Here is a 50,546-nt window from a genome sequence, read left to right as displayed (position 1 = left end):
GAAGCCCGGCTCCAGCGGCTCGATCACGAACCGGGAACGGAACTCGTCGACGACCTCTTCGGTCAGGGACGGACGCTGAGCAATCAGCACGGGGTGTTGCCTCCAGAGGTTTGGCGCCCGCTATGTGACGCCGTAGACACCATGAAGGGTACGGGCGATACGAGCGTTTGGGCTTCTGAAGAGGCCGAACCGCCGGACTTCCGGCTCGCCGAGGGCCTCGGACCAGCCTTCCGCCCGCGGTCCTCGCACGTCCGTACGGCTCCCGCGTACGGCTTCCACGTAAGGCCCGCGACCACGCACAACACGGCATCCGGCCAGGCCGATACGCCCCGGCACGGAACTCGGCCATCGCTGTCGAAGGGCCTGTCGGAGCAGGCCTATAGAGTCCCGCCCGAAACCCACACGTGACGCATGACTCATGACTCATGACTCATGACGCGTGACTCATGACGCGTGACTTGATACCCGTGACTGGAGAGGGAGTTCCGTTGGCAAGAACCACGCCACCCCGGCCCGTGGACATCGCGTCCGTGTTCCCGGAACTGGCGCCGCTGGCACGGCAGACGGTGCGCCTTCACCCACGCCCCGGTGAGCCGACGGCCCACGAGAGCTCCGTCGGCGGCCCGCTGCTGTGGCCGGCCGACGAGGAGTGGCCGGTCTGCGCGAAGGAGCACCACCACTACGGCGTCCTCCCGGTCTCCCTGGACGACGTCCGCCGCAGCAGGGCGCTGCTCGAAGCAGCCTGGCTGCGTCCTCGCGCTCCTCACGAGAACCTCCTCGATCCCGGCCAAGAGGCATACCTCGACGAACTCCAGACAGGACATCCACCACACCCCGCGCCGAACGCGCTGCTCCCCGTCGCCCAGCTCTACCTGCGCGACATACCCGGGCTTGCCGGCCCCGGGGGAACGGACCTGCTGCAGGTGCTGTGGTGCCCCCTGGACCACGACGAGGGGCTGCCGGCGGCCCACCTCGTCTGGCGGGACTCCAGGAGCGTCGACAGCGTCGACAAGCTGCTCGCCGATCCGCCGGAACCGGCCGACGTGGACCATTACGGCAGCTACGTTCCCGAGCCGTGCGTGCTCCACCCCGAGGTCGTGACCGAGTACCCCGCGCCCCACGAGCTGCCTGAGGAACTCGCGGAACGTCTGTACGAGTGGGGACGCCGACAGTGGGCCGAGCAGGACCCGGACGATGAGTCCGGCCCCGGCGGCGCCTACTACCAGTACGAGCACTCCGTCGCGCCGGGATGGAAAGTCGGCGGCTGGGGCCCGTGGAGCTTCTGCGACCCCTGGCCCATGCACTGTGAAGTCTGCGAGGCCGCCTACCGGCCGCTGCTCACCGTGAGCTCCGGAGAATGGGACGGCGGGAGCGGCAGCTGGATCCCCCTCGAAGACCAGGAGGGGCCCTCGGCACCCGTCGGGCTGCGCAAGCCGGAGGACCCGCCGATGGTGGGGATCGGCCGCGGATACAACATGCAGATCTACATCTGCCCCACGTCCTTCGACCACCCGCACCTTGAGAACATGCAGTGAGCCCGCGGTGACCCTCCAGCCGTGCACGTAGATCGTCGCGCTGGTCTGAGAGGCGCCCGTGGTGAAGGAGACGGTCAGTGGGCTGTACCTGGAGGGTGACGTGACCCAGGTGGACGCGCCGCCGTCCACACCCAGGTAGACGTGGGAGCCGCGGACCCAGCCGCTGAGTGAGTAGGTGGTGTCCGGCCGTACCACGACGGTCTGGTCGCACTGCGCGGTGTCTCCCGAACTCACCTTCCGCTGAAGAGCTTTGGAACCGGCGTGCACGGGCCAGGAGACGATCGCCCCCGCGTCGCCGGCGCAGCTCCAGGGCGAGGACCGCCCGACTCGAAGCCGGGGTTGCTCAAACGCCGACCGCCCCGACCGCGCTGGATGCGGCCGACGCGCGCGCCGAGGGAACGGCCGGGTCGGCCTGGGAGCCCTGGGTGTCCTGGGTGTCCTGGGTGTCCTGGGCAGGTCTGGTGATCAGGAGAGAGCAGCCGAAGCCGACTACCGCCGCCGCGGCGACCCCGATGACCACGGCCGCCCCTTCGTGCCCCCGATAGTCCTGGTCCTGGCGTATGTCGTCGAGCAACTGGGCCAGCGCGTCGGTGTTCCGTATGCGCACCACGCGAATGGGCTCCAGCGTGGTGAGATCGTTCGGTGCCCCGGACGCGGACGGTGTGGGCACGGTGCTCCCCTTGCATCCCGTGACATGGACCGGAACTGCCCCTCCGGAGTCCATACGCAACACCGCACCGGAGGTTCAGCGACCCACGCGCCCCGGGAAGGCGACCCAGACGTACCGGAGGCGGTGCACGGTGGTGTGCAACGTGCTTCAGCGCACCGTCGATTGGGAATACCTGCCCGTCGAGCTGCGTCCGGCGTGGGCGGGTGAAACGGGCCGTGCAGGAAGTGGACCACCGCGTGGTGGTCAACCCTCGGCAGGAGCGGGAGCCGACGACCGCGCTCACGTACGTGGGTGGCTACGACCGGGCGAGCGGTTGACGGCTGCGGGCAAGCGCGCATAGTTCCGATCCCGTCTCCGATGGTGCGTCTGCTCCGGGAGCACCTCAAGGAGGAGCCCCACTTCACGGAAGGCCGCCAGAACATGACCGACGGACGGAGGCCCCGGACCGCGAGAGGTTCGGCTTGGCTGGTGGCCCGGAAGGCTCAGGTCTCGAACTCTGGTGCATACAGTGGAAGTTAGGGAAGAAAAGGAGCCCGATCCGGGCACGTGATCATAGGATCCACGCATGCCGAGACGGGTTGGAAGTTCGACAGGGGCACAAGGCGGGGCGCGGCCCGTGCGCCTGGGGCCCTTGGAAAGCAGGTGGGAGCGGCCTGCGGCCGGAGTGGCCGGGAGCATGTTCGCCGGGGCCGGAGTGGTCGCGGTCTTCGTCTCGGAGAACCAGGCGGGCAGCGTCACCCTGGTCGTGATCGGAGCCCTGTTTCTCCTGATGGCCGTCAGCGGCCGCACCATCGAGAGCGTGCGAATCGGCGACTGGGAGTTCACGATGTCGGAACTGCGCAGGCAGGCGGCCGAACAAGCCCATTCCGGGCTGACCGACCAGGCCCAGGCCCTGTTGAACGTCCTCAAGAGACTCGACCCCGCGGCAGACCGTGACCCGGCGGTTCACGCCGTGGAGATCACCGTCTTCGAGAACCGGGTCCTCGATGCCGTCGAGACCGCACGCGCCGAGGGCGAGCAGGTGGAACGCCACCCCGACAGCGGGCTGGGCGAACCGCTCGCCGTCCTCGTGGCGCAGCCCGACGGTGTCAGAATCGGCACCTTCGCCGCATACGCCCCGGACGACTCCGGCCACATTTCGGCGACGTCTTCGGACAGCTTCGTACGACGGGCGCGAGAGGTGGACTGCGCCGCCTACCTCTTCGTCAACGGCACACTCCACCAAGATGACCTCGCTCGCCTGGCCGAGGGCATTCAGCGGGACAGCGGCCGGCCCGTGGGCGTCGAGACCTGGACGTCGACGACCCAGCCCGCCCCTCTACGCCCCGCCATCGACGGTCTGCTCGCCCGGGTTCGCGGCCCGCAGGACGAGAGGGTGACGATCCCAGGCCAGTGATCGAGTGCCGGTCGCGCACCACGGCCACCTGGAATGTGAACGAGCGTTGAGATCGTGCTCACCCGCTACGGGAGGTTTCTCGACGGACGGCAGCACATAGCCGACCGGCGTATCGACGACCTGCTCCGCGAGCACGAGTGCGCGTGTATCAGGAGCGTCAGGTGGCGGCACTGGCGTCGCTGTCAGGGGTGCTGACTGCCGAGCGGGTCGAGCGGGTGTACGGCTTTGCCCGCCATCAACGAGCTTGGAGCCAGGCCTGACCCAGTGGGTCTCAGCGAGGTGCCGGCTTTCTGTCGGGATCTGTGGGTGGCGGCCACGGAGTGACCACCGTCCGCGAGGGATGACGTGGGATGACCTGTCAGTGCCGTCTCCTGCACTCCGCTCTTGAACAGGCAGTTGAATGGACAGGGGACGCGGATGAGCGGCGACGAATGAGCCCGCACGGGTCCGTACCAGCGTGATCTGGCGGCCGCGTTCCAGCAGGCCCAGGAAGCCGAGCCGGCGCGGCAGGAGTACATCTTCACCGGCGGCACGGGAACCGTGCTGGACTTCCCTCTCATGATCGAGGCCAAGGACACCGACGACGGTCCGTTCATACGGCCGCCGGCCGATAGCGAGGTGCGTGCGTGGGCACCTCACGGCCGGCCCGCCTACGAGGAGTGGGCCGCCGCTCTGGACTCCGGACGGTTGGAGTTCCCCGGCCGCAGCCAAGGGAACTGCACCGTCCGCTACCGCGACGGTGAGCCCTCACAGATCGGCTACGGGGGAGTCACCTCCGACGAGCGGGAATCCCGTACCGCTTTGCGACGCGGCCTCCCGCGCTCGTCCTGGGCCACGTCGCCTTACAGGACCACGCGAGACAGCCGCGACTCTCGCCGCCTCAGTCATTTTCCCAGGTCAACCCAGCTGTTGGGACAGCCGGGCAGCTAGGACACCCGGTTGCGGGTGGTTGTCGGCTGAGACGGGGTGACCGCGCTCACGTACATGGGTGGCCACGACCGGTCGAGCGGGGCAACGTCATCGCGGCGTCCTCGTACTTCCGTCCGTGGAAGCAAGCCCGGAGCCTGACCTTCCCATCCGAACAGGTCGCGTCCGTCCCGACGGCGCGCCGTACGACCTGCAGCACGGAGGTGAACGACCGGATCCTGAAGGGGCTGGGGGGGAGGAGGGCGAGACCGAGGCCTGAAGGAGCCGCACATCACGCACGCGGAAGCCCCGGAGAGATCCGGGGCTTCCGTGTTGCTATCGCACGTCGGAAGCCGCCAGTTTCACGAAGTCTTCCAAGGCGTCCCGTGCCTGTGCGCCCACCGCGCTCAGTTCTGTCTTGTCAGCTGCCGAGTGGACCTGGTCCGTCACCGTGTAGGCGTGTCGTGCCGCACTCACGACTTCGTGGCTGCTTGCTATGAGCTGGACTCGGAACAGCGCATGGAGGGCAATCCCTCGAAGGCGGTACGCCTCGACGCGCGCTTCGAAGCGGGCGGGACTGTCCGGGTCCTCGTTCTTGCGGTGCCAGCGGTCTTGTTGGCCTCGCCTGAACTCGGTCACGGCGCCGGCGAAATCGCTGTACACGGACATGCGCTCGGACCGGAGCTGTTGCTGAGTGGCGAAGAGCTGGTCATTGGCGGCCGATCGGCGCTGGAACAGATGCGTCATGGCGACGCCGAGCAGGGTCCCGAGGACTGCGATCAGGGTTGAGAGAAGACCGGACATGGCGAGCAGAACATCACAAGATCGTGTGTGCGCCCAGATGCGGTGTCATCGCCGGACGCCCGAGAGCGGCGCTGACCTGCCAGAAGGCCCGCCAAGATCATTACGTCGTCATTACGTGATCACTGTCATGAGGCCGCATCGAGCCGCACCCGCCTGCACAAACAACAAGACCCCGCACCCAGCAAGCGCGCTGGTGGCGGGGTCTTTAGGCACCTCATCAAGGTGCCCCCGGCAGGATTCGAACCTGCGCACACGGCTCCGGAGGCCGTTGCTCTATCCCCTGAGCTACGGGGGCGTCTGGCGTTGAGCTGTTGCTCGCGGCGACGGGTAGAACACTACCAGCTCGGTCGGGGTGATCAGGAACGGGTTTCCGGGGGTGCTCCTCCGCAGGGGGCGGAAGTCGGGAAAACCCGGACGCGGTGGCCGGTCCGGACCTACTCTCGACTTGTGCCAGGGGCGTCGGGCCGGGTGCTTGTTGTCGATGACAACAAGGTCATCCGCCAGCTGATCAGGGTCAATCTCGAACTGGAGGGTATCGAGGTCGTGACCGCGGCCGACGGTGCCGAGTGTCTGGATGTCGTTCATCGGGTGCGCCCCGACGTGATCACTCTCGACGTCGTGATGCCCCGGCTCGACGGGCTGCGGACGGCCGCCCAGCTCCGTGCCGACCCCCGGACCCATGACCTTCCCCTCGCCATCGTCAGTGCCTGTACGCAGTACGAGGTCGAGACCGGTCTGGACGTCGGCGTGGACGCGTTTCTCGCCAAGCCCTTCGAGCCCGCCGAACTCGTGCAGCTGGTACGGGAGTTGATCGGCCGACGGCGGGGCGGTGCGGCGGAGGGTGAGGGCGGGAGTGTCGGTGACGATGTCCGTTTCTCGGGGGAGCGGGCCGGGGGGAACCCCGTCTGTCCGTGAGCGAGCCGTGAGCCGTGAGAGGTGAGCCGTGAGTGATCGCGTGAGCAATCCCGTGAGTGATCGCGCGGGGTGGCGGCGTGAGTCGGCTGGGGAGACGGGGCTGGTGGGTGATCGTGCGGGATTGTGGGGGATCGTGCGGGCTGATGGGGCCAGGCGATGGGCGCTGATGGGGTCAGTCGGTGGGGGCGGCTGATCGGTTCGGCTGGTGGGGTCGGCTGGTGGGGGCGGCTGATCGGGTCAGGGGGTTCCGGTCGGGGCGTTCGTCCATATCTCGGAATCGGGGCCAATCCGGCTCGCCTACCCACCCCCCTCCTCCCCTACGCTTGTCCCGTGACCCCCGTCGAGCTCTCCCGTACCGTGCTGCGCGCGGTGCGTCGTGCCGTGGACGAGGGGGAGCTCAGTGTGAGCGTGCCGGAGCGGGTCGTGGTGACGCCGCCGGGGCCCGGCGGCCGCGGGGACTACGCCACCAACATCGCGTTGCAGCTCGCCCGGCCCGCCGGCCAGCCGCCGCTGCGGGTCGCCGAGATCCTCGTGCCGCGCCTCGCGGAGTGCGCGGGCGTCGAGGACGTCGTGGTGACCGGGCCCGGGTTTCTCAACATCTCCCTCAGCGCCGGGACCTCGCCGACCGCCACCCTGGTCGCGGAGATCCGCCGGCTCGGAGGCGGCTACGGCCACGGCGACGCCCTCGCCGGGCAGGTCGTCGCGCTGCGGGTGCCGTACGACGTCCGGGCCGAGGTCGTCGCCGACGCGGTGGTGCGGATCGTCGCGACGCAGGGCGGCCGCGGTGAGGTCGAGCACGGGGAACCCGTCAGTCTGCGGCCCGTCCCGGCGCCGGAGGACCCGGCCCCGCTCGGGCCCGACGCCGCCCAGTGGGCGCTGCTGCATCCGGCCGCGCACGACCGGCCCAGGATCACCGCCGACCATCTCGTGCAGCGGGAGAGCAATCCGCTGTTCCGGGTGCGGTACGCGCATGCCCGGGTGCGGGCCGTCGGGCGGGGGGCAGGGCGGCTCGGGTTCGGTGCCGTGCCCGGCGAGGTTCCCGACGCTCCGGGCGGTCTGGTCGCCGCCCTCGCCGACTATCCGCGCATCCTCGCCGGCGCGGCCGTCCACCGTGGCCCCGACCGGCTCGCCCGGCACCTCGTCATCGTCGCCGACGCCGTTCTGCCGTTCCTGCCGACCGTGCTGCCGCGCGGCGACGAGAAACCCTCGGTCGCCCACCGTGCCCGGCTCGCCCTCGCCGAAGCCGCCGGGACGGTGCTGGTCGGCGGCCTGTCCCTGCTCGGCATCGACGCACCCGACCACCTCTGACAGAGAGCGCCAGAAGAGCAATGAGCCGTTCCGCACACCCCGCCGGGCCCCGGCACGCAGACGTCCTGCCGGAGGGCCACTACGCCGCCCCGCCCACCGACCTCAACGCCCTCGACCCGAAGGTGTGGGCCCAGACCGTCACCCGTGACACCGACGGGGTCGTCACCGTCGGCGGTGTCGACGTGAAGACCCTCGCCGCGGAGTTCGGCACCCCCGCCTACGTCCTCGACGAGACCGACTTCCGGGCCCGGGCGCGCGCCTGGCGCACCGCCTTCGGGCCGGACGCCGACGTGTTCTACGCCGGCAAGGCGTTCCTGTCGCGGGCCGTCGTGCGCTGGCTGCACGAGGAGGGGCTCAATCTCGATGTGTGCTCCGGGGGCGAGCTGGTGACCGCCCTGTCCGCCGGGATGCCCGCCGACCGCATCGCCTTCCACGGCAACAACAAGTCGGAGGGGGAGATCCGCAGGGCCGTCGAGGCCGGTGTGGGGCGGATCGTGCTCGACTCGTTCCAGGAGATCGTGCGGGTCGCGCACATCGCGCAGGAGCTCGGCACCCGGCAGCGCGTGCAGATCCGGATCACCGTGGGGGTGGAAGCGCACACCCACGAGTTCATCGCCACCGCCCACGAGGACCAGAAGTTCGGGATTCCGCTGGCGGGCGGGCAGGCCGCGGAGGCCGTGCGACGGGCCCTTCAGCTCGACGGTCTTGAGGTCATCGGCATCCACTCGCACATCGGGTCGCAGATCTTCGACATGTCCGGGTTCGAGGTCGCCGCGCACCGGGTGGTCGGGCTGCTGAAGGACATCCGGGACGAGCACGGGGTCGAGCTGCCCGAGATCGATCTGGGGGGCGGGCTCGGGATCGCGTACACGAGCGACGACGATCCGCGTGAGCCGCACGAGATCGCCAAGGCGCTGACCGAGATCGTGACGCGGGAGTGCGAGGCCGCCCGGCTGCGGACCCCCCGGATCTCCGTGGAGCCCGGGCGGGCCGTCGTCGGGCCGACCGCCTTCACGCTGTACGAGGTCGGCACCATCAAGCCCCTGGACGGGCTGCGCACCTATGTGTCGGTCGACGGGGGCATGTCGGACAACATCCGCACCGCACTGTACGACGCCGAGTACAGCGTCGCCCTGGTGTCGCGGACGAGCGATGCCGAGCCGATGCTCGCCCGCGTCGTCGGCAAGCACTGCGAGAGCGGGGACATCGTGGTGAAGGACGCGTTCCTGCCGGGCGATCTGGCCCCCGGTGACCTCATCGCCGTACCGGCCACCGGCGCCTACTGCCGTTCCATGGCCAGCAACTACAACCACGTGCTCAGGCCGCCCGTCGTCGCCGTGCGCGACGGCGCGGCCCGGGTGATCGTGCGCCGGGAGACGGAGGAGGACCTCCTCCGTCTCGACGTGGGGTGACCCGGATGGAAGATCTCCTGTCTGCCATCCTCACAGAATGAAATAGATGTCTCACGATCCGGACGAAGGGTAGAAACTCCCGTCCGGTGAGTGAGACTGGTCGAACCGTAGACGGTATGAGGAAACGAGGTCGGATGATGCGTACGCGTCCGCTGAAGGTGGCGCTGCTGGGCTGTGGGGTTGTCGGCTCAGAGGTGGCGCGCATCATGACGACGCACGCCGACGACCTCGCACAGCGGATCGGCGCCCCGATCGAGCTGGCCGGGGTGGCCGTCCGACGGCCCTCCAAGGTGCGGGAAGGCATCGACCCGGCGCTGGTCACCACGGACGCCACCGCCCTCGTCAAACGCGGGGACATCGATGTGGTGGTGGAGGTCATCGGGGGTATCGAGCCCGCCCGCACCCTCATCACCACCGCCTTCGAGCACGGCGCGTCGGTCGTGTCCGCCAACAAGGCGCTGCTCGCCCAGGACGGCGCGGCCCTGCACGCGGCCGCCGAGCAGCACGGCCGGGACCTCTACTACGAGGCCGCCGTCGCCGGTGCCATCCCGCTGATCCGCCCGCTGCGCGAGTCCCTGGCCGGCGACAAGGTCAACCGGGTGCTCGGGATCGTCAACGGGACCACCAACTTCATCCTCGACAAGATGGACTCGACCGGGGCCGGGTACCAGGAGGCCCTCGACGAGGCCACCGCGCTCGGATACGCGGAAGCCGACCCGACCGCCGATGTCGAGGGCTTCGACGCCGCCGCCAAGGCCGCCATCCTCGCCGGGATCGCCTTCCACTCGCGGGTCCGCCTCGACGACGTCTACCGCGAGGGCATGACCGAGGTCACCGCCTCCGACTTCGCCTCCGCCAAGAACATGGGCTGCACCATCAAGCTGCTCGCCATCTGTGAGCGCGCCGGGGACGGCGGCTCGGTGACGGCTCGCGTGCACCCCGCCATGATTCCGCTGACCCATCCGCTCGCCTCCGTGCGCGGCGCGTACAACGCCGTCTTCGTGGAGTCGGACGCCTCCGGTCAGCTGATGTTCTACGGGCCCGGCGCCGGCGGTGCGCCCACGGCCTCCGCGGTCCTCGGCGACCTGGTCGCCGTCTGCCGCAACCGGCTCAGCGGGGCAACGGGGCCCGGCGAGTCGGCGTACGCCGCCCTGCCCGTCTCGCCGATGGGCGATGTCGTCACGCGCTACCACATCAGCCTCGACGTCGCTGACAAACCGGGTGTTCTCGCCCAGGTAGCCACCGTGTTCGCCGAGCACGGGGTTTCCATCGATACGGTTCGGCAGACCGGCAAGGACGGCGAGGCCTCCCTCGTCGTCGTCACCCATCGGGCCTCCGACGCCTCCCTGTCCGGGACCGTCGAGGCGCTGCGCAAGCTCGACACCGTGCGGGGTGTCGCCAGCATCATGCGGGTTGAAGGAGAGTAACCAGCAATGACCCACCAGTGGCGCGGAATCATCGAGGAGTACCGGGACCGACTCCCGGTGTCCGACACCACGCCGGTCGTGACGCTCCGCGAGGGCGGCACGCCCCTCGTGCCCGCGCAGGTGCTCTCCGAGCGCACGGGCTGCGAGGTCCACCTCAAGGTGGAGGGCGCGAACCCGACCGGGTCCTTCAAGGACCGCGGTATGACCATGGCCATCAGCAAGGCCAAGGAGGAGGGCGCGCAGGCGGTCATCTGCGCCTCCACGGGCAACACCTCCGCCTCCGCCGCCGCGTACGCCGTGCGCGCCGGCATGGTGTCGGCCGTGCTCGTGCCGCGCGGCAAGATCGCGCTGGGCAAGATGGGCCAGGCCCTCGTGCACGGCGCGAAGATCCTCCAGGTCGACGGCAACTTCGACGACTGCCTCACCCTCGCCCGCAAGCTGAGCGAGAACTACCCGGTGGCGCTGGTCAATTCGGTCAACCCGGTGCGTATCGAGGGCCAGAAGACGGCCTCGTTCGAGATCGTGGACATGCTCGGCGACGCGCCCGACATCCACGTCCTGCCGGTCGGCAACGCGGGCAACATCACCGCGTACTGGAAGGGCTACAAGGAGTACGCCGCCGACGGCATCGCCGCCGGGACGCCCCGGATGTGGGGCTTCCAGGCCTCCGGCAGCGCCCCGATCGTGCGCGGCGAGGTCGTCAAGGACCCGTCGACCATCGCCACCGCGATCCGGATCGGCAACCCCGCCTCCTGGCAGTTCGCGCTCGCGGCCCGGGACGAGTCCGGCGGCCTCATCGACGAGGTGACGGACCGTGAGATCCTGCGCGCCTACCGGCTGTTGGCCGCGCAGGAGGGCGTTTTCGTGGAGCCCGCCTCCGCCGCGTCCGTCGCCGGTCTGCTCAAGGCGGCAGAGCAGGGCAAGGTCGACCCGGGCCAGCGCATCGTCTGCACGGTCACCGGCAACGGCCTGAAGGACCCCGACTGGGCCGTCGCCGGCGCCCCGCAGCCGGTCACCGTGCCGGTCGACGCGGCCGCCGCGGCCGAGCGGCTGGGCCTCGCCTAGAGAACCACCGTGGGGGGGGTCCCGGACCGGGAACCCCCTAAGGAGGGGGCACAGGGGGCTTACGACACGCATCGTGCGCCTCCTGTGCGCCCTATGTCGCCACAGAACCTTCCTTCGATAAGCTGTACCGAACCCGCCCGCTGCATATGCCTCCGCGTATGGCGCGGTGCCGCGCCGTCTCCACGGCCCGAGGGTCCCCCACGTACCTATCGAATGTCATTCGACCATCACGCAGCTCAAGGAGAGTCATCGAGCGATGGCCGGTCCAGCGTTCCGCGCCGCCGCCGTCCGGGTGCGCGTCCCCGCCACCAGCGCCAACCTCGGTCCGGGCTTCGACGCCCTGGGCCTCGCGCTGGGGCTCTACGACGACGTCGTCGTCCGGGTGGCCGACTCAGGGCTGCACATCGACATCGCGGGGGAGGGCAGCGAGACACTGCCGCGTGACGAGAGCCACCTGCTCGTACGCTCCCTGCGCACCGCCTTCGACCTGCTGGGCGGACAGCCCCGCGGGCTGGAGATCGTGTGCGCCAACCGCATCCCGCACGGCCGTGGCCTCGGCTCCTCCTCCGCCGCCATCTGCGCCGGCATCGTGGCCGCACGGGCGGTGACCATAGGCGGCGAGGGCAGACTCGACGACGCCGCCCTCCTTGAGCTCGCCACCGAGATCGAGGGCCACCCCGACAACGTGGCGGCCTGTCTGCTCGGCGGCTTCACCCTCTCCTGGATGGAGGCCGGTGCCGCCCGCGCGATCAGGATGGAGCCCGGCGATTCCATCGTTCCGGTGGTTTTCGTGCCCGGGAAACCGGTCCTGACCGAGACCGCGCGGGGACTGCTCCCGCGCACCGTCCCGCACGTCGACGCCGCCGCCAACGCGGGCCGTGCCGCGCTGCTCGTCGAGGCCCTCACCCGGCGCCCCGAGCTGCTGCTGCCCGCCACCGAGGACCGTCTGCACCAGGAGTACCGCGCCCCCGCGATGCCGGAGAGCGCCGCTCTGGTGGAGCGGCTGCGCGCCGACGGCGTGCCGGCCGTGATCTCCGGCGCCGGACCCACCGTGATGGCGCTCGCCGACGCCGGCAGCGCCGAGAAGGTGCAGGCCCTGGCGGGTCCGGGCTGGGCCGCCAACCGGCTGGACCTCGACCTTCAGGGCGCGAGCGTGCTGCCGCTCGCGCCCCCCAATGACACTTCCAGCGACATGTGACGCGCACGATTGCCGGATTTGGAGAGGGGGAATGTTTGTTGGATCCGGTAGTGTTAACCTCAAGTCTGCACCCGACCTCTCCATGGCGAGGTGCATCGTGTCCCCGTCCGGGACAGACATTCTTCCGGGAGTCTCCCAAGCCACTCAGCGTTCTGTATGACGTACCTGGGCAGTACGCCGTACCCGGGCACTGGGCTGGCCGCTGGGCCGCTCCGGAATTGGTGCTACCACGCCTCGTGACACCGGGTGCCACCGGCTGAGGAAGCGCCGTCATCAGAAATTCTCTCCGCCGCTTTGGCGGACCACCGCCCCGGCACGGTCCACACAGCAAGGACCGAAGCCGGACAGCACAACCGGTCGCCGAGCCAGACAGGCCGACGTCCGCTCCAGGGAAGGACCCTTCGTGAGCGACACCACCGATCTGATGGGCGCACGTGTCGAGGAGACCGCTGCCGCGCCCGCCACGGACGCCTCCGCGCCTGCCTCCGGTGCCGGCTCCCGGCGGCGCCGCGGTACCGGCCTCGACGGCATGGTGCTGGCCGAGCTTCAGCAGGTCGCATCCGGCCTCGGCATCAGGGGCACGGCGCGTATGCGCAAGAGCCAGCTGATCGAGGTCATCAAGGAGGCGCAGGCCGGTGGGGGCGCCGCCCCCAAGGCGGCGTCCGCCCCCGCCGGGGATGCCACCGAGACGAAGCCGAAGCGCCGCGCCACCTCCAAGGCCCGTACGGGCGAGGAGGCCGCCGGCAAGAAGGCGGAGCAGGCCGTCGAGGCCCCCGCCGAGAAGGCCGTGGCCCAGCAGCAGATCGAGATCCCCGGCCAGCCGGCCGGCGGCACCTCCCGTACGGCCGAGGCCGAGCGCGGCGCCGACGAGGCGCCGGCCGAGCGCCGCCGTCGCCGGGCCACCGCCGAGGCAGGCAGCCCCACCGGCGCCGAGACCATCGCCGCCGAGGTGAAGAGCGAGCCGAAGGCCGAGACGCCCGCGCAGCAGCAGGGCGAGGCCAGGGCCGACGCCGGTGACGACGGCCGTGGCCGCCGCGACCGCCGTGACCGTGGCCGTGACCGCGACCGGCGCAACAAGGGCGACGAGCAGCAGGGCGGCCAGGGTGCTCAGGGCGGCCAGGGCGGTCGGCAGGACCGCCAGGACCGCCAGCCGCAGCAGCAGCCGCAGCAGCAGGGCGGCGGCCGCCAGGACCGGGGCGCCGGCCCGCAGGACGACGACGAGTTCGGCGACGGACGCCGTGGCCGTCGCGGCCGCTACCGGGACCGCCGTGGCCGCCGTGGGCGTGACGAGATCGGCGGCGCCGAGCCGCAGCTCGCCGACGACGACGTCCTGATCCCGGTCGCGGGCATCCTCGACATCCTCGACAACTACGCGTTCATCCGGACCTCCGGCTACCTGCCCGGTCCGAACGACGTCTACGTCTCCCTCGCCCAGGTCCGCAAGAACGGCCTGCGCAAGGGCGACCACATCACCGGCGCGGTCCGCCAGCCCAAGGAGGGCGAGCGGCGCGAGAAGTTCAACGCGCTGGTCCGCCTCGACTCCGTCAACGGCATGGCGCCCGAACACGGCCGTGGCCGCCCGGAGTTCAACAAGCTGACCCCGCTCTACCCGCAGGACCGGCTCCGCCTGGAGACCGACCCGGGCGTGCTGACCACCCGCATCATCGACCTCGTGTCGCCGATCGGCAAGGGCCAGCGCGGTCTGATCGTGGCCCCGCCGAAGACCGGCAAGACCATGATCATGCAGGCGATCGCCAACGCGATCACGCACAACAACCCCGAGTGCCACCTGATGGTCGTCCTGGTCGACGAGCGTCCGGAAGAGGTCACCGACATGCAGCGGTCGGTGAAGGGCGAGGTCATCTCCTCGACCTTCGACCGTCCGGCCGAGGACCACACCACGGTCGCCGAGCTCGCCATCGAGCGTGCCAAGCGTCTGGTGGAGCTGGGCCACGACGTCGTCGTGCTGCTCGACTCGATCACGCGTCTGGGCCGTGCCTACAACCTGGCGGCGCCGGCCTCCGGCCGCATCCTGTCCGGTGGTGTCGACTCGACCGCCCTGTACCCGCCGAAGCGCTTCTTCGGTGCGGCCCGCAACATCGAGGACGGCGGCTCGCTGACCATCCTCGCCACCGCCCTGGTGGACACCGGGTCCCGCATGGACGAGGTGATCTTCGAGGAGTTCAAGGGCACCGGCAACATGGAGCTCAAGCTCGACCGGAAGCTCGCCGACAAGCGCATCTTCCCGGCGGTGGACGTCGACGCGTCCGGTACCCGCAAGGAAGAGATCCTGCTCGGCAGCGAGGAGCTCGCCGTCGTCTGGAAGCTGCGCCGGGTGCTGCACGCGCTCGACCAGCAGCAGGCGATCGAGCTGCTGCTCGACAAGATGAAGCAGACGAAGTCGAACATCGAGTTCCTGATGCAGATCCAGAAGACGACGCCGACGCCCGGCAACGGCGACTGACAGCTGGCGTAACCGGAAGCCGTCCCCCCACCTGGGGGGACGGCTTCTGACGTTTTTCCGGCCGGTGTAGGATCACGCCCTTCGGTCATCTGACCGAATTATGAACTCCTGATCCCGAGGGGGGACTTAGGTGGATACACCCACGTCCGGGAGCGGTCGACACAGACGTCGGATACGTCTCGCACTGCCCGTCGCCGCGGCCTCAGTCGCCGCCGCCGTCGCGGCCGCACTGATCTCGACCTCCGCCAGCGCGGCCACCCAGCCGACGCCCACGGTCAAGCCGTCCGTCAGCACACCGTCGCAGGCCACGCTGAACAAGCGCGTCGCCCGTGCGATCGCCGCCGACAGCGCAGCCACGTCCACGAAGAAGTCGACCGCCACCGCGAGCGGTTCGGCCGTCTCGCCGAAGATCATCGGTGGCGGTACGACCACCATCTCCGCGGCGCCGTGGATGGCCCAGCTCTGGTACTACGACGACAAGGGCACCACCAGCACCAGCGACGACGTCGGCTTCTTCTGCGGCGGCTCGGTCATCTCGCCCACGAAGATCCTCACCGCCGCGCACTGCGTCAAGGGCTTCAAGTGGAGCAGTACCGACTCCGCCGTCGTCACCGGCACCGCCTCGCTGCCGACCACCAACAGCGACGGCACCGCCGACCTGCACGGCGGCACCGTCACCGGTGTGCTGCGCCAGTGGAACCACCCGTCGTACACCGTGTCGACGAACGGTGCTCCCAACAACGACATCGCGGTCCTCACCCTGGCGGCCCCCGTCAAGGCGACCCCGATCCGCATGACGACGAACACCGACACCGCGTCGTACACGGGTACGCCCGCCACGACCGCCAAGGTCTACGGCTGGGGCCGCACCAGCTCCACCACGCAGGACATCTCCGAGACGCTGAAGACGGCCACGCTGCCGATCGACTCGGACGCCACCTGCACCGCCGCCTACGGCAGCACCGACTTCGTCAAGGGCCACATGGTCTGCGCGGGCAAGCCCGCCACCGGCAGCGACACCGGCACGACGACCACCTGCAACGGTGACTCGGGCGGCCCGCTGGTCGTCGGCGGCCGCATCGTCGGCGTCGTCTCCTGGGGCGTCGAGGACTGCGTCGCCCAGGGCGCCTACAGCGTCTTCACGAAGGTCAGCACCTACGTCGGTGCCGCCTACGCGCAGACCGCCGACACCAACCTGAGCTACACCGACGGCAAGGCCGACCTGTTCGCCCGCAAGTCGTCGAGCAAGACCGGCTACGAGCTGGACTCCAAGGGCACCTCGCTCGCCTCCCGCATCTCCTTGGGCGACTGGAGCGGCACCAACGTCGTCCTCCAGGCCGACCTCGACCGGGACGGCTTCCAGGACTTCGTCTACCGGCTGTCTTCCGGTGACGTCTACTGGGACCACTTCGTGCTGAACAGTGCCCAGACCGGCGGCTCCTGGGCGACGAAGAAGATCTTCACCAACTGGAAGACCCGCAAGGCCGTCGTGATCCCCGGTGACCTCACCGGCGACTACCTGCCCGACGTCCTCTCCGAGGACTCCAGCGGTGTGCTGTGGCTGTACCCGGGCAAGGGCAACGGCACCTTCGCGGCCCGGGTCCGGATCGGCGGCGGCTGGAGCCAGTACAACCAGCTGCGCGGCGTCGGCGACTTCAACGGCGACGGCAAGGCCGACCTGCTGGCCCGCAAGAGCAGCGGTGGTGACCTGTACCTGTACAAGGGCACCGGCAAGTCCGGCACCGGCCTCTTCTCGGCCCGGGTGAAGGTCCGCTCCGGCTGGACCGGCTTCAACACCCTCGCCGCGGTCGGAGACCTGACCGGCGACGGCAAGGCCGACCTCCTGGCCCGGACGACCGGCGGCACGCTCTACCTCTACCCGGGCACCGGCAAGGCGACCAGTGAGATCTTCGGCACAAGGAAGTCGCTCGGTACCGGTTTCCAGCAGTACGACATCTTCGGCTGAAATACCTGGTGAGCGGGGTTCGCCCCGACTTGCCCGGTGACCCGGTGTGCCCATCGCGCTACGCGGTGGGCACACCGCGTTGTGCAACCCTTTCCCGAGTTTCGCCGTCTGACCAGGCGGAGCGACGATGGTCCGGTACGTGCCGATGATCCTGGTACGCCGGGCCTGACCCTGAAAGCAGGGGGTAACCGAGCAGTCGTACGAGAACAGAGGAGCCCATGTCCCCCGAGAGCACGCCGGAGCCGGTCATACCCGAGGCCGGTGCGAACGCCCCGGGCGGCCGCAGCAAGGGCCGCCGCCGCAAGCCCCCCGGCCGGGGCCGCAGGGCGCTGCTCGTCACGGCCTGGACGGCGGCCGGCATCCTCGTCCTCGGCGGCACCGGCGTCGGCTACCTGTACTTCAAGCTCAACGGCAACCTCAGGACCGTCGACATCAACCAGGCGCTCGGCACCGACCGGCCCACCAAGGTCGACAACGGCTCCGAGAACATCCTGGTCCTCGGCTCGGACTCGCGCTCCGGCTCCAACAGGAAGCTCGGCGGCGGCACCGACGACGGCAGCGCCCGCTCCGACACGGCGATGATCGTCCACGTCTACGAGGGCCACAAGAAGGCCGCCGTGGTCTCCGTGCCCCGGGACACCCTGATCGACCGCCCCGCCTGCACCGACGCGCACGGCACCACGCACTCCGCCGCGACCGGGGTGATGTTCAACTCCGCGTACTCCACGGGTGGCGCGGCCTGCGCGGTCAAGACCGTCGAGTCGATGACCGGCATCCGGATGGACCACTATCTGGAGGTCGACTTCTCCGGCTTCCAGAAGCTCGTCGACGAGCTGGGCGGGGTCGAGGTCACCACGACGAAGGCGATCGACGACCGGGAGAGCCACCTCGACCTCAAGGCCGGCACCCACACGCTCGACGGCAGGCAGGCGCTCGGCCTCGTCCGCACCCGGCACGGCGTCGGCGACGGCTCCGACCTGGGCCGCATCCAGCTCCAGCAGGCGTTCGTCAAGGCGCTGATCAACCAGGTCAAGCAGGTGGGCGTCTTCACCAGCCCCAAGAAGCTGTACGACCTGGCCGACACCGCGACGAGGACGGTCACCACCGACTCCGACATCGGCTCGGTGAACTCCCTGATCGACTTCGCGAACGGCCTGAAGTCCATCAGCGCCAAGAACATGCACATGGTCACGATGCCGGTGGAGTACGACCCGGCGAACCCGAACCGGGTGATAGTGGCGAAGGCGAAGGCGAAGCGGGTGTGGGCGGCGCTGAAGAACGACAGGCCGATCCCGGCGAGCGCGACGAAGGGGACGGCGACGGGGCAGGCCAAGGGGGTCGTGACGTCGTAGTCCGGCTGCGGGTGCGCGCGGGCTTGTCGCGCAGTTCCCCGCGCCCCTTTCAGGGGTGTCAGCCGTAGCGCCCCTTCAGGGGCGCGGGGAACTGCGCGATCAGCCCCCAGGCACCCGCACTCGCGCACGGCGAATCCGTCCCCGCCCCATGGGCGCGACCCTCGCCCCCACCCCTGGGAATACCTCCCCGATCCCCCCGGTTTTGGGAGATGCGGCCAGCCCTGGCAGACTGGTACGTCGGCCCCGGTTCACGCCCCGCAAGCCCGCGGAGGCGACCCGGTGCCCTCCCGATATCTAGGAGACACCTTGAAGCGCGAGATCCACCCCGAGTACGTCGAGACGCAGGTCAGCTGCACCTGTGGCGCGTCGTTCACCACCCGTAGCACGATCACCAGCGGCACCATCCGCGCCGAGGTCTGCTCCGAGTGCCACCCGTTCTACACGGGCAAGCAGAAGATCCTCGACACGGGTGGCCGTGTGGCCCGCTTCGAGGCCCGCTTCGGCAAGGCTGCCGCCGGCTCCAAGAAGTAGCGAGCTCCATTTCGCCGGTCCACGGCCACGCCTCCGCGAGGGGTGTGCCCGGGACCGGCGTTTTTGGTCGCCCGCCTTCCTTTCCGTACGCCGTAGCAGTATCAGGAGCCAAAAATGTTCGAGGCCGTCGAGGAACTCGTCGTCGAGCACGCAGACCTGGAGAAGAAGCTCGCCGACCCGTCGGTCCACGCCGACCAGGCCAACGCGCGCAAGCTGAACAAGCGCTACGCCGAGCTCACCCCGATCGTCGCCACGTTCCGCTCCTGGAAGCAGACCGGCGACGACATCGAGACCGCGCGCGAACTGGCCGTCGACGACCCCGACTTCGCCGCCGAGGTCAAGGAGCTGGACAAGCAGCGCGACGAGCTCACCGAGAAGCTGCGCCTGCTGCTCGTCCCCCGGGACCCGTCCGACGACAAGGACGTGATCCTGGAGATCAAGGCCGGAGCGGGCGGCGACGAGTCGGCGCTGTTCGCGGGTGACCTGCTGCGCATGTACCTCCGGTACGCCGAGCGCGTCGGCTGGAAGACCGAGATCATCGACGCCACCGAGTCCGAGCTCGGCGGCTACAAGGACGTCCAGGTCGCGGTGAAGACCAAGGGCGGCCAGGGTGCCACCGAGCCCGGTCAGGGCGTCTGGGCGCGGCTGAAGTACGAGGGCGGCGTGCACCGCGTGCAGCGCGTGCCGGCGACCGAGTCGCAGGGCCGGATCCACACCTCCGCCGCCGGTGTGCTCGTCACGCCCGAGGCCGAGGAGGTCGACGTCGAGATCAACCCCAACGACCTCCGCATCGACGTCTACCGGTCCTCCGGGCCCGGCGGGCAGTCCGTCAACACCACCGACTCCGCCGTGCGCATCACGCACATTCCCACCGGAGTCGTCGCCTCCTGCCAGAACGAGAAGAGCCAGCTGCAGAACAAGGAGCAGGCCTTGCGTATCCTGCGCTCCAGGCTGCTCGCCGCGGCACAGGAGGAGGCGGAGCGGGAGGCCGCCGACGCCCGCCGCAGCCAGGTCCGCACCGTCGACCGCTCCGAGAAGATCCGCACGTACAACTTCCCGGAGAATCGTCTCTCGGACCACCGTGTGGGCTTCAAGGCGTACAACCTGGACCAGGTCCTGGACGGCGACCTCGACGCGGTGATCCAGGCCTGCGTCGACGCGGACTCGGCCGCCAAGCTCGCGGCCGCGTAAGACACGTACGCACGTACGAGGTACAACACGGAGGACCAGCGTGCAGCAACATTTCGGGGGGCGACCCCCAAGCCCCCGACGAGTGCTGCTCGCGGAGGTGGCCCAGGCCACCCAGCGACTGGCCGACGCCGGCGTGCCCTCGCCGCGCAACGACGCGGAGGAGCTCGCCGCGTTCGTGCACGGCGTGAAGCGGGGCGAGCTGCACTCCGTCAAGGACTCCGACTTCGACGCCCGCTACTGGGAGGTCATCGCCCGCCGGGAGCAGCGCGAGCCGCTCCAGCACATCACCGGGCGGGCGTACTTCCGGTATCTCGAACTCCAGGTGGGGCCGGGCGTGTTCGTGCCGCGCCCGGAGACCGAGTCGGTGGTCGGCTGGGCCATAGACGCCGTGCGCGCGATGGACGTGGTCGAGCCCCGCATCGTGGACCTGTGCACCGGTTCGGGCGCCATCGCGCTCGCCCTCGCCCAGGAGGTCCCGCGCTCGCGTGTGCACGCCGTGGAGCTGTCCGAGGAGGCGCTCCGGTGGACCCGCAAGAACATGGCGGACTCCAGGGTCGACCTGCGCCAGGGCAACGCCCTGGACGCCTTCCCCGACCTCGACGGCCATGTCGACCTGGTCATCTCCAACCCGCCGTACATCCCGCTCACCGAGTGGGAGTACGTCGCCCCCGAGGCCCGCGACTACGACCCGGAGCTCGCCCTCTTCTCCGGCGAGGACGGCCTCGACCTGATCCGGGGCATCGAACGCACCGCGCACCGGCTGCTGCGCCCGGGCGGTGTCGTCGTCATCGAGCACGCCGACACCCAGGGCGGCCAGGTGCCGTGGATCTTCACCGAGGAGCGGGGCTGGGCCGACGCGGCCGACCACCCGGACCTCAACAACCGCCCCCGCTTCGCGACCGCCCGCAAGGCGCTGCCGTGAGCACCCCGCAGACTCCCTTCCAGCTGTACGTGTACGAGGAGGCCCGCTAGACATGGCACGGCGATACGACACCAACGACGCGACCGACCGCGTGACGGGTCTGCGCGAGGCCGCGTCCGCCGTCCGCCGGGGCGAACTGGTGGTGCTGCCGACCGACACGGTGTACGGCATCGGCGCCGACGCGTTCACCTCGGAGGCGGTCGCCGACCTCCTCGACGCCAAGGGGCGGGGCCGCAACATGCCCACCCCGGTGCTGATCGGGTCCCCGAACACGCTCCACGGTCTCGTCACCGACTTCTCCGAGCTGGCCTGGGAGCTGGTCGACGCGTTCTGGCCGGGTGCCCTGACGCTGGTCGCCAGGCACCAGCCGTCCCTGCAGTGGGACCTGGGCGACACCAGGGGCACGGTCGCCGTGCGCATGCCCCTGCACCCGGTCGCCATCGAGCTGCTCACCGAGGTCGGCCCGATGGCCGTGTCCTCCGCCAACCTCACCGGCCACCCGTCCCCGGAGACCTGTGACGCCGCGCAGGAGATGCTCGGCGACTCCGTCTCCGTGTACCTCGACGGCGGCCCGACCCCCGGCAACGTGCCCTCGTCGATCGTCGACGTCACCCGCGAAGTTCCGTTGCTGCTGCGCGCGGGCGCGATCTCGGCGGAGGAGCTGCGGAAGGTCGTACCCGACCTTGAGGTGGCGAATTGACAGCCCCTGACGCGGGGCGTGGCATAGGCAACGGGGAGCGCGCGGCGGAGATCACGACGACGTTCGTGGGGCTGCCGCGCGACAGCTTCCGCATCCTCCACGTCAGCACCGGCAACGTGTGCCGCTCGCCGATCACCGAGCGGCTGACCCGCCATCTCGTGACGGACCGGCTCGGCGCCTTCCTGGGCGGCGGGCTGGTCGTGGAGAGCGCGGGTACCTGGGGGCACGAGGGCGCGCCCATGGAGGCCAACGCGGAGGCCGTCCTCGCCGACTTCGGTGCGGACGCCTCCGGCTTCGTGGGCCGCGAACTGCTCGACGAGCACGTGATCCGGGCCGACCTGGTCCTGACCGCCACCCGTGACCACCGCGCCCAGGTCATCTCCATGGGTCACTCGGCGGGCCTGCGTACCTTCACGCTGAAGGAGTTCACCCGCCTGGTCCGCGCGATCGACCCGGCGACCCTGCCGCCGACGTCGGAAGGCGTGGTCGTCCGGGCGCGTGCGCTGGTCCGTGCGGCCGCGGCGCTCCGCGGCTGGCTGCTGGCGCCCACGGCGGAGGCGGACGAGGTCTACGACCCGTACGGCGCCCCGCTGCCGTTCTTCCAGTCGATCGGCGACGAGATACACGAGGCGCTGGACCCGGTGGTCACGGCGCTGACCGGCGTCCCGGCGCGGATGTAACCGACTGTCCCCCGCACAGGCCCCGGCGCCGGCGGCCGTGCCCACCCGTTCCGCCCTGACGGAGGCCGGTGGTGGCGCCCCGTAAGGGGCGCGGGGAACTGCGCGAGCAACCCCCACGCACCCGCAGCCGCGCGACCGGCCGCAACCGCCCCTCCGGCGGCGGGACGGCGACCCTCCCCAGCCGTACGCGCACACCGCGCGACCGCCCCGTACCGGGCCTACATTGGTCATACGTCACCGTCGACCGCCCGGAGCCCGCCATGTCGGTCACCTCTGCCCTCGCCGAGGGCGATCTGCTGCGCCGGCAGGACCCGGAGCTGGCCGAGATCGTGCTGGGGGAGCTCACCCGGCAGTCGACGTCGCTGCAGCTGATCGCCGCCGAGAACTTCACCTCCCCGGCCGTGCTGGCGGCCCTCGGGTCGCCGCTCGCCAACAAGTACGCCGAGGGATATCCGGGCACCCGGTACCACGGCGGCTGCGAGATCGTGGACGTGGCCGAGCGCCTCGCCGTCGACCGGGCCAAGGCCCTGTTCGGCGCCGCGCACGCGAACGTGCAGTCCCATTCCGGGTCGTCGGCCGTACTCGCCGCGTATGCCGCCCTGCTGCGCCCCGGTGACACCGTGCTGGCCCTGGGGCTGCCCTACGGCGGTCATCTCACGCACGGCTCCCCGGCCAACTTCTCCGGCCGCTGGTTCGACTTCGTGGCGTACGGGGTGGACGCCGAGACCGGGTTCATCGACCACGACCAGGTGCGGGCGCTGGCGCGCAGCCACCGGCCCAAGGCGATCGTGTGCGGCTCCATCGCCTATCCCCGGCACATCGACTACGCCTTCTTCCGCGAGGTCGCCGACGAGGCGGGCGCCTACCTGATCGCCGACGCCGCCCATCCCATCGGGCTGGTCGCCGGGGGAGCGGCGCCGAACCCGGTGCCGTACGCCGACGTGGTGTGCGCGACGACGCACAAGGTGCTGCGCGGGCCGCGCGGCGGGATGCTGCTGTGCGCTGCGCCGGAACTGGCCGAGCGGCTGGACCGGGCGGTGTTCCCGTTCACCCAGGGCGGCGCGCAGATGAACTCCGTCGCCGCGAAGGCGGTCGCGTTCGGCGAGGCGGCGACACCGGCGTTCACCGCGTACGCCCATCAGGTGGTCGCCAACGCGCGGGTCCTCGCGGCCGGGCTGGCGGAGCGGGGGCTGGCCGTCACCACGGGCGGCACGGACACCCATCTGATCACCGTCGACCCGGCGCCGCTCGGGGCCGGGGGAAAGGCCGCCCGGGGCCGGCTGGCGGCCGCCGGGATCGTGCTGGACTGCTGTGCCCTGCCGCACGGTGACGCGCGGGGGCTCAGGCTGGGCACCGCCGCGGTGACCACGCAGGGCATGGGGGAGGCGGAGATGACCCGGATCGCGGCATTGCTGGCGGGCGTGGTGAGCGGAGTCACTGATGTGGGGAGGGCGCGTGACGAGGTGCGGGAGCTCACCGGTAGATTTCCGCCGTATCCCGGGTGAGACGGGGTAGGCGCAGCGTCGTACACCCCGTTGTACGCCCGGTTCACAGCCACCCGTGCAACCATCGTCGCTACCCGGAAGTCCCCACACATATGCGTCCCTCGCTAGGGTGTGGGGCTGTGATGGCCAGCGAGACATGTGGGGAAGCCTGTGCGTGAATACCTGCTGACGCTCTGCATCACGGCCGCGGTGACGTACCTGCTGACAGGGCCGGTGCGGAAGTTCGCGATCGTGGCGGGGGCCATGCCGGAGATCCGGGCACGTGACGTGCACCGGGAGCCCACTCCGCGGCTCGGCGGGATCGCGATGTTCTTCGGCCTGTGTGCGGGGCTGCTGGTCGCGGACCACATGTCCAACCTCAACGAGGTCTTCGAGAAGTCGAACGAGCCGCGGGCGCTGCTCTCCGGCGCGGCCCTGATCTGGCTGATCGGTGTGCTCGACGACAAGTTCGAGATCGACGCGCTGATCAAGCTGGGCGGTCAGATGATCGCCGCGGGCGTCATGGTCATGCAGGGTCTGACGATCCTCTGGCTGCCCATCCCGGGCGTCGGCACGGTGGCGTTGACCCCGTGGCAGGGCACCCTGCTGACGGTGGCCCTGGTGGTCATCACCATCAACGCGGTGAACTTCGTCGACGGCCTGGACGGCCTGGCCTCCGGCATGGTGTGCATCGCGGCCGCCGCGTTCTTCATGTACGCCTACCGGATCTGGTACTCGTACGGCATCGAGGCGGCCGCCCCGGCGACCCTGTTCTCGGCGATCCTGATGGGCATGTGCCTGGGCTTCCTGCCGCACAACATGCACCCGGCGCGGATCTTCATGGGCGACTCCGGGTCGATGCTGATCGGCCTGGTGCTGGCCGCGGGCGCGATCTCGGTCACGGGCCAGGTCGACCCCGACGTGATGAACCTGTTCGCGGGGTCCGAGCGCAACGCGGTGCACCAGATGGTGCCGGTCTACATCCCCCTGCTGCTGCCGCTGACCATCATCGCGGTGCCCGCCGCCGACCTGGTGCTGGCGATCGTGCGGCGCACCTGGCGCGGCCAGTCGCCGTTCGCGGCCGACCGCGGGCACCTGCACCACCGGCTGCTGGAAGTCGGCCACTCGCACAGCAGGGCCGTGCTGATCATGTACTTCTGGGCGGCCCTGATCGCCTTCGGGGCGCTGGCCTACTCCGTGAACTCCGCGTCCATGTGGATCGTGCTCGGTGTGGTGTTCTTCAGCGCGGTGGGCCTCGGGCTGCTCCTGCTGCCGCGGTTCACACCGCGCGCCCCGATGTGGGCGCAGGGCGTCGTGCCGCCCCGCTACCGGCGCCGTGCGCGGGCCGCGGCGGCCACGGCGCCGGCCGCGACAACTCCCCAGCCGACGGCGGCCGTTGAGGAACCGGAGTGCGATGAGCAGCCCGCCGGGCCGCTTGCTCCGGTGGCCGCCGCAGTGACCTCGGCCAACGGCGCGACCGCCATCGGGGCCCGTTCGCGCTTCCTGGAACGGCACACTTCCGAGACCTCGCGCTGACCCCGCCAAGGTAAGAATCTGACTAGAGCATTGCCAAGTCGTGGGGGAGTAAAGCACCCCAATACCAGACACAACGGCCCGGTTTCCGCTCAGACGCGCAGCTTCACTCTCATGTGTGACAGCGAGCACACCTACGAGGTAAAGACCTCATCAAATAGTTTGTGATACGGTTCACGAGAACCCCGGACAGAGTCGAAGGACCCGACTGCGACGGTCCGTCAGCGTGAGGTCTTCGACCCTCCGACCGGGACTACGCTCGTCCATGACGACACCTGCCCCCCTGTGAAAGCGGAGTTGCCGCCATGCCGTCCAATGACGCCCGGATCCTGGCCCAGGCCGCCGTACCCACGGCCGCCGTCGGCGTGCTCGCAGCCGTCGTCAGCGGTGTCGTCGCGGGCGGCAAGGGGGCGATCGGCGCGGTCGTCGGGACGGTGATCGTGATCCTCTTCATGGGGATCGGCCTCTACGTCCTGCAGCGCACGGCCAGGTCCATGCCGCAGCTCTTCCAGATGATGGGCCTGATGCTCTACGCGGCCCAGCTTCTGCTGCTGGTCATCTTCATGGCCCTGTTCAAGAACACGACGCTGTTCAACCCCCGGGCCTTCGCCATCACGCTCGTGGTCGCCACGCTCGCGTGGATCGCGGCACAGACCCGTGCCCACATGAAGGCCAAGATCCTCTACGTCGAACCCGAGAAGTCCGAGAAGTCTGAGAAGTCCGGACAATCGTCGTGAGAGGTAGGGCCGGGATAAAGCCGTACGAGAGATGCTGCTATCGTCCGGTGCCAACTGCGGCATCGCGGGCGCGGGCATCTGAGCTGACGCCTGCTCAATCGCGAGGCGAGATGCCCCCCAGCCGCCCCCACATCTGTAACACCAGTCCCGTGCCGAACCGCGGCCATGCGCCGCGCCGACACAACGAGGTTGCCGTATCCATGCGCCACGATGAAGGAGCCCGCGGTGAGTGCTGACCCGACGCAGACGCTCGCTTTCGACACGAGCTGTCACCTGTTCGACGGGTGTGGCTTCCCGGCTCCGGGCCTGCACTCGTTCCTGTTCAAGCCGCTGTTCGGCGACGCGGACAGCAACCTGTACTTCAACAAGACGATGCTGCTGGCGCTGCTCGGGTCGATCATCATCGTGGGCTTCTTCTGGGCCGCCTTCGCCAAGCCGAAGGTCGTCCCGGGCAAGCTCCAGATGATCGCCGAGACCGGCTACGACTTCGTCCGGCGCGGCGTCGTCTACGAGACCATCGGCAAGAAGGAAGGCGAGAAGTACGTCCCGTTCGTCGTCTCGCTGTTCTTCTTCGTCTGGATGATGAACCTCTGGTCGATCATCCCGGTCGCCCAGTTCCCGGTCACCGCGATCATCTCGTACCCCGCGGTCCTGGCCGGCCTCGTCTACATCACGTGGGTCGCGCTCACCTTCAAGCGCCAGGGCTTCGTCGGCTTCTTCAAGAACGTCACCGGCTACGACAAGTCGCTCGGCGGGGTCCTCCCGCTGTCGATGACGATCGAGTTCTTCTCGAACCTCATCGTCCGGCCGTTCACCCACGCCGTGCGACTCTTCGCGAACATGTTCGCCGGTCACACCCTGCTGCTGCTCTTCACGATCGCCAGCTGGTACATGCTGAACGGCATCGGCATCGCGTACTCCGGTGTCTCGTTCGTCATGGTCCTCGTGATGACCGCCTTCGAGCTCTTCATCCAGGCTGTCCAGGCCTATGTCTTCGTACTGCTGACCTGCAGCTACATCCAGGGCGCGCTCGCCGAGCACCACTGAGCGCCAACCCGCCCCACCACTCATGACATCCGGTGGCCAACCCCCACCGGTCCTTGAAAGAGAAGGAAGAACCGGCATGTCCGCTCTTGCGCAGGCCACCCTCGCCGCCACCCAGATCAAGGGCAACCTCGGCTCGATCGGTTACGGCCTCGCCGCGATCGGCCCGGGCGTCGGCATCGGCATCATCTTCGGCAACGGCACCCAGGCGCTCGCCCGCCAGCCCGAGGCGGCCGGCCTGATCCGCGCCAACCAGATCCTCGGCTTCGCCTTCTGTGAGGCGCTCGCCCTGATCGGTCTGGTCATGCCGTTCGTCTACCCGACCTCCTGACCCGACCGTCGCGCACCAATAGACGAAAGGCACTGATATGAGCCCCCTGGTTCAGCTCGCGGCTGAGGAGGCCGAAAACCCCCTCATCCCGCCGATCCCAGAGCTCGTCATCGGCCTCATCGCCTTCGTCATCGTCTTCGGCTTCCTCGCCAAGAAGCTCCTTCCGAACATCAACAAGGTTCTGGAGCAGCGCCGCGAGGCGATCGAGGGCGGTATCGAGAAGGCCGAGGCCGCGCAGACCGAGGCGCAGAGCGTTCTTGAGCAGTACAAGGCGCAGCTGTCCGAGGCCCGGCACGAGGCCGCGCGCCTGCGCCAGGAGGCTCAGGAGCAGGGCGCCGCGCTCATCGCCGAGATGCGCGCCGAGGGCCAGCGGCAGCGTGAGGAGATCGTCGCCGCCGGTCACGCGCAGATCGAGGCCGACCGCAAGTCCGCCGCGCAGGCGCTCCGTCAGGACGTCGGCCACCTGGCCACCGACCTGGCCGGCAAGCTGGTCGGCGAGTCCCTCGAGGACCACGCCCGGCAGAGCCGCGTGATCGACCGCTTCCTCGACGAGCTTGAGGAGAAGGCCGAGGCCGCGCGATGAACGGAGCGAGCCGCGATGCCCTGGCAGCCGCACGTGAGCGTCTCGACGCGCTGACGGACTCCTCGTCCGTGGACGCGACGCGGCTCGCCGACGAGCTGGCGGCCGTCACCGCGCTGCTCGACCGCGAGGGAGGCCTGCGCCGGGTCCTCACCGACCCGGCACAGGCCGGCGAGGCGAAGGCCGAGCTGGTCCGGCGCCTGATCGGCGGCCAGGTCTCCGAGACCACCGCCGACCTGGTGTCCGGCCTGGTCCGCTCCCGCTGGTCGCAGCCCCGCGACCTGGTGGACGCGCTGGAGGAGCTGGCGAACACCGCCGACCTCACGGCCGCGGAGAAGTCCAACACGCTGGACGACGCCGAGGACGAGCTGTTCCGGTTCGGCCGGATCGTCTCCTCCAACACCGGGCTGCGCGCCGCGCTGACCGACCGCAAGGCGACCGTCGCCGCGAAGACCGAGCTGCTGCACCGGCTGCTCGGCGGCCGCGCCAAGCCGGTCACCGAGCGTCTGGTCACGCGCCTTGTGACCGTGCCGCGGGGACGTAGCCTGGAAGCGGGCCTGGAGGCCCTGTCCAAGCTGGCCGCGGAGCGTCGCAGCCGGGTCGTCGCCGTCGTCACCTCGGCGGTGCCGCTGAGCGAGCCGCAGAAGCAGCGCCTGGGCGCCGCCCTCGCGAAGCTCTACGGCCGCACGATGCACCTCAACCTCGACGTCGACCCGGAGGTCGTCGGCGGGATCCGGGTGCAGGTCGGTGACGAGCTCATCAACGGTTCCATCGCGGACCGGCTGGAGGACGCGGCCCGCCGCATGGCGAGCTAGCACCCCGGTACAGCAGAAGAGCAGTACGTACTTACGACGGCCCGGTTGGGCCGTACAAGAAGAATCCTGGGGGTCGCCCCCAGACCCCCCAAGTGAAACTTCGGGCCCAACAAGGAGAGCAGGGAACCCAGATGGCGGAGCTCACGATCCGGCCGGAGGAGATCCGGGACGCGCTGGAGAACTTCGTCCAGTCGTACAAGCCGGACGCGGCCTCGCGCGAGGAGGTCGGTACGGTCACCCTTGCCGGCGACGGCATCGCGAAGGTCGAGGGTCTTCCCTCGGCCATGGCCAACGAACTGCTGAAGTTCGAGGACGGCACCCTCGGCCTCGCGCTCAACCTGGAAGAGCGCGAGATCGGCGCCATCGTCCTCGGTGAGTTCAGCGGCATCGAGGAGGGCCAGCCGGTGCAGCGCACCGGTGAGGTTCTCTCCGTCGCGGTCGGCGAGGGCTACCTCGGCCGCGTCGTCGACCCGCTCGGCAACCCGATCGACGGCCTCGGCGAGATCGAGACGTCCGGCCGCCGCGCCCTGGAGCTGCAGGCTCCCGGCGTCATGGCCCGTAAGTCGGTGCACGAGCCGATGGAGACCGGCTACAAGGCCGTCGACGCCATGACCCCGGTCGGCCGCGGCCAGCGTCAGCTGATCATCGGCGACCGCCAGACCGGCAAGACCGCCCTGGCCGTCGACACGATCATCAACCAGCGTGACAACTGGCGCTCGGGCGACCCGAAGAAGCAGGTCCGCTGCGTCTACGTCGCCATCGGCCAGAAGGGCTCGACCATCGCCTCCGTGCGTGGCGCCCTGGAAGAGGCCGGCGCGCTGGAGTACACGACCATCGTCGCCGCCCCGGCGTCCGACCCGGCCGGCTTCAAGTACCTGGCGCCGTACACCGGCTCGGCCATCGGCCAGCACTGGATGTACGACGGCAAGCACGTCCTCATCATCTTCGACGACCTCTCGAAGCAGGCCGACGCCTACCGCGCCGTGTCCCTGCTGCTGCGCCGCCCGCCGGGCCGTGAGGCCTACCCGGGTGACGTCTTCTACCTGCACTCCCGCCTGCTGGAGCGCTGCGCCAAGCTCTCCGACGAGATGGGCGCCGGCTCGATGACCGGTCTGCCGATCGTCGAGACCAAGGCCAACGACGTCTCGGCGTTCATCCCGACCAACGTCATCTCCATCACCGACGGCCAGTGCTTCCTGGAGTCGGACCTGTTCAACGCCGGTCAGCGCCCCGCGCTGAACGTCGGTATCTCCGTCTCCCGAGTCGGTGGTTCCGCGCAGCACAAGGCGATGAAGCAGGTCTCCGGCCGGCTGCGTCTGGACCTGGCCCAGTACCGCGAGCTGGAGGCGTTCGCCGCCTTCGGTTCCGACCTGGACGCCGCGTCGAAGTCGCAGCTGGAGCGTGGCCAGCGTCTGGTCGAGCTGCTCAAGCAGGCTCAGTACCAGCCGATGTCCACCGAGGACCAGGTCGTCTCCGTGTGGGCCGGCACCACCGGCAAGATGGACGACGTCCCGGTCACCGACATCCGCCGCTTCGAGAAGGAGCTCCTGGAGTACCTGCACCGCAAGGAGCAGGGCCTCATGACCTCCATCAAGGAGGGCGGAAAGATGTCGGACGACACCCTCACCGCTGTTGCCGACGCCATCGCCGACTTCAAGAAGCAGTTCGAGACCTCGGACGGCAAGCTTCTCGGCGAGGACGTCCCGGCCGCGGCCAAGTGACGTAAGGAAGGGACCTGACTCATGGGAGCCCAGCTCCGGGTCTACAAGCGTCGCATCCGATCCGTCACCGCGACCAAGAAGATCACCAAGGCGATGGAGATGATCGCCGCCTCGCGTGTCGTCAAGGCGCAGCGCAAGGTGCGGGCCTCCGCGCCGTACGCGACCGAGCTCACCCGCGCGGTCACGGCGGTCGGTACCGGGTCGAACACCAAGCACCCCCTGACCACCGAGGCGGAGACGCCGACCCGCTCCGCGGTGCTGCTCCTCACGAGCGACCGCGGTCTGGCCGGCGCCTTCAACTCCAACGCCATCAAGGCCGCCGAGCTGCTGACGGCGCGCCTTGAGGCGGAGGGCAAGGAGGTCGACACGTACATCGTCGGCCGCCGCGGTCTGGCCCACTACCACTTCCGCGAGCGCAAGGTCGTGGAGTCGTGGACGGGCTTCACCGACGAGCCCTCGTACGCGGACGCCAAGAAGGTCGCGGCGCCGCTGATCGAGGCCATCGAGACCGAGACGGCGGACGGCGGGGTGGACGAACTCCACATCGTCTACACCGAGTTCGTGTCGATGATGACGCAGACGGCGCTCGGGGACCGGCTGCTGCCGCTCAGCCTCGACGAGGTCGCGGAGGAGGGCGCCGCCAAGGGCGACGAGATCCTTCCGCTGTACGACTTCGAGCCCTCGGCGGAGGACGTCCTCGACGCCCTGCTGCCGCGCTACGTGGAGAGCCGCATCTACAACGCGCTGCTCCAGTCGGCGGCTTCGAAGCACGCTGCCACGCGGCGCGCGATGAAGTCGGCCACCGACAACGCGGGCGAGCTGATCAACACGCTCTCCCGTCTTGCCAACGCGGCCCGCCAGGCCGAAATCACCCAGGAAATCAGCGAGATCGTCGGTGGCGCCAGCGCCCTGGCCGACGCGACCGCGGGGAGTGACCGCTAATGACCACCACTGTTGAGACCGCGACGGCCACGGGCCGCGTCGCCCGGGTCATCGGCCCGGTCGTCGACGTGGAGTTCCCCGTCGACGCGATGCCGGACATCTACAACGCGCTGCACGTCGAGGTGGCCGACCCGGCCAACGCCGGCGAGAAGAAGACGCTGACCCTGGAGGTCGCCCAGCACCTGGGTGACGGCCTGGTCCGCACCATCTCCATGCAGCCCACCGACGGCCTGGTCCGCCAGGCCCCGGTCACCGACACCGGCGACGGCATCACCGTCCCGGTCGGTGACTTCACCAAGGGCAAGGTGTTCAACACCCTCGGTGAGGTGCTGAACGTCGACGAGCAGTACGAGGGCGAGCGCTGGTCCATCCACCGCAAGGCCCCGAACTTCGACGAGCTCGAGTCGAAGACCGAGATGTTCGAGACCGGCGTCAAGGTCATCGACCTGCTCACCCCGTACGTCAAGGGCGGCAAGATCGGCCTGTTCGGCGGTGCCGGCGTCGGCAAGACGGTGCTCATCCAGGAGATGATCTACCGCGTCGCCAACAACCACGACGGTGTCTCCGTGTTCGCCGGTGTCGGTGAGCGCACCCGTGAGGGCAACGACCTCATCGAGGAGATGGCCGACTCGGGCGTCATCGACAAGACCGCCCTGGTCTTCGGCCAGATGGACGAGCCCCCGGGCACCCGTCTGCGCGTGGCCCTCGCCGGTCTGACCATGGCGGAGTACTTCCGCGATGTGCAGAAGCAGGACGTGCTGTTCTTCATCGACAACATCTTCCGCTTCACGCAGGCCGGTTCCGAGGTCTCGACCCTGCTCGGCCGGATGCCCTCCGCGGTGGGCTACCAGCCGAACCTGGCCGACGAGATGGGTCTCCTCCAGGAGCGCATCACCTCGACCCGTGGTCACTCGATCACCTCGATGCAGGCGATCTACGTCCCCGCGGACGACCTGACCGACCCGGCCCCGGCCACCACCTTCGCCCACCTCGACGCGACGACGGTGCTGTCCCGTCCGATCTCGGAGAAGGGCATCTACCCGGCCGTGGACCCGCTGGACTCCACGTCCCGGATCCTGGACCCGCGCTACATCGCGGCGGACCACTACAACACCGCGATGCGCGTGAAGACGGTCCTCCAGAAGTACAAGGACCTCCAGGACATCATCGCGATCCTCGGTATCGACGAGCTGGGCGAGGAGGACAAGCTCACCGTCCACCGTGCCCGTCGCGTGGAGCGCTTCCTGTCCCAGAACACCCACGTCGCCAAGCAGTTCACCGGCGTCGACGGGTCGGACGTCCCGCTGGACGAGTCGATCGCGGCCTTCAACGCGATCATCGACGGCGAGTACGACCACTTCCCGGAGCAGGCGTTCTTCCTGTGCGGTGGCATCGAGGACCTGAAGGCCAACGCCAAGGAGCTGGGCGTCTCCTGAACCCCGTGAGTTCCTCCGAACTCATTGCGTTCTTGGTGTGAGGGGGCGGGCGCGTCCCGCCCCCTCACTCACGCCTACTAGAATTGACCCCAACACCCGGCGCCCCTGCCGGGTGGTGACCCGAGGAGCCACCCTTGGCTGCTGAGCTGCACGTCGAGCTCGTCGCCGCGGACCGCCAGGTCTGGTCCGGCGAGGCCACCCTGGTCGTCGCACGCACCACGTCCGGCGACATCGGCGTCATGCCCGGTCACCAGCCGCTGCTCGGTGTGCTGGAGTCGGGCCCGGTGACCATCCGTACGAGTGATGGTGGAACGGTCGTCGCCGCGGTGCACGGCGGTTTCATCTCGTTCGCGGACAACAAGCTCTCGCTGCTGGCGGAGACCGCCGAGCTGTCGGACGAGATCGACGTCCAGCGCGAGGAGCGTGAGCTGGAGCGCGCGAAGGCGGCGGGCGACGCCACTGCCGAGCGGCGCGCCGACGTCCGTCTGCGGGCGGCGACAGCGCGCTGACACACTGCGCGTATGCGTTGACGTAACTCAGCCGCGGCTGGGTCCGGAGCCATTCCGGACCCAGCCGCGGCTGAGGTAGATCTGGGTCTTTTTACGTTCCATTACCTAGGAGACGGGGAGGTCGGTGCCGATGGTCCTCGCTCTGACTGTGGCCGGAATCGTGGTCGCGCTGGTGGTGGTGGGACTCTTCCTGTTCGGCTTGCGCCGCAGACTGATCCAGCGTTCCGGCGGCACCTTCGACTGTTCGCTGCGCTGGGAAGTACCCGAGAAACCGGACACCAACGGCAAGGGCTGGAGCTACGGCGTCGCCCGCTACAACGGCGACAGCGTCGAGTGGTACCGCGTCTTCTCCTACGCCTACCGCCCCCGCCGGGTCCTGGAACGCGACCGGATCGAGGTGGCCGGCCGCCGCCTCCCCGAGGGCGAGGAGGAGCTGGCCCTGCTCTCCGACGCCGTCGTCCTCGCCTGCACCCATCGCGGCACCCGCCTGGAACTCGCCATGAGCGAGGACGCCCTGACCGGCTTCCTCGCCTGGCTGGAGGCGGCCCCGCCGGGGCAACGGGTGAACGTGGCCTGAGACGCGTCGTCGCGGACGGCCCGGAGGCCGCCCGCGACGCGGTGGGGGTGGGGTGAGGCGGTAGGGGTCAGTTCAGCCCGGAGTTGATGGCGCTCACCAGTTCACCGTCGCTGGTGTCACCGCTGAACTCCCAGAAGAAGGCGCCGCCGAGACCCTGGGTCTTGGCCCAGCTCATCTTCCCGGCGATCGTCGACGGGGTGTCGTACGACCACCAGTTGGTGCCGCAGTGGGCGTACGCCGTGCCCGCGACGGTGCCGGTGACCGGGCAGGACGTCTTGAGGACCTTGTAGTCCTCGATGCCTTGTTCGTACGTTCCGGTCGCCGCGCCCGTGGCCGTGCCGCCCGGCGCGTCCTGGGTGACACCGGTCCAGCCTCTGCCGTAGAACCCGATGCCGATCAGCAGCTTGCTCGCCGGCACGCCCTGTGCCCTGAACTTGGCCATCGCGTCGGCCGTGTCGAAGCCGGCGGTCGGGATGCCCGAGTACGAGGTGAGCGGCGAGTGCGGGGCGGTCGGTCCGGTGGTGGCCCAGGCGCCGAAGAAGTCGTACGACATCACGTTGTACCAGTTGACGTACTGGGAGGCGCCCGCGTAGTCGGTGGCGTCGATCTTGCCGCCGGTGGAGCCGTCGGCCGTGGTGGCCGCGGTGACCAGGGCGGAGGAGCCGAACTTGGCGCGCAGCGCGGCCATCAGGTTCTTGAAGGCCGCCGACCCGCTGGTGTCGCAGGACAGCCCGCAGGCGTTCGGGTACTCCCAGTCGATGTCGATGCCGTCGAAGACATCGGCCCAGCGCGGGTCCTTGACCAGGTTGTAGCAGGAGTCCGCGAACGCGGTCGGGTTGGCCGCCGCCTGCGCGAAGCCGCCGGACCAGGTCCAGCCGCCGAAGGACCACAGGATCTTGAGGTTCGGGTACTTGGCCTTCAGCTCGCGCAGCTGGTTGAAGTTGCCGGCCAGCGGCTGGTCCCAGGTGTCGGCGACACCGCTCACCGAGGTGTCGGCGGTGAACGTCTTCTGGTAGTCCGCGTAGGCGTCGCCGATCGCGCACTGGCCGTTGGTGACGTTGCCGAAGGCGTAGTTGATGTGCGTGATCTTCGCCGCGGAGCCGGACGTCACCAGGTTCTTGACCTGGTAGTTGCGGCCGTAGATGCCCCACTCGGTGAAGTAGCCGAGCTTGACCTTGGAGCCGGTGGTCGGGGGAGTGGTCGTACCGCCCGTGGTGTGCACGGCGACCGCGCCGCTGACCGGGCCGGTCTGGTTCGCGGTGTCGCGGGCCTGGACGGTGTACGAGTAGTCCGAGCCGGCCGTGAGACCGGTGTCGGTGTACGAGGTGGTGGTCACCGTGGAGACCACCTTGCCGTCGCGCAGGACGTCGTAGTTCTTGACGCCGTTGTCGTCGGTGGCCGCGGACCAGCTCAGCTTCACCGAGGTGTCGGTGATGCCGGAGGCGGTGGGGGTGCCGGGCGCGGAGGGTGCCGAGTCACCGGGGGTGGTGGTGCCCCCGTCACAACTCGCTCCGTTGACCGCGCAGTTGCTGGGGGATCCGGATCCGGCCCCGTTGAAGCCGAAGGAGACGGAGGCGCCGGGGGCCAGGGTGCCGTTGTAGGACTTGTTCTTGGCGGTCCAGTGGGTGCCGGCGGAGGTGACGTCCGCGTCCCACGCGGAGGTGACCGAGGTGCCGGAGGGGTAGTCCCACTCGACGGTCCAGGAACTGATGCTGGTGGTACCGGTGTTCTTGACGGTCCACTGGCCGCCGAAGCCGGTACCCCAGTCGGAGGTCTTGGCATAGGTCGCGGTCGCCGTCGTCGCGGCCTGGGCCGGGCTTGCGAGGCCGACCAGACCTGCCAGGGGGAGCAACAGGGTCGCGAACCCCGCCGCGGCTCTGTGTCTGAAGCGCATGCTGCGCCTCCCTCTTGTCGGGGATGACGTGGGCATGACTGAGCCTTCATACCCACAGTGCCGCGAGGATAGAAAGGTCTGGACCATCGGTCAATAGGTCTGGACCACTTACCGGTCGATCTGGCGCTCCGTCAACTTCCTTGCGGATGGCGCCCCTTGGTGTGGCCTTCCAGGTGATGCCTGCTCAACAGTCAACGGAATCCCAAATTCCGGCAAACGTCGTGCATAATCCCCGTCCGGGATGATCTTGCCCGGTGTCACTTCGGAGAGGAATCCGCATTGAGCAGAGCGATACGCGCCCGGCGAAGATCCCCGTGGGGGAGCGGGCGGCGGGCCGCGGCGGCCGTGCTGGCGCTGACCCTGGCGGGCGGCCTCGCCGCCGTGGCCGAGCGGGAGGCGCAGGCCGAGTCCGGGACGCCGGCCGCGTCCCCGTCCGCATCCGCCGCGGACCTCGGTCCGGCCGAGGCCGCCGACGAGTCCGAGGCCCGGCTCCTCGCCCAGGCGCAGGGGCGCCGCATCGAGATCCTCTCCGAGCGCACCGCGACCGGCGGTGTCTGGGCCGACCCGGCCGGGACGCTCACCGCCGAGGCCTACCCCGCGCCGGTGCGGGTCAAGGAGGACGGCGTCTGGCACGACATCGACACCACGCTCTCCGACACCGGGGCCAGCCTCACTCCGCAGACCACGGGCACGGACCTCGACGTGTCCGACGGCGGTGACACCCACCTCGCCCAGGTCACCGAGGGGAAACGTTCCTTCGGGCTCGGCTGGGAGACCGAGCTCCCCACTCCCGAGGTGGCCGGCGACACCGCCTCCTACCAGGTCGGACCGGACGAGACGCTGACCGTCACCGCGCTCGCCGACGGCTTCTCGCAGAACATCCTGCTCGACCGGGCCCCCGCCGAGCCCGTCCGCTACCGCATACCCGTACGGACCGAGGGCCTGACCCTCTCCCTGGCGGACTCGGGGCACCTCCTCCTGAAGGACGCCTCGGGGAGGCTCGTCGCCGAGGCACCGGCCCCGATGATGTGGGACGCCGAGCAGGACGAGCTGTCCGGAGAGCCCGCCCGGCAGACCCGCGTCGACACGCGCGTCGAACAGGACGCGGACGGCGCTCAGACCCTGGTCCTCACCCCGGACCCCGAGTTCCTCGCCACCGCCCACTACCCGGTGACCGTCGACCCCACCTCCACCCTCGCCGTGAGCACGGACACCTGGGTCGCCACCAACTACCCCGACTCCCAGGTCTCGTCGACCGAGCTGAAGTCCGGCACCTACGACGGCGGCACCACCAAGGCCCGTTCCTATCTGAAGTTCGACGTGTCCGGCCTCGCGGGCAAGCACATCGTCGACACCAACCTCGCGCTGTACTCGACCTGGTCCTCGTCCTGCGCCACCTCCGGCTCCGGCACCCAGATCCGCCGCATCACCGGAAGCTGGTCGTCCGCCACGGTCACCTGGGGCGACCAGCCGGCCACCACCACGACCGGCGCCGTCGTCAGCACCGTCGCCAAGGGCCACGACAGCAACTGCCCGGCGGGCACCGTCGGCTTCGACGTCGACGCGATCGTCCAGGCCTGGGCCGACGGCTCCGACAACCACGGCGTCCAGGTGCGCGGGGTCGACGAGACCGACTCGCTGACCTGGCGGCGCTACCGCTCGGCGAACTACGTCTCGGGCGAGGACGCGGCCACCGAACCGCACCTGAGCGTCACCTACGACTCCTACCCGGGTGCCACGTCGCTGTTCCTGCCCTTCGACAGCACGGCGACCAGCGACGCCACGCCCACGCTGCGGGCCCGCTCCGGCGACGCCGACCTCGACGAACTGCGCTTCACCTTCGAGGTCTGGGACACGGACCTGACGACGCGCAGGTCCACCGGCAACACCGCCTATCTGTCACCCACGTCCATCGCCAGCTGGACCTCACCGACCCTGCCGTCGGGCGTCCACAAGTGGCGGGCGCGCGCCTACGACGGCGGCAACTGGTCCAAGTCCTGGTCGAGCTGGCGCACCCTCACGGTCGACCCGAGCGCCCCCACGGCGCCGACGATCACCAGCACCAGCCACGCCTCGCCGGACTCCTGGTACGGCACCGACGACTTCACCGCGACCCTGGCCGCGAGCGACACCAGCGCCATCACCGGATACGCCGTGAAGACCGACCAGAACCCGGTGACCGCCGCCGGCACCGAGGTCACCCAGACCTCCACCACCGTCACCGCGACCGACCGCGCCGACGGCACCTGGTACGTGCACGCCGCCGCCCGCAACGCCGCCGGACTCTGGTCCGCCACCCGGCACTTCGCGTTCCACGTGGACACCGGCGCACCCGGCGCACCCACCGTCACCTCGTCCACGCACCCGCTGAGCGGAGCCGTCTACGCCGGCCGCACCGCGTCCTTCACCTGGACCGCGCCCGCCGACACCGCCGGGGCCGCCGGGTACACGGTGCTCGTCGACCAGAGCACGAGCACGCTGCCCGCGACCACGGGCACGGTGCAGACGGGCACCTCGTACAGCACGACGGTCACCGCCGACGGCACCTGGTACCTGCACGTACGGGCCAAGGACAGGGCGGCCAACTGGTCGGCCACCGCCGCCCACTTCGCCTTCCAGGTGGACGCGGGCCTCGCCCTGCGTCCCGTGATCACCTCGGCCGGCCACCCCGACCAGTCGGCCGCCTACCGGACCACGACCCTCACCGCCGCCTGGACCACGTCGGCCACGGCCGCCGGGTACAGCCTGACGGTCGACTCCTCGGCCGGCACCGTGCCCGACACCGTGACCGACTCGACGAGCGCCTCGTACAGCGGTACCAAGGGCGAGGGCACCTGGTACCTGCACGTCCGCGCGGTCGACGCGGCCGGCACCTGGGGACCGGCCGCGCACTACCGGTTCACCGTGGACACCACCGCACCGGCCGCCCCCACCGTGGCCTCACCGGACTTTCCGGACGACGGCTGGGCCGGGGACGCGGGCGACACCGGAGCCTTCGTCCTGACCTCCGCCGACCCCGGGCTGAAGTCCCTGCGCTACCGGCTCGACGACGGCACCGAGACCACCGTCGCGGCCACCGGGGCCGCCACCACCGTGCGGGTGACCGTCGCCGACGAGGGCAGCCACCACCTGACCGCCGTCGCCGTCGACAAGGCCGGCAACGCCTCCGCCACCGCCGCCTACACCTTCCACGTCGGTACGGCCGGCATCGTCTCCCCGCTGCCCGGCGAGCAGGTCGGCCACCAGGTTCCGCTCGCGGCGGCCGGACCGGGCGACCTGACGGGCGTCACCTTCCAGTACCGTCGCGCCGACACCGAGAGCTGGACCGATGTTCCGGTCGGCCAGGTGACCGGCCCCTCCGGTGCCGCCGTGACCTGGCCGGTCGAGGTCAGCGGCGGCACGCTGTCCGGCCTGCTCTGGGACACCGGGACGCTCACCGCGGACGGCGGCCTCCAGCTGCGGGTCCGCTTCACCGGCGACGACAGCCCGGCCCCGTCCGAGCCGGTGACGGTCGACCTCGACCGGGTCACCGTGCTCACCGGCCCCGTCGCACTGGACGACCTCGCCGAGCCGGACACCGCCGAGTCGTACGCCCTGGACGCCGCCGAGGAGCGGGCCGAGGCCGACCCGGACGACCTCGCGCCGCCCTACCTCGACAGCGACACCGGCGAGATCGTGGCGCCGGTCACGGACCCGGCGGCCAAGAGCGAGGCCACCGCGGCCATCACCCTGACCGGCATCCCGGTGGACCAGGGCAGCGCCGACGGGACTCCCGAGGGCGACCCCGACACCGGTGTGGAGGCCCCGGCCGGTGAGGACGGCGTCGCCGACACGGCGGCGACGCAGAACACGACGATCACCCCGGTGACCGAGGAGGTCGAGCACAGCCAGGCCGAGCTGCAGTCCATCACCGACGAGGTGCTGCTGCTGACCGAGGACGAGGTGCCCGGCGCCTCCGACCTGGTCACGGCCGCCGTCGACGCGGAGACCAACCGGGTGGTCGTGGAGGTGCCGGCGGACAACGCCGAGGTCGCCGACGCCCTGGGCACGCGCTACGGCACCGACACCGTCGCGGTCCGCGTCGCCCCCGCGGTGAAGGCGCTGCAGGCCTCCGCCGGCCGCTACACCGACGTCTCCCCCTTCAAGGGCGGAGCCGCCTACGAGCCGGTGCGGGTCTCCTCGAACGGCACCCTCAGCGACGGCATCCGCTGCACCACCGCGTTCCCCTGGACCCACCAGGGCCAGCCCTACATGCTCAGCGCGGGCCACTGCACCACCGGCAACGGCTACCTGGACAGCTGGAATCCGGAACTCACCTTCGCCGACGTCGCCTACGACAACTGGAACAACAGCAAGGGGTCGGTGAAGATCGCCGGAAAGTCGTACTACTCAGGAGACCTGGTGATCGGCAAGGTGTACGAGAACAAGTACAACGTCTCCGCGCGCATCTACAAGGGCGGCCCCAACGGCTCCCAGACGCGCCGGGTCCAGAACCGCTGGACCACCCGCTCCAAGGTGGGCCAGCAGTTCTGCTCCGGCGGGTCCACGACCGGGGAGGTCTGCGGCTGGAAGGTGACCAGCGGCAAGCTGACCATCAAGTACAGCGACGGCACGGTCATCAAGAACGCCACCCGGGGCAAGAAGAACTCGGGCACCTGCGACTACCCCGGCGACTCCGGAGGGCCCGTCTACACCGTGCTCAAGAACGGCCATGTCTACGCCAAGGGCGTGATCTCCGGCGGGCTCTGCTCGGGCTGGGGCATCGGCTCCGACGGCGACGACGACGGGTGGAACGACGACAAGGACTGCTCGGACGCCACCGACTACGACTGCGAGATCATCTTCACCGACATCAAGCTGGCCGAGGACGCGCTGCCCGGCCTGGTGAAGAAGTGGTGAGCCGGGGCCCGCGCATCGCGGGCGCCCTCGCGGCGGCGCTGTGGACGCTGACCGCCTGCGGCTCCGACACAGCGGCGTGCGAACTGCTCGCCGTCGTCCCGCAGGTCTCCGTGACCTGGAAGGCGGACACCGTTCCCTACGGCGCCGACGCCGACTACCGGCTGTGCGTCGGCACCCACTGCGCCAGCGGGGCGCCCTTGGTGTACGGCGACCAGGTCCGGGTCAAGGTGCGCCTGCCCGAGGGCTTCGACGAACGACGGCCGCAGGTGAGCCTCACGCTCTCCGGACCGAAGGACGGGCAGCGGCTCACCGCCTCCCGACAGGTCGCTCTGCGGCAGACGAAGGAGGGCTGCGACCAGGCCCTGACCGGAGCCCTGAGCCTCACCGCGGACGGCCGGCTGAGGGAGACCGGCTGAGCCCGGTGCCGGGCGGGGTCACCGCTCCCCGCCCGGCACCCACAGCACGTCGCCGGTGTCCTTGTTGGCGGTGCGGGCCAGGATGCTGTGTTGTCCCGGGGGGCGACCCCCGGACCCCCGGCCGGAGGTCGGTCCGCTCAGCGTTCGCCGCCGGGCACCCACAGCACGTCGCCGGTGTCCTTGTTGGCCGTGCGGGCCAGGATGAACAGCAGGTCCGAGAGGCGGTTGAGGTAGGTCGCGGTCAGCGGGTTCATCGCCTCGCCGTGGGTCTCCAGCGCCGCCCACGTCGAGCGCTCGGCCCGCCGTACGACCGTGCAGGCCTGGTGGAGCAGGGCCGCGCCCGGGGTGCCGCCCGGGAGGATGAAGGAACGGAGCTTCTCCAGCCGCTCGTTGAAGCGGTCGCAGTCCGCCTCCAGCCGGTCGACGTAGAACTGCTCCACCCGCAGCGGCGGGTACTGCGGGTTCTCCGCCACCGGCGTCGACAGGTCCGCGCCGACGTCGAAGAGGTCGTTCTGCACCCGGGTGAGCACCTCGACGACCTCCGCCGCGAGCCCGCCCAGCGCGATCGCCGTCCCGATCACCGCGTTCGCCTCGTTGGCGTCCGCGTACGCCGAGATCCGCAGATCCGTCTTGGCGACCCGGCTCATGTCCCCGAGGGCGGTGGTGCCCTGGTCGCCGGTCCTGGTGTAGATGCGCGTCAGATTGACCATGCGGCCAGCGTAAGGGTGTGCCCGCGGCGCCGAACGACGGCGTGGGTGGCGCGAAATGGTCCATGGTGCCGGGGCCGGCTGACGGGACGTGACGGTTGTCTCACGTCCTGAGACCGTGACACGCATTACTTACCGGGTTCCCCGGCCCCCGACGAGCGCTAGGGTCCCGCCCAAGAGGCATACCTCAACAGCGTGTAAGGGGAGCGGAGTGGCACGGAAGCTTGCCGTCATCGGGGCCGGCCTGATGGGTTCCGGCATCGCCCAGGTCGCCGCGCAGGCCGGCTGGGACGTGGTCCTGCGTGACGTCACCGACGCGGCGCTGGACCGTGCCGTCGGCGGCATCCAGGCCTCGTACGACAAGTTCGTGAGCAAGGGGAAGCTGGAGGCGCACGACGCCGACGCGGCCCTCGCCCGCATCACCACGACCACCGACCTGGACGCCGTCGCCGACGCGGACATCGTGGTCGAGGCCGTCTTCGAGAAGCTGGAGGTCAAGCACGAGATCTTCCGCGCCCTCGACAAGATCGTGCGCCCGGACGCCGTGCTCGCCTCCAACACCTCCGCCATCCCGATCACGAAGATCGCGGCCGCCACCGAGCACCCCGAGCGGGTCGTCGGCGTCCACTTCTTCTCGCCGGTGCCGATGATGCAGCTCGTCGAGCTGGTCCGCGGCTACAAGACCAGCGACGAAACCCTCGCCACCGCACGGGAGTTCGCCGAGTCCACCGGCAAGACCTGCATCGTCGTCAACCGGGACGTCGCGGGCTTCGTGACGACCCGGCTGATCTCGGCGCTCGTCGTCGAGGCCACCAAGCTGTACGAGTCGGGCGTCGCCACCGCCGAGGACATCGACCTGGCCTGCAAGCTGGGCTTCGGTCACGCCATGGGCCCGCTGGCCACGGCCGACCTCACCGGCGTCGACATCCTGCTGCACGCCACCGGCAACATCTACACCGAGTCGCAGGACGAGAAGTTCGCCCCGCCGGAGCTGATGCGCCGGATGGTTGACGCCGGTGACATCGGACGCAAGAGCGGGCAGGGCTTCTACACGTACTGAAACATCAGTACGTAGACCCTCTGACCGCCCCTCAAAACGCACAAAGCCCGAGGTTTTCACCCTCGGGGGTGAATTCGGTATCGGTTCGCTTACAGATGGCAACCTCTGACCCGCGAACGCAGTCAGACGTTGCATTACCGGACATCACTTTCACGGAGTAGGACACGCACTCTCGGGGAGCGCATATGTACATCAGGGGCGACCACGCCGAGCTGGTCGTCGGGGGCCGCCTCGACGTACGCAGCGCGGCGGACGCCCGTACGGTCCTGCACTCGGCCGTCGACGACGGAGTCGGCGACCTGGTGCTGGACCTGTCCGAGCTGGACTCCTGGGACGCCACCGGACTCGGGGTGATCATGGGCGCCCACCGGCGGGCCGGCCGCTGCGGCCGCCGCCTGGTGCTGCGCGGCGTACCGCCGCAGATGCAGCGCCTGCTGGTGGCCACCCGGCTGCACCGGATCCTGGCGATCGAGGGGGGTATCGGGGTGGAGTCGCTGCCCCGGGTCTGAGCCCCGGGTCTGAGCCCCGTGCGTGGCACCGGGACCGGTGCCGGGCCGTGCGGCGGCGAGCCGTCCGCACCCGGCAGACCATTGGGACGCGGCGATCCGGTGTGAACCGGGCGACCGGGGTGACCCGGCCGGACGGCGCGCAAGCGCACGTCAGACGCAATCCTCACGAGACTGTGATGTCTCGGACGGCGCGGTACCCCGGACTGTCGTAGATACTGTGCCAAGGTTTAAGGTTCGGTCGCCCGCCGCCCTTGTCACCCTTCGAGCGCGGGCCCGGACCAGAAGCGGCAGCGCGGTGTGCAACAGGCCGGGAGGGGCCGGAATTCACGGCACACGACGCTTTTGGGGGGCTAGGAACCTATGGACCCGAACAACCCGGGACCCGAGGGGTACGGCCAGGACGGCGACGGCAGCACGCCGCGCCAGCGCCCGCCCAGGGAATCCCTCACCAACGACTTCGGTCAGAGCACGCCGGCGACGGCCCGCACCACGCGGCTGGTCACCGGTGACTTCCTGCTGACCGTCAACCCCGTCGACGGCAGCGAGATAGAACCCTGCCCGCCGACCGAACGCCCCGCCGGACCCGAGAAGCGCACCGCGGCCGAGCGCGCCGAGCACGAGCGCGCCGTCCGGCCGCCGGTCCCGCCCGGTCCCGCCCAGCCCGAACTGCACCTCCTGGAACGCCAGGACGACCGCGAGCGGCTCGTCCGGCTCCTGGCCCGCGGCCGCTCCGTGCGCCTCACCGGCCCCGCGGGCTCCGGCCGCACCGCGCTCCTCGACCTGGTCGCCGACGACTGTTCCGACCTCGCCCCCGACGGCGTGGTCCGCCTCAACGGCTTCCACCGCACGCCCGAGGACCTGCTCCACGACCTCTTCCACGCCGTCTACAAGGCGCCCGAGCACCGCCCGGGACACGACGAACTCCTCGGGCTGATCCGGGACATCGGCGCGGTCGTCGTCCTCGACGACATCGAGTTCGGCGGCGCGGGGGTCGACGAGCTGCTCGACGCCACCCCCGAGTGCGCCTTCCTGTTCGGCGCCACCCCGGAGGTGCCGGCGGCCTCCGCCGACTCCGCCGTCGAGGAGGTCCTCCTCAGCGGCCTGGAGCGGGCCGGCGGCGTCGACATCCTGGAGCGCGCGGTCGGCCGGGTGCTCACCGAGGAGGAGGCCAACTGGGCCGGCGACCTCTGGTTCGAGTCCGAGGGCCTGCCGCTGCGGTTCGTCCAGGCGGGCGCGCTGCTGCGCCAGCGCGACCAGGTGCGGGCCAGCACCGGCGCCGTCGACGAGCTCGGCGTCTTCGCGTCCGAGCTGTCCGACCTGTCGCCCGACGTCTCCTTCGACGCCGAAGCCGCCGAGGAGACCCCGCTCCCGTCCCTCGGTGAGGCCGCCGCGCCCGCCCCGCTGCTCGCCGCCCGGCTCAGCGCCTCCGCCCGGGCCACCCTGCGCCTCGCGGTCGCCCTCGGCGGCGAGGTGCCGCACCAGGCGCATCTGCCCGCCCTCGTCGGCGACACCCACGCGGACGCCGCCCTCGGCGAACTGGCGGGCTGCGGACTGGTCTCCCCGGTCGGCTCCCGCTACCGGCTCGCCGCGGGCGTCCTCCAGCAGCTGGAGGCCGCCGGATACGCCGACGACGCGGCGGCCCAGGCCCTCACGGCCGCCCAGCACTACAGCTGGTGGGCCGGGCACCCCTCGGTCACCCCGGAGCGGGTCTGCGCGGAGGCCGACGCGATCCTCGCCGCCCTGACGCTGCTGGTCCCCGAGACGGTGCCGCCGGCGGAGGACGAGGACAGCACGCCGGTACGACTGGCCCGTACGGCCGCGCCCGCGTTCGCGGCGGGGCTGCACTGGAGCGACTGGGAGCGGGCGCTGCGGGCCGGTGCGGAGGCCGCGCGGCTCGCCGGTGAGGTCGGCGAACAGGCCTACTTCCACCACGAGCTGGGCATCCTCGCGCTCTGCGGCGACCAGCTGGACCGGGCCCGTGCCGAGCTGGAGGCCTCGATCGGCCTGCGCGGGGCGCTCGCCGACAAGCGGGGCACCACGGCCGGCCGACGGGCTCTCGCCCTGGTCGCCGACCTCTCGGGCGAGGTCGTTCCGGCCGTCGCCGCGATGACGGGCGACGAGGTGCCCGACGCCCGCCACGAGGAGTCCATATCCCCGGCGGCCGGCGTCACCACGCCCTTCCCCGCGGTCCACTCGCCGGTCTCGGACACCCTGGTGACCCAGAGGATCCCGGCGGCGGGGCAGCCGGCGCCGGCCCAGGAGGGCGGGGGCGGCCTGGTCCGGATGGCTCGCCGCAACCTGGTGGCGGTGGGCGCGGGGGTGCTGCTGACGGCCGTCCTGGGCACTGTGGTCACCCTCGGGATGACCTCCCACGACAACGCCGACAACCCGTCCAACAACGTGTCCGTCAACCCGTCGGCGAGCGAGGGCGCGGGTGACGGCGGGCTCGACGCCGACCCCGGGCAGACGTCGGGCACGGGCACCGGTACGGCCACCGCCAAGCCGACGGACCCGGGCCCGGACGGCACCATGGGCACCTCGGACGACCCGACACCCCCCTCGGACACGGAGACGCCTTCGGCTTCGGCTTCGGGGACGAAGGGCTCGTCGAGCGGCGGTACGCCGAGCACGTCGAGCAAGCCGACGACGAGCAGGCCGTCTTCCCCGTCGTCCTCGGGGTCGTCCTCGACCGGTACACCGACTGGTGGATCCACGACGTCGGCTCCCCCGACGGGCGGTTCCACGGCCCCCAGCGACAGCGCGGACCCCACCCCGACCGACGCCACCAACTCTGCCAGCGGCCCGGTGTCCGACTCCCCGTCGGTCACGACGTCGGGCGCGTCCGAGGGCGTCAGCCCCGGCACCACCGCCGGCACGCTGATCTGAGCCCTTCGGGGCGTCCCCGCCTCCGCGCGCGGGACGCCCACCTCGATCGCCCACCTCGCAAGCCGGCACCGGACGCCCGCCCGCAGGCCGACACCGGACGCCCGCCTCGCAGGCCGATGCCGGGCGTCTGCCAGACAAGTCGGCGTGGGTGCGCCCGCCTTGGCTCGTACGCTGCCCGCCCCCACACCGCCGCGACGGCGCCCAGCCCCTACGGGGGCGACCGGCGGTGCCGGACCGGCCTGAGCCGGGTTCGGCACCGCCGGTTCGCGCCGTCGTGGCGGAGCGCCGTCGCGGCGGTGTTGGGGCGGGCGGCGGTAACTGGGAGGTCGGCGGAATCCTGGCGGTCGGCGGTATCCGGGCTGTCGGCGGTGTTCGGGTGTGCGGCGAGGAAGGGGCGTGTGGCGCTTGGTCTGTCGGCCTTGTTCAGGGACGTCGGCCCGGTCTGTCAGAACAGGCGGAGCTTGTCGTCCTCGATGCCGCGCAGGGCGTTGTAGTCCAGGATCGTGTAGCCGATGCCGCGGTCGGTGGCGAGGACCTTGGCCTGGGGCTTGATCTCCTGGGCCGCGAAGATGCCCCGGACGGGGGCGAGATGGGGATCGCGGTTGAGGAGTTCCAGGTAGCGGGTGAGCTGTTCGACGCCGTCGATCTCGCCCCGGCGCTTGATCTCGATGGCCACGGTCTGGCCCTCGGCGTCGCGGCACAGGATGTCCACCGGGCCGATCGCCGTCATGTACTCGCGGCGGATGAGGGTGTAGCCGTCGCCGAGGGTCTCGATGCGGTCGGCCAGCAGCTCCTGGAGGTGCGCTTCCACGCCGTCCTTGATCAGGCCTGGGTCGACGCCCAGCTCGTGCGAGGAGTCGTGCAGGACCTCCTCCATCGTGATGATGAGCTTCTCGCCCGCCTTGTTGATGACGGTCCAGACGCCGTCCTCGTCACCCGTTCCCTCCTTGAGGGTGCACGGCGGCGACATCCAGTTGAGGGGCTTGTAGGCCCGGTCGTCCGCGTGGATGGAGACACTGCCGTCCGCCTTGACCAAGATCAGACGGGGAGCGGAGGGAAGGTGGGCGGTGAGCCGGCCGGCGTAGTCGACGGAGCACCGGGCGATGACGAGACGCATGGTCGGCAACGCTACTCGACGCCCCGCCCTCCACGCGATTCGCCCAGCTGTCGCCTCGGTCCGCCCCGGTGACCGGTCCTGGAGAGTCGCCTGCACACGCCTGTTCAAATCTGGCCGATTGTGTGCCTAAAGGGACCGTCGCATATACGCAATCTCCTGGTGAGGTCACCGCCCGTTGCCTACCGTAGTAAACGGGAGGTCGCGGAGTGTGTACTCAGCGTGTTCGGTATCGCGAACTCCCTTACCTGTCCGCCAACCCCTGCTGTTCGGGGGTGCGAGAGGAGTACCCATGTCGCTCGACGTCTCACCGGCCCTACTCGAACAGGCCGAGCGAGGCGAGGTCGACGAAGCGGATTTCGTCGACTGCGTCCGGACCTCCCTGCCCTACGCATGGGAGATGATCAGCTCCCTGGTGGCCCAGCTGAAGGTGGACGGCGGAGACTTCGCCGACAACCAGACGCCCCCGCCGGACGAGCAGGCACGCGGTCAGCTGCTGCGTGCGCTCGCGAGTGACGCCATACGCGGCGCATTGCAGCGGCACTTCGGAGTGCGGCTGGCCTTCCAGAACTGCCACCGTGTGGCGGTGTTCCCGCTGGACGCCTCGGTCGACGAGACGCTGGCCCGCTTCACCTCGGTGCGCAATCAGCTGTTGAACCAGTCCCCGGAATTCCGGGACTGCTGACGCCGTGCTTCGGTACTGCTGACGCAGTGAGCCGCTTGCTTGCCGCTCCACACGCGGGAGGTGCATCAGTCACTGGGGCGGCAAGCTCCCCGCGGCGGTGAGGTCACCGGAGGTGCGGCAGCACCTCGGCACCCAGCCGTCGTACGTTCTCCTCCGTGGCCGCCAGATCCCCCGAGCCCTCCGTCAGCAGGGCGAAACGGGAGATGCCGGTCCGCTCGGAGGTCGCGGCGAGCCGGTCGACACACAGCCGCGGGGTACCCACCGGATGGAGTCCGCAGAGCAGTTCGGTGTAGGCGAGCGGGTCCCGCATCGACCGGAACCGGCCGTCCACCGTCACATGGGCCTCCAGACCCTGCTTCAGCCAGCCCGGCATCGCCTTCGTGAGGGTCTCCGCGGCGTCGGTGCGGCGGTCCGCGATCTGGCAGACGCCGGCCGAGACATGGCCCGCCCCCGCGATCTCGTCGCCGGACCGCCCGGCCGCCCGCGCGTGCTGCCGCCACAACGCGACCATCTCGGCCTTCTCCTCGTCGCCGACGTGCATCCCGAGCAGCATCGGCAGCCCCCGCTCGGCGGCCAGCCGGATGCTCGCCGCGGAGGTGCAGGCGACCACCACCTCCGGCTCCGGCGCCTCCGCCAGCGTCTCCGTCAACGCCTCCGACGGGCGCGGTACGACGGGGACCTCACGGAACGAGAAGCGCGGACCGGAGGCCGACACGGCGGGCTCGCGCAGCCAGCGCATCAGCAGGTCGAGCGACTCGGGGAAACCCTGTTCGTACGCCTCCAGGCCGGAGCCGAAGACCTCCAGGTCCACCCAGGGCCCGCCCCGTCCCACGCCGAGCGTGAAGCGGCCGCCGCTCGTCACGTGCAGCAGCGCGGCCTGCTCGCCGAGGGCGACCGGGTGGACGGTGGGCAGTACGCTCACCGCCGTACCGACCCTCAGCCGCTGGGTGCGGCCCAGCAGCAGGGCCGCCAGGGTGACCGCGGACGGGCACGTGCCGTACGGCACGAAGTGGTGCTCGGCCAGCCACACCGCGTCCAGACCGGACTCCTCGGCCACCTCCGCCGTGCGTACCGCCCGGTGCAGGGCTTCCCCCTGACCCTGGCCCGGGAACTGGGCGGCCAGCACAAAACTACCTACGCGCATCGTTCTTCCTGCTTTCCTGGCTCCGACCCGGAGCTCCCCCATCCGGGCATAACCGTCGGACACGTGCCGAGGACACGGCCTGGCGGAGAGATTTGCGGATTGTCTGGAGAATGGGTCGTCCTGGAGGGGGACTTGTGTGGGTTGGCGCCCTACGCGTACCCCCGTGCGAGCGTCGTAGGCTGGACACAGCCCGTGCTTCCTGTATAGCCCCGAGAGGTGTCCCGTGTCCCCGCGTCGCAACCGACCCAAGGGCCCGAACGCAGCGGCCTCGTCCGGCCGGAGCGCCGAGGACGACCGCGCGGACCGCTACGGCGGCTGGCAGTCCAGCGAGAGGTGGCAGGGCGAGGAGTGGAGCGTCCGGCATGTGGCCGGCGCCAGTTCCGTCGGCAAGACCTACCGCTGCCCGGGCTGCGACCAGGTGATCCCCTCCGGCGTCCCGCACGTGGTGGCCTGGCCCGAGCACTCGGGTGTGGACGAGCGCCGGCACTGGCACAAGGCCTGCTGGAACGCGAAGGACCGCCGCACCACACGGGTGCAGCGGCCCAGGAACGCGCCGAAGTTCTGAGCGCCGTACGGCCCGGCGCCACGGCCTACACGTCCCGCTTCTCCAGCAGCGCGTAGGCGCCGGCGAACGCGACGGCCGTCACACCGAGGATGATCCACAGCGGGTCCCAGCCCGAAGGGCCCGAGTCGCTGAGGGAGTTGGAGTAGAAGACGCTCAGCTGGTTCGGGATCGAGTACTCGAACAGAGCGTTGCGCACCTGCTCCAGCGACGACGAGAACATGAACAGCGCGATCACCAGCGGGGCGAGCACCGCGCCGATCATGACGGTGATGGCACCGGCCGAGTGCCGGATGATCGAGCCGACGATCAGCGAGAGCAGCCCGAGCAGCGCGATGTAGAGGCTGACGCCGACGGTGCCCTTCAGCCATTCCCCGCCGGTCGGCGTCCGGGCCACGTCGCTCAGCATCGAGACCTGCGTCATGGCCACGAACGCGCTGGCCGCGAGGGTGATCACGAACGCGACCGCGAAGAAGACGATCGCCTTCGCCGCGAGCACGCGGGCACGGGAGGGGCAGG

42 protein-coding genes, 1 tRNA gene and 1 pseudogene (1 of these 44 cut by a window edge) are annotated in these 50,546 nt (G+C 70.2%); 35 read left to right on the top strand and 9 right to left on the bottom strand.

Annotated features, from left to right (window positions below; translation table 11 throughout):
* Positions 1–488: 488 nt before the first annotated feature.
* Positions 489–1,535 carry a hypothetical protein gene (locus IEZ11_RS43035; protein WP_189268523.1) on the top strand — a complete coding sequence of 349 codons (1,047 nt, stop codon included), beginning with the start codon at positions 489–491 and terminating at the stop codon, positions 1,533–1,535.
* Positions 1,536–1,550: 15 nt separating this feature from the next.
* Here IEZ11_RS43035 and IEZ11_RS51495 read toward each other — a convergent pair.
* Together IEZ11_RS51495 and IEZ11_RS51490 are read right to left on the bottom strand one after the other, a co-directional pair.
* A pseudogene (locus IEZ11_RS51495) lies at positions 1,551–1,882 on the bottom strand (carbohydrate binding domain-containing protein); the annotation flags it as partial.
* Entirely contained in the window at positions 1,879–2,205 is a 327-nt protein-coding gene (locus IEZ11_RS51490) for a hypothetical protein (protein WP_229713705.1), read from the bottom strand. The pseudogene IEZ11_RS51495 and the gene IEZ11_RS51490, both read right to left, overlap by 4 nt.
* Before the next feature lie 676 nt (positions 2,206–2,881).
* On the opposite strand from IEZ11_RS51490, the gene IEZ11_RS43020 reads away from it, so the two are divergent.
* On the top strand, positions 2,882–3,601 hold the full coding sequence (locus tag IEZ11_RS43020) for a hypothetical protein (RefSeq protein ID WP_189268522.1): 720 nt from the start codon (positions 2,882–2,884) through the stop codon (positions 3,599–3,601).
* A 1,242-nt stretch (positions 3,602–4,843) separates the two neighbouring features.
* Here the strand turns inward: IEZ11_RS43020 and kilB are convergent.
* The gene (kilB, locus tag IEZ11_RS43015; RefSeq protein WP_189268521.1) at positions 4,844–5,311 is read right to left on the bottom strand and encodes a plasmid transfer protein KilB; all 468 of its coding nucleotides are present in this window, start codon (positions 5,309–5,311) and stop codon (positions 4,844–4,846) included.
* A gap of 223 nt (positions 5,312–5,534) precedes the next feature.
* Positions 5,535–5,606: transfer RNA gene (locus IEZ11_RS43010), tRNA-Arg, on the bottom strand.
* Between the two features lie 152 nt (positions 5,607–5,758).
* Here IEZ11_RS43010 and IEZ11_RS43005 point away from each other — a divergent pair.
* The 26 genes from IEZ11_RS43005 (at position 5,759) to IEZ11_RS42880 (ending at position 34,151) form a co-directional block, all read left to right on the top strand.
* Positions 5,759–6,226: a response regulator gene (locus IEZ11_RS43005; RefSeq protein WP_189268520.1), complete on the top strand. Its 468-nt coding sequence runs from the start codon at positions 5,759–5,761 to the stop codon at positions 6,224–6,226.
* A 330-nt stretch (positions 6,227–6,556) separates the two neighbouring features.
* Positions 6,557–7,534: an ArgS-related anticodon-binding protein NrtL gene (gene nrtL, locus IEZ11_RS43000; protein ID WP_189268519.1), complete on the top strand. Its 978-nt coding sequence runs from the start codon at positions 6,557–6,559 to the stop codon at positions 7,532–7,534.
* 20 nt (positions 7,535–7,554) lie between these two features.
* Positions 7,555–8,946: a diaminopimelate decarboxylase gene (lysA, locus tag IEZ11_RS42995; RefSeq protein ID WP_189268518.1), complete on the top strand. Its 1,392-nt coding sequence runs from the start codon at positions 7,555–7,557 to the stop codon at positions 8,944–8,946.
* Between the two features lie 134 nt (positions 8,947–9,080).
* Entirely contained in the window at positions 9,081–10,373 is a 1,293-nt protein-coding gene (locus IEZ11_RS42990; protein WP_189268517.1) for a homoserine dehydrogenase, read from the top strand.
* Positions 10,374–10,379: 6 nt separating this feature from the next.
* Positions 10,380–11,438 carry a threonine synthase gene (thrC, locus tag IEZ11_RS42985; protein WP_189268516.1) on the top strand — a complete coding sequence of 353 codons (1,059 nt, stop codon included), beginning with the start codon at positions 10,380–10,382 and terminating at the stop codon, positions 11,436–11,438.
* A gap of 256 nt (positions 11,439–11,694) precedes the next feature.
* Positions 11,695–12,636 carry a homoserine kinase gene (gene thrB, locus IEZ11_RS42980; RefSeq protein ID WP_189268515.1) on the top strand — a complete coding sequence of 314 codons (942 nt, stop codon included), beginning with the start codon at positions 11,695–11,697 and terminating at the stop codon, positions 12,634–12,636.
* 403 nt (positions 12,637–13,039) lie between these two features.
* Complete coding sequence (gene rho / locus IEZ11_RS42975) at positions 13,040–15,100, top strand: transcription termination factor Rho (RefSeq protein WP_189268514.1); 2,061 nt, start codon at positions 13,040–13,042, stop codon at positions 15,098–15,100.
* Positions 15,101–15,230: 130 nt separating this feature from the next.
* On the top strand, positions 15,231–17,066 hold the full coding sequence (locus IEZ11_RS42970; protein WP_229713704.1) for a trypsin-like serine protease: 1,836 nt from the start codon (positions 15,231–15,233) through the stop codon (positions 17,064–17,066).
* A 218-nt stretch (positions 17,067–17,284) separates the two neighbouring features.
* Entirely contained in the window at positions 17,285–18,418 is a 1,134-nt protein-coding gene (locus IEZ11_RS42965; protein ID WP_189268513.1) for an LCP family protein, read from the top strand.
* 306 nt (positions 18,419–18,724) lie between these two features.
* The gene (gene rpmE, locus IEZ11_RS42960; RefSeq protein ID WP_030049623.1) at positions 18,725–18,949 is read left to right on the top strand and encodes a 50S ribosomal protein L31; all 225 of its coding nucleotides are present in this window, start codon (positions 18,725–18,727) and stop codon (positions 18,947–18,949) included.
* Between the two features lie 114 nt (positions 18,950–19,063).
* Entirely contained in the window at positions 19,064–20,140 is a 1,077-nt protein-coding gene (gene prfA, locus IEZ11_RS42955) for a peptide chain release factor 1 (RefSeq protein ID WP_189268512.1), read from the top strand.
* A gap of 82 nt (positions 20,141–20,222) precedes the next feature.
* Positions 20,223–21,062, top strand: a complete 840-nt coding sequence (prmC, locus tag IEZ11_RS42950; protein ID WP_189268511.1) for a peptide chain release factor N(5)-glutamine methyltransferase — start codon at positions 20,223–20,225, stop codon at positions 21,060–21,062.
* Positions 21,063–21,114: 52 nt separating this feature from the next.
* Positions 21,115–21,762, top strand: a complete 648-nt coding sequence (locus IEZ11_RS42945) for an L-threonylcarbamoyladenylate synthase (RefSeq protein WP_189268510.1) — start codon at positions 21,115–21,117, stop codon at positions 21,760–21,762.
* Positions 21,759–22,442 (top strand): arsenate reductase/protein-tyrosine-phosphatase family protein, encoded by a 684-nt coding sequence (locus IEZ11_RS42940; protein ID WP_189268509.1) that lies wholly within the window; start codon positions 21,759–21,761, stop codon positions 22,440–22,442. Before IEZ11_RS42945 ends, IEZ11_RS42940 begins: the two co-directional genes overlap by 4 nt.
* A gap of 260 nt (positions 22,443–22,702) precedes the next feature.
* Positions 22,703–23,947, top strand: a complete 1,245-nt coding sequence (gene glyA / locus IEZ11_RS42935) for a serine hydroxymethyltransferase (protein ID WP_189268508.1) — start codon at positions 22,703–22,705, stop codon at positions 23,945–23,947.
* Positions 23,948–24,097: 150 nt separating this feature from the next.
* Positions 24,098–25,462 (top strand): MraY family glycosyltransferase, encoded by a 1,365-nt coding sequence (locus IEZ11_RS42930; RefSeq protein WP_189268507.1) that lies wholly within the window; start codon positions 24,098–24,100, stop codon positions 25,460–25,462.
* Positions 25,463–25,764: 302 nt separating this feature from the next.
* Positions 25,765–26,196 carry a Cg1360 family ATP-synthase-associated protein gene (locus IEZ11_RS42925; RefSeq protein WP_189268506.1) on the top strand — a complete coding sequence of 144 codons (432 nt, stop codon included), beginning with the start codon at positions 25,765–25,767 and terminating at the stop codon, positions 26,194–26,196.
* A 210-nt stretch (positions 26,197–26,406) separates the two neighbouring features.
* On the top strand, positions 26,407–27,243 hold the full coding sequence (gene atpB, locus IEZ11_RS42920; RefSeq protein WP_189268505.1) for a F0F1 ATP synthase subunit A: 837 nt from the start codon (positions 26,407–26,409) through the stop codon (positions 27,241–27,243).
* Between the two features lie 76 nt (positions 27,244–27,319).
* Positions 27,320–27,571, top strand: a complete 252-nt coding sequence (gene atpE, locus IEZ11_RS42915) for an ATP synthase F0 subunit C (RefSeq protein ID WP_093499060.1) — start codon at positions 27,320–27,322, stop codon at positions 27,569–27,571.
* A gap of 37 nt (positions 27,572–27,608) precedes the next feature.
* Positions 27,609–28,154, top strand: a complete 546-nt coding sequence (locus IEZ11_RS42910; protein WP_189268504.1) for a F0F1 ATP synthase subunit B — start codon at positions 27,609–27,611, stop codon at positions 28,152–28,154.
* Entirely contained in the window at positions 28,151–28,966 is an 816-nt protein-coding gene (locus IEZ11_RS42905) for a F0F1 ATP synthase subunit delta (RefSeq protein ID WP_189268503.1), read from the top strand. The genes IEZ11_RS42910 and IEZ11_RS42905 overlap by 4 nt, the downstream gene beginning before the upstream one ends.
* Before the next feature lie 131 nt (positions 28,967–29,097).
* Entirely contained in the window at positions 29,098–30,687 is a 1,590-nt protein-coding gene (atpA, locus tag IEZ11_RS42900; protein ID WP_189268502.1) for a F0F1 ATP synthase subunit alpha, read from the top strand.
* Between the two features lie 21 nt (positions 30,688–30,708).
* On the top strand, positions 30,709–31,629 hold the full coding sequence (locus IEZ11_RS42895; protein WP_189268501.1) for a F0F1 ATP synthase subunit gamma: 921 nt from the start codon (positions 30,709–30,711) through the stop codon (positions 31,627–31,629).
* Positions 31,629–33,065: a F0F1 ATP synthase subunit beta gene (gene atpD / locus IEZ11_RS42890; RefSeq protein ID WP_189268500.1), complete on the top strand. Its 1,437-nt coding sequence runs from the start codon at positions 31,629–31,631 to the stop codon at positions 33,063–33,065. Before IEZ11_RS42895 ends, atpD begins: the two co-directional genes overlap by 1 nt.
* Positions 33,066–33,199: 134 nt before the next feature.
* A complete protein-coding gene (locus tag IEZ11_RS42885) occupies positions 33,200–33,574 on the top strand; it encodes a F0F1 ATP synthase subunit epsilon (RefSeq protein WP_189268499.1) in 375 nt (124 codons plus the stop codon).
* A 130-nt stretch (positions 33,575–33,704) separates the two neighbouring features.
* Positions 33,705–34,151, top strand: a complete 447-nt coding sequence (locus tag IEZ11_RS42880; RefSeq protein WP_189268498.1) for a DUF2550 domain-containing protein — start codon at positions 33,705–33,707, stop codon at positions 34,149–34,151.
* A gap of 67 nt (positions 34,152–34,218) precedes the next feature.
* Here the strand turns inward: IEZ11_RS42880 and IEZ11_RS42875 are convergent, their stop codons facing one another.
* Positions 34,219–36,045 carry a glycoside hydrolase family 18 chitinase gene (locus tag IEZ11_RS42875; RefSeq protein WP_189268497.1) on the bottom strand — a complete coding sequence of 609 codons (1,827 nt, stop codon included), beginning with the start codon at positions 36,043–36,045 and terminating at the stop codon, positions 34,219–34,221.
* Between the two features lie 279 nt (positions 36,046–36,324).
* Between IEZ11_RS42875 and IEZ11_RS42870 the strand changes: the two genes are divergently transcribed.
* Positions 36,325–40,944 (top strand): DNRLRE domain-containing protein, encoded by a 4,620-nt coding sequence (locus tag IEZ11_RS42870; protein ID WP_189268496.1) that lies wholly within the window; start codon positions 36,325–36,327, stop codon positions 40,942–40,944.
* Positions 40,941–41,360: a hypothetical protein gene (locus IEZ11_RS42865; protein ID WP_189268495.1), complete on the top strand. Its 420-nt coding sequence runs from the start codon at positions 40,941–40,943 to the stop codon at positions 41,358–41,360. Before IEZ11_RS42870 ends, IEZ11_RS42865 begins: the two co-directional genes overlap by 4 nt.
* Before the next feature lie 137 nt (positions 41,361–41,497).
* Here IEZ11_RS42865 and IEZ11_RS42860 read toward each other — a convergent pair whose 3' ends face one another.
* Entirely contained in the window at positions 41,498–42,070 is a 573-nt protein-coding gene (locus IEZ11_RS42860; RefSeq protein WP_189268494.1) for a cob(I)yrinic acid a,c-diamide adenosyltransferase, read from the bottom strand.
* A 208-nt stretch (positions 42,071–42,278) separates the two neighbouring features.
* On the opposite strand from IEZ11_RS42860, the gene IEZ11_RS42855 reads away from it, so the two are divergent.
* From IEZ11_RS42855 to IEZ11_RS42845, 3 genes are all read left to right on the top strand, one after another.
* Positions 42,279–43,127: a 3-hydroxyacyl-CoA dehydrogenase family protein gene (locus tag IEZ11_RS42855; RefSeq protein WP_189268493.1), complete on the top strand. Its 849-nt coding sequence runs from the start codon at positions 42,279–42,281 to the stop codon at positions 43,125–43,127.
* 185 nt (positions 43,128–43,312) lie between these two features.
* Complete coding sequence (locus IEZ11_RS42850) at positions 43,313–43,636, top strand: STAS domain-containing protein (RefSeq protein ID WP_030672301.1); 324 nt, start codon at positions 43,313–43,315, stop codon at positions 43,634–43,636.
* A 360-nt stretch (positions 43,637–43,996) separates the two neighbouring features.
* Complete coding sequence (locus IEZ11_RS42845) at positions 43,997–46,522, top strand: P-loop NTPase family protein (RefSeq protein WP_189268492.1); 2,526 nt, start codon at positions 43,997–43,999, stop codon at positions 46,520–46,522.
* A gap of 445 nt (positions 46,523–46,967) precedes the next feature.
* On the opposite strand, the gene nucS is transcribed toward IEZ11_RS42845, so the two are convergent.
* Positions 46,968–47,639, bottom strand: a complete 672-nt coding sequence (gene nucS / locus IEZ11_RS42840) for an endonuclease NucS (protein WP_189268491.1) — start codon at positions 47,637–47,639, stop codon at positions 46,968–46,970.
* 289 nt (positions 47,640–47,928) lie between these two features.
* Here nucS and IEZ11_RS42835 point away from each other — a divergent pair, with 289 nt between their 5' ends.
* Positions 47,929–48,321 carry an SCO5389 family protein gene (locus tag IEZ11_RS42835; protein ID WP_189268490.1) on the top strand — a complete coding sequence of 131 codons (393 nt, stop codon included), beginning with the start codon at positions 47,929–47,931 and terminating at the stop codon, positions 48,319–48,321.
* A 103-nt stretch (positions 48,322–48,424) separates the two neighbouring features.
* Here the strand turns inward: IEZ11_RS42835 and IEZ11_RS42830 are convergent, their stop codons facing one another.
* A complete protein-coding gene (locus tag IEZ11_RS42830; protein ID WP_189268489.1) occupies positions 48,425–49,465 on the bottom strand; it encodes an LLM class flavin-dependent oxidoreductase in 1,041 nt (346 codons plus the stop codon).
* A 223-nt stretch (positions 49,466–49,688) separates the two neighbouring features.
* Here IEZ11_RS42830 and IEZ11_RS42825 point away from each other — a divergent pair, with 223 nt between their 5' ends.
* Entirely contained in the window at positions 49,689–50,030 is a 342-nt protein-coding gene (locus IEZ11_RS42825; RefSeq protein ID WP_189268488.1) for an Rv1322 family protein, read from the top strand.
* Between the two features lie 25 nt (positions 50,031–50,055).
* On the opposite strand, the gene IEZ11_RS42820 is transcribed toward IEZ11_RS42825, so the two are convergent.
* On the bottom strand, positions 50,056–50,546 hold the 3' portion of the coding sequence (locus IEZ11_RS42820) for an ABC-2 transporter permease family protein (protein ID WP_189268487.1). The gene runs 391 nt beyond the window's last position; only the last 491 of its 882 coding nucleotides appear in the window; the start codon falls outside the window, past its right edge; it ends in the stop codon at positions 50,056–50,058.

Origin of the sequence: Streptomyces fuscichromogenes, from assembly GCF_014645815.1 — a bacterium.
Classification (GTDB): Bacteria; Actinomycetota; Actinomycetes; order Streptomycetales; family Streptomycetaceae; genus Streptomyces; species Streptomyces fuscichromogenes.
Note: the sequence above shows the minus strand (reverse complement) of the source record. Positions and strands in the feature narration are given on the sequence as shown.

What these genes read in the sequence shown, in the direction of transcription:
- IEZ11_RS42965 (WP_189268513.1), top strand. Translation starts at nt 17,285, where the DNA reads ATGTCCCCCGAGAGCACGCCGGAGCCGGTCATACCCGAGGCCGGTGCG.
- kilB (WP_189268521.1), bottom strand. Translation starts at nt 5,311, where the DNA reads ATGTCCGGTCTTCTCTCAACCCTGATCGCAGTCCTCGGGACCCTGCTC.
- lysA (WP_189268518.1), top strand. Translation starts at nt 7,555, where the DNA reads ATGAGCCGTTCCGCACACCCCGCCGGGCCCCGGCACGCAGACGTCCTG.
- IEZ11_RS42925 (WP_189268506.1), top strand. Translation starts at nt 25,765, where the DNA reads ATGCCGTCCAATGACGCCCGGATCCTGGCCCAGGCCGCCGTACCCACG.
- IEZ11_RS42945 (WP_189268510.1), top strand. Translation starts at nt 21,115, where the DNA reads ATGGCACGGCGATACGACACCAACGACGCGACCGACCGCGTGACGGGT.
- prfA (WP_189268512.1), top strand. Translation starts at nt 19,064, where the DNA reads ATGTTCGAGGCCGTCGAGGAACTCGTCGTCGAGCACGCAGACCTGGAG.
- atpA (WP_189268502.1), top strand. Translation starts at nt 29,098, where the DNA reads ATGGCGGAGCTCACGATCCGGCCGGAGGAGATCCGGGACGCGCTGGAG.
- IEZ11_RS42845 (WP_189268492.1), top strand. Translation starts at nt 43,997, where the DNA reads ATGGACCCGAACAACCCGGGACCCGAGGGGTACGGCCAGGACGGCGAC.
- atpB (WP_189268505.1), top strand. Translation starts at nt 26,407, where the DNA reads ATGAAGGAGCCCGCGGTGAGTGCTGACCCGACGCAGACGCTCGCTTTC.
- atpE (WP_093499060.1), top strand. Translation starts at nt 27,320, where the DNA reads ATGTCCGCTCTTGCGCAGGCCACCCTCGCCGCCACCCAGATCAAGGGC.
- atpD (WP_189268500.1), top strand. Translation starts at nt 31,629, where the DNA reads ATGACCACCACTGTTGAGACCGCGACGGCCACGGGCCGCGTCGCCCGG.
- IEZ11_RS42880 (WP_189268498.1), top strand. Translation starts at nt 33,705, where the DNA reads ATGGTCCTCGCTCTGACTGTGGCCGGAATCGTGGTCGCGCTGGTGGTG.
- thrC (WP_189268516.1), top strand. Translation starts at nt 10,380, where the DNA reads ATGACCCACCAGTGGCGCGGAATCATCGAGGAGTACCGGGACCGACTC.
- IEZ11_RS42895 (WP_189268501.1), top strand. Translation starts at nt 30,709, where the DNA reads ATGGGAGCCCAGCTCCGGGTCTACAAGCGTCGCATCCGATCCGTCACC.
- IEZ11_RS42905 (WP_189268503.1), top strand. Translation starts at nt 28,151, where the DNA reads ATGAACGGAGCGAGCCGCGATGCCCTGGCAGCCGCACGTGAGCGTCTC.
- IEZ11_RS42860 (WP_189268494.1), bottom strand. Translation starts at nt 42,070, where the DNA reads ATGGTCAATCTGACGCGCATCTACACCAGGACCGGCGACCAGGGCACC.
- nucS (WP_189268491.1), bottom strand. Translation starts at nt 47,639, where the DNA reads ATGCGTCTCGTCATCGCCCGGTGCTCCGTCGACTACGCCGGCCGGCTC.
- IEZ11_RS42875 (WP_189268497.1), bottom strand. Translation starts at nt 36,045, where the DNA reads ATGCGCTTCAGACACAGAGCCGCGGCGGGGTTCGCGACCCTGTTGCTC.
- IEZ11_RS42830 (WP_189268489.1), bottom strand. Translation starts at nt 49,465, where the DNA reads ATGCGCGTAGGTAGTTTTGTGCTGGCCGCCCAGTTCCCGGGCCAGGGT.
- IEZ11_RS42910 (WP_189268504.1), top strand. Translation starts at nt 27,609, where the DNA reads ATGAGCCCCCTGGTTCAGCTCGCGGCTGAGGAGGCCGAAAACCCCCTC.
- thrB (WP_189268515.1), top strand. Translation starts at nt 11,695, where the DNA reads ATGGCCGGTCCAGCGTTCCGCGCCGCCGCCGTCCGGGTGCGCGTCCCC.
- IEZ11_RS42990 (WP_189268517.1), top strand. Translation starts at nt 9,081, where the DNA reads ATGATGCGTACGCGTCCGCTGAAGGTGGCGCTGCTGGGCTGTGGGGTT.
- IEZ11_RS42835 (WP_189268490.1), top strand. Translation starts at nt 47,929, where the DNA reads ATGTCGCTCGACGTCTCACCGGCCCTACTCGAACAGGCCGAGCGAGGC.
- glyA (WP_189268508.1), top strand. Translation starts at nt 22,703, where the DNA reads ATGTCGGTCACCTCTGCCCTCGCCGAGGGCGATCTGCTGCGCCGGCAG.
- IEZ11_RS43020 (WP_189268522.1), top strand. Translation starts at nt 2,882, where the DNA reads ATGTTCGCCGGGGCCGGAGTGGTCGCGGTCTTCGTCTCGGAGAACCAG.
- IEZ11_RS42850 (WP_030672301.1), top strand. Translation starts at nt 43,313, where the DNA reads ATGTACATCAGGGGCGACCACGCCGAGCTGGTCGTCGGGGGCCGCCTC.